This is a genomic window from Micromonospora sp. NPDC093277, from assembly GCF_044765245.1.
Classification (GTDB): Bacteria; Actinomycetota; Actinomycetes; order Mycobacteriales; family Micromonosporaceae; genus Micromonospora.
Genome location: NZ_JBIWJO010000004.1, coordinates 1 through 55,648, shown reverse-complemented (window position 1 = coordinate 55,648; position 55,648 = coordinate 1). Strand labels below are relative to the sequence as shown.

General features: G+C 71.9%; 53 protein-coding genes, 2 tRNA genes and 1 riboswitch (1 of these 56 cut by a window edge). Of the genes, 27 read left to right on the top strand and 28 right to left on the bottom strand.

The window, feature by feature from the left end:
• The 5 genes from ACIRG9_RS10490 to ACIRG9_RS10470 form a co-directional block, all read left to right on the top strand.
• Positions 1-522 carry the 3' portion of an alpha-ketoacid dehydrogenase subunit beta gene (locus ACIRG9_RS10490; RefSeq protein ID WP_402853243.1) on the top strand. 468 nt of this gene lie to the left of the window's left edge, so only the last 522 of its 990 coding nucleotides appear in the window; its start codon lies off the left edge, out of view; it ends in the stop codon at positions 520-522.
• A gap of 5 nt (positions 523-527) precedes the next feature.
• Positions 528-2,006 carry a dihydrolipoamide acetyltransferase family protein gene (locus tag ACIRG9_RS10485; RefSeq protein ID WP_402854222.1) on the top strand — a complete coding sequence of 493 codons (1,479 nt, stop codon included), beginning with the start codon at positions 528-530 and terminating at the stop codon, positions 2,004-2,006.
• 222 nt (positions 2,007-2,228) lie between these two features.
• The gene (locus ACIRG9_RS10480) at positions 2,229-2,366 is read left to right on the top strand and encodes a hypothetical protein (protein WP_402853240.1); all 138 of its coding nucleotides are present in this window, start codon (positions 2,229-2,231) and stop codon (positions 2,364-2,366) included.
• Between the two features lie 342 nt (positions 2,367-2,708).
• Positions 2,709-5,522, top strand: a complete 2,814-nt coding sequence (locus tag ACIRG9_RS10475; protein ID WP_402853237.1) for a hypothetical protein — start codon at positions 2,709-2,711, stop codon at positions 5,520-5,522.
• Positions 5,523-5,812: 290 nt separating this feature from the next.
• Positions 5,813-7,657, top strand: a complete 1,845-nt coding sequence (locus ACIRG9_RS10470) for an NHL domain-containing thioredoxin family protein (protein WP_402853234.1) — start codon at positions 5,813-5,815, stop codon at positions 7,655-7,657.
• Positions 7,658-7,768: 111 nt separating this feature from the next.
• On the opposite strand, the gene ACIRG9_RS10465 is transcribed toward ACIRG9_RS10470, so the two are convergent.
• Genes ACIRG9_RS10465 through ACIRG9_RS10455 form a run of 3 tightly spaced genes read right to left on the bottom strand, consistent with a single transcriptional unit; the run spans position 7,769 to position 9,958 of the window.
• Entirely contained in the window at positions 7,769-8,518 is a 750-nt protein-coding gene (locus ACIRG9_RS10465) for a LamB/YcsF family protein (protein WP_402853231.1), read from the bottom strand.
• On the bottom strand, positions 8,502-9,350 hold the full coding sequence (locus ACIRG9_RS10460; RefSeq protein ID WP_402853229.1) for a biotin-dependent carboxyltransferase family protein: 849 nt from the start codon (positions 9,348-9,350) through the stop codon (positions 8,502-8,504). The genes ACIRG9_RS10465 and ACIRG9_RS10460 overlap by 17 nt, the downstream gene beginning before the upstream one ends.
• On the bottom strand, positions 9,347-9,958 hold the full coding sequence (locus ACIRG9_RS10455) for an allophanate hydrolase subunit 1 (protein ID WP_402853227.1): 612 nt from the start codon (positions 9,956-9,958) through the stop codon (positions 9,347-9,349). Before ACIRG9_RS10455 ends, ACIRG9_RS10460 begins: the two co-directional genes overlap by 4 nt.
• A gap of 107 nt (positions 9,959-10,065) precedes the next feature.
• Between ACIRG9_RS10455 and ACIRG9_RS10450 the strand changes: the two genes are divergently transcribed.
• Positions 10,066-10,743 carry a hemolysin III family protein gene (locus ACIRG9_RS10450; protein WP_402853224.1) on the top strand — a complete coding sequence of 226 codons (678 nt, stop codon included), beginning with the start codon at positions 10,066-10,068 and terminating at the stop codon, positions 10,741-10,743.
• A 128-nt stretch (positions 10,744-10,871) separates the two neighbouring features.
• On the opposite strand, the gene ACIRG9_RS10445 is transcribed toward ACIRG9_RS10450, so the two are convergent.
• Positions 10,872-11,159 carry a DUF6458 family protein gene (locus tag ACIRG9_RS10445; RefSeq protein WP_402853222.1) on the bottom strand — a complete coding sequence of 96 codons (288 nt, stop codon included), beginning with the start codon at positions 11,157-11,159 and terminating at the stop codon, positions 10,872-10,874.
• Between the two features lie 116 nt (positions 11,160-11,275).
• On the opposite strand from ACIRG9_RS10445, the gene ACIRG9_RS10440 reads away from it, so the two are divergent.
• Positions 11,276-11,812, top strand: a complete 537-nt coding sequence (locus ACIRG9_RS10440; RefSeq protein ID WP_402853219.1) for a SixA phosphatase family protein — start codon at positions 11,276-11,278, stop codon at positions 11,810-11,812.
• Between the two features lie 171 nt (positions 11,813-11,983).
• Here the strand turns inward: ACIRG9_RS10440 and ACIRG9_RS10435 are convergent, their stop codons facing one another.
• From ACIRG9_RS10435 to ACIRG9_RS10425, 3 genes are all read right to left on the bottom strand, one after another.
• On the bottom strand, positions 11,984-12,253 hold the full coding sequence (locus ACIRG9_RS10435) for a DUF6458 family protein (protein ID WP_067300694.1): 270 nt from the start codon (positions 12,251-12,253) through the stop codon (positions 11,984-11,986).
• A gap of 446 nt (positions 12,254-12,699) precedes the next feature.
• A complete protein-coding gene (locus ACIRG9_RS10430) occupies positions 12,700-14,556 on the bottom strand; it encodes an acyl-CoA dehydrogenase (RefSeq protein WP_402853216.1) in 1,857 nt (618 codons plus the stop codon).
• 146 nt (positions 14,557-14,702) lie between these two features.
• Entirely contained in the window at positions 14,703-15,371 is a 669-nt protein-coding gene (locus ACIRG9_RS10425; protein ID WP_402853214.1) for an NAD(P)-dependent oxidoreductase, read from the bottom strand.
• 152 nt (positions 15,372-15,523) lie between these two features.
• Between ACIRG9_RS10425 and ACIRG9_RS10420 the strand changes: the two genes are divergently transcribed.
• Complete coding sequence (locus ACIRG9_RS10420; protein ID WP_402853211.1) at positions 15,524-15,946, top strand: MarR family transcriptional regulator; 423 nt, start codon at positions 15,524-15,526, stop codon at positions 15,944-15,946.
• Between the two features lie 12 nt (positions 15,947-15,958).
• Here the strand turns inward: ACIRG9_RS10420 and ACIRG9_RS10415 are convergent, their stop codons facing one another.
• Positions 15,959-17,086 (bottom strand): PP2C family protein-serine/threonine phosphatase, encoded by a 1,128-nt coding sequence (locus ACIRG9_RS10415; protein WP_402853208.1) that lies wholly within the window; start codon positions 17,084-17,086, stop codon positions 15,959-15,961.
• A gap of 100 nt (positions 17,087-17,186) precedes the next feature.
• Positions 17,187-17,843, bottom strand: coding sequence for a septal ring lytic transglycosylase RlpA family protein (locus ACIRG9_RS10410; RefSeq protein WP_402853202.1), 657 nt, complete (start codon positions 17,841-17,843; stop codon positions 17,187-17,189).
• Positions 17,844-18,049: 206 nt separating this feature from the next.
• Between ACIRG9_RS10410 and ACIRG9_RS10405 the strand changes: the two genes are divergently transcribed.
• Both ACIRG9_RS10405 and ACIRG9_RS10400 read left to right on the top strand, forming a co-directional pair.
• A complete protein-coding gene (locus tag ACIRG9_RS10405; protein WP_402853199.1) occupies positions 18,050-18,604 on the top strand; it encodes a phosphoribosyltransferase in 555 nt (184 codons plus the stop codon).
• Positions 18,605-18,795: 191 nt separating this feature from the next.
• Positions 18,796-19,197 carry an ASCH domain-containing protein gene (locus tag ACIRG9_RS10400; RefSeq protein ID WP_402853196.1) on the top strand — a complete coding sequence of 134 codons (402 nt, stop codon included), beginning with the start codon at positions 18,796-18,798 and terminating at the stop codon, positions 19,195-19,197.
• 67 nt (positions 19,198-19,264) lie between these two features.
• On the opposite strand, the gene ACIRG9_RS10395 is transcribed toward ACIRG9_RS10400, so the two are convergent.
• Together ACIRG9_RS10395 and ACIRG9_RS10390 are read right to left on the bottom strand one after the other, a co-directional pair.
• Positions 19,265-20,143, bottom strand: coding sequence for an LLM class flavin-dependent oxidoreductase (locus ACIRG9_RS10395; RefSeq protein ID WP_402853193.1), 879 nt, complete (start codon positions 20,141-20,143; stop codon positions 19,265-19,267).
• A gap of 133 nt (positions 20,144-20,276) precedes the next feature.
• Complete coding sequence (locus ACIRG9_RS10390; protein WP_402853190.1) at positions 20,277-21,332, bottom strand: MerR family transcriptional regulator; 1,056 nt, start codon at positions 21,330-21,332, stop codon at positions 20,277-20,279.
• A gap of 123 nt (positions 21,333-21,455) precedes the next feature.
• Here ACIRG9_RS10390 and ACIRG9_RS10385 point away from each other — a divergent pair, with 123 nt between their 5' ends.
• Both ACIRG9_RS10385 and ACIRG9_RS10380 read left to right on the top strand, forming a co-directional pair.
• The gene (locus ACIRG9_RS10385; RefSeq protein ID WP_402854219.1) at positions 21,456-21,776 is read left to right on the top strand and encodes a PadR family transcriptional regulator; all 321 of its coding nucleotides are present in this window, start codon (positions 21,456-21,458) and stop codon (positions 21,774-21,776) included.
• 42 nt (positions 21,777-21,818) lie between these two features.
• Positions 21,819-22,886 (top strand): hypothetical protein, encoded by a 1,068-nt coding sequence (locus ACIRG9_RS10380; RefSeq protein WP_402853188.1) that lies wholly within the window; start codon positions 21,819-21,821, stop codon positions 22,884-22,886.
• A gap of 17 nt (positions 22,887-22,903) precedes the next feature.
• Here ACIRG9_RS10380 and ACIRG9_RS10375 read toward each other — a convergent pair whose 3' ends face one another.
• Positions 22,904-23,797 (bottom strand): LysR family transcriptional regulator, encoded by an 894-nt coding sequence (locus ACIRG9_RS10375; protein ID WP_402854216.1) that lies wholly within the window; start codon positions 23,795-23,797, stop codon positions 22,904-22,906.
• Between the two features lie 138 nt (positions 23,798-23,935).
• Between ACIRG9_RS10375 and ACIRG9_RS10370 the strand changes: the two genes are divergently transcribed.
• From ACIRG9_RS10370 to ACIRG9_RS10355, 4 genes are all read left to right on the top strand, one after another.
• Positions 23,936-24,319 carry a VOC family protein gene (locus tag ACIRG9_RS10370; protein WP_402853185.1) on the top strand — a complete coding sequence of 128 codons (384 nt, stop codon included), beginning with the start codon at positions 23,936-23,938 and terminating at the stop codon, positions 24,317-24,319.
• A 40-nt stretch (positions 24,320-24,359) separates the two neighbouring features.
• Positions 24,360-24,887 carry a GNAT family N-acetyltransferase gene (locus ACIRG9_RS10365; protein WP_402853182.1) on the top strand — a complete coding sequence of 176 codons (528 nt, stop codon included), beginning with the start codon at positions 24,360-24,362 and terminating at the stop codon, positions 24,885-24,887.
• 14 nt (positions 24,888-24,901) lie between these two features.
• Complete coding sequence (locus ACIRG9_RS10360; protein WP_402853180.1) at positions 24,902-25,234, top strand: hypothetical protein; 333 nt, start codon at positions 24,902-24,904, stop codon at positions 25,232-25,234.
• Between the two features lie 186 nt (positions 25,235-25,420).
• On the top strand, positions 25,421-25,831 hold the full coding sequence (locus tag ACIRG9_RS10355) for a VOC family protein (RefSeq protein ID WP_402853177.1): 411 nt from the start codon (positions 25,421-25,423) through the stop codon (positions 25,829-25,831).
• Positions 25,832-25,923: 92 nt separating this feature from the next.
• Here the strand turns inward: ACIRG9_RS10355 and ACIRG9_RS10350 are convergent.
• Positions 25,924-25,997: transfer RNA gene (locus tag ACIRG9_RS10350), tRNA-Gly, on the bottom strand.
• A gap of 246 nt (positions 25,998-26,243) precedes the next feature.
• Between ACIRG9_RS10350 and ACIRG9_RS10345 the strand changes: the two genes are divergently transcribed.
• Positions 26,244-27,227, top strand: a complete 984-nt coding sequence (locus tag ACIRG9_RS10345; RefSeq protein WP_402853174.1) for a zinc metalloprotease — start codon at positions 26,244-26,246, stop codon at positions 27,225-27,227.
• A 68-nt stretch (positions 27,228-27,295) separates the two neighbouring features.
• On the opposite strand, the gene ACIRG9_RS10340 is transcribed toward ACIRG9_RS10345, so the two are convergent.
• On the bottom strand, positions 27,296-27,844 hold the full coding sequence (locus ACIRG9_RS10340; protein ID WP_402853171.1) for a pyridoxamine 5'-phosphate oxidase family protein: 549 nt from the start codon (positions 27,842-27,844) through the stop codon (positions 27,296-27,298).
• Positions 27,845-27,922: 78 nt separating this feature from the next.
• Here ACIRG9_RS10340 and dcd point away from each other — a divergent pair, with 78 nt between their 5' ends.
• Positions 27,923-28,501: a dCTP deaminase gene (gene dcd / locus ACIRG9_RS10335; protein WP_402853168.1), complete on the top strand. Its 579-nt coding sequence runs from the start codon at positions 27,923-27,925 to the stop codon at positions 28,499-28,501.
• Between the two features lie 62 nt (positions 28,502-28,563).
• Here the strand turns inward: dcd and ACIRG9_RS10330 are convergent, their stop codons facing one another.
• Entirely contained in the window at positions 28,564-29,598 is a 1,035-nt protein-coding gene (locus ACIRG9_RS10330; protein WP_402853166.1) for an NlpC/P60 family protein, read from the bottom strand.
• A gap of 12 nt (positions 29,599-29,610) precedes the next feature.
• A riboswitch (cyclic di-AMP (ydaO/yuaA leader) is annotated at positions 29,611-29,748 on the bottom strand.
• Positions 29,749-29,984: 236 nt separating this feature from the next.
• Here ACIRG9_RS10330 and ACIRG9_RS10325 point away from each other — a divergent pair.
• Positions 29,985-32,021: an N-acetylmuramoyl-L-alanine amidase gene (locus tag ACIRG9_RS10325; protein WP_402853163.1), complete on the top strand. Its 2,037-nt coding sequence runs from the start codon at positions 29,985-29,987 to the stop codon at positions 32,019-32,021.
• Between the two features lie 63 nt (positions 32,022-32,084).
• Here ACIRG9_RS10325 and ACIRG9_RS10320 read toward each other — a convergent pair whose 3' ends face one another.
• The 3 genes from ACIRG9_RS10320 to ACIRG9_RS10310 form a co-directional block, all read right to left on the bottom strand.
• Positions 32,085-33,086 carry an NlpC/P60 family protein gene (locus ACIRG9_RS10320; RefSeq protein ID WP_402853160.1) on the bottom strand — a complete coding sequence of 334 codons (1,002 nt, stop codon included), beginning with the start codon at positions 33,084-33,086 and terminating at the stop codon, positions 32,085-32,087.
• Positions 33,087-33,263: 177 nt separating this feature from the next.
• Positions 33,264-34,268 carry a hemolysin family protein gene (locus ACIRG9_RS10315; protein ID WP_402853157.1) on the bottom strand — a complete coding sequence of 335 codons (1,005 nt, stop codon included), beginning with the start codon at positions 34,266-34,268 and terminating at the stop codon, positions 33,264-33,266.
• Complete coding sequence (locus tag ACIRG9_RS10310; protein WP_402853154.1) at positions 34,261-35,565, bottom strand: hemolysin family protein; 1,305 nt, start codon at positions 35,563-35,565, stop codon at positions 34,261-34,263. The genes ACIRG9_RS10315 and ACIRG9_RS10310 overlap by 8 nt, the downstream gene beginning before the upstream one ends.
• A gap of 122 nt (positions 35,566-35,687) precedes the next feature.
• On the opposite strand from ACIRG9_RS10310, the gene ACIRG9_RS10305 reads away from it, so the two are divergent.
• The gene (locus ACIRG9_RS10305) at positions 35,688-36,359 is read left to right on the top strand and encodes a GPP34 family phosphoprotein (RefSeq protein WP_402853151.1); all 672 of its coding nucleotides are present in this window, start codon (positions 35,688-35,690) and stop codon (positions 36,357-36,359) included.
• 52 nt (positions 36,360-36,411) lie between these two features.
• Here ACIRG9_RS10305 and ACIRG9_RS10300 read toward each other — a convergent pair whose 3' ends face one another.
• Both ACIRG9_RS10300 and ACIRG9_RS10295 read right to left on the bottom strand, forming a co-directional pair.
• A complete protein-coding gene (locus tag ACIRG9_RS10300) occupies positions 36,412-38,613 on the bottom strand; it encodes a (Fe-S)-binding protein (protein ID WP_402853149.1) in 2,202 nt (733 codons plus the stop codon).
• A 409-nt stretch (positions 38,614-39,022) separates the two neighbouring features.
• Positions 39,023-39,286 carry a cell division protein CrgA gene (locus ACIRG9_RS10295; RefSeq protein ID WP_109802044.1) on the bottom strand — a complete coding sequence of 88 codons (264 nt, stop codon included), beginning with the start codon at positions 39,284-39,286 and terminating at the stop codon, positions 39,023-39,025.
• A gap of 230 nt (positions 39,287-39,516) precedes the next feature.
• Between ACIRG9_RS10295 and ACIRG9_RS10290 the strand changes: the two genes are divergently transcribed.
• Genes ACIRG9_RS10290 through ACIRG9_RS10275 form a run of 4 tightly spaced genes read left to right on the top strand, consistent with a single transcriptional unit; the run spans position 39,517 to position 43,327 of the window.
• Entirely contained in the window at positions 39,517-40,323 is an 807-nt protein-coding gene (locus ACIRG9_RS10290; RefSeq protein ID WP_402853145.1) for a DUF881 domain-containing protein, read from the top strand.
• On the top strand, positions 40,320-42,389 hold the full coding sequence (locus tag ACIRG9_RS10285; protein ID WP_402853142.1) for a class E sortase: 2,070 nt from the start codon (positions 40,320-40,322) through the stop codon (positions 42,387-42,389). The genes ACIRG9_RS10290 and ACIRG9_RS10285 overlap by 4 nt, the downstream gene beginning before the upstream one ends.
• 2 nt (positions 42,390-42,391) lie before the next feature.
• On the top strand, positions 42,392-42,673 hold the full coding sequence (locus ACIRG9_RS10280) for a hypothetical protein (RefSeq protein WP_402853140.1): 282 nt from the start codon (positions 42,392-42,394) through the stop codon (positions 42,671-42,673).
• 3 nt (positions 42,674-42,676) lie between these two features.
• Entirely contained in the window at positions 42,677-43,327 is a 651-nt protein-coding gene (locus ACIRG9_RS10275) for an aminodeoxychorismate/anthranilate synthase component II (RefSeq protein WP_402853138.1), read from the top strand.
• A 36-nt stretch (positions 43,328-43,363) separates the two neighbouring features.
• On the opposite strand, the gene ACIRG9_RS10270 is transcribed toward ACIRG9_RS10275, so the two are convergent.
• The 8 genes from ACIRG9_RS10270 to ACIRG9_RS10235 form a co-directional block, all read right to left on the bottom strand.
• The gene (locus ACIRG9_RS10270) at positions 43,364-44,032 is read right to left on the bottom strand and encodes a DUF2690 domain-containing protein (protein WP_402853135.1); all 669 of its coding nucleotides are present in this window, start codon (positions 44,030-44,032) and stop codon (positions 43,364-43,366) included.
• Positions 44,033-44,282: 250 nt separating this feature from the next.
• On the bottom strand, positions 44,283-46,085 hold the full coding sequence (pknB, locus tag ACIRG9_RS10265) for a Stk1 family PASTA domain-containing Ser/Thr kinase (protein WP_402853132.1): 1,803 nt from the start codon (positions 46,083-46,085) through the stop codon (positions 44,283-44,285).
• Positions 46,082-47,437, bottom strand: coding sequence for a protein kinase (locus tag ACIRG9_RS10260; protein ID WP_402853129.1), 1,356 nt, complete (start codon positions 47,435-47,437; stop codon positions 46,082-46,084). The genes pknB and ACIRG9_RS10260 overlap by 4 nt, the downstream gene beginning before the upstream one ends.
• Position 47,438: 1 nt before the next feature.
• Entirely contained in the window at positions 47,439-48,944 is a 1,506-nt protein-coding gene (locus ACIRG9_RS10255; protein WP_402853126.1) for a peptidoglycan D,D-transpeptidase FtsI family protein, read from the bottom strand.
• Positions 48,941-50,428, bottom strand: a complete 1,488-nt coding sequence (locus ACIRG9_RS10250; RefSeq protein ID WP_402853123.1) for an FtsW/RodA/SpoVE family cell cycle protein — start codon at positions 50,426-50,428, stop codon at positions 48,941-48,943. The genes ACIRG9_RS10255 and ACIRG9_RS10250 overlap by 4 nt, the downstream gene beginning before the upstream one ends.
• A 28-nt stretch (positions 50,429-50,456) precedes the next feature.
• Positions 50,457-51,911 (bottom strand): PP2C family protein-serine/threonine phosphatase, encoded by a 1,455-nt coding sequence (locus tag ACIRG9_RS10245; protein ID WP_402853121.1) that lies wholly within the window; start codon positions 51,909-51,911, stop codon positions 50,457-50,459.
• Positions 51,908-52,393: an FHA domain-containing protein gene (locus ACIRG9_RS10240; protein ID WP_074315675.1), complete on the bottom strand. Its 486-nt coding sequence runs from the start codon at positions 52,391-52,393 to the stop codon at positions 51,908-51,910. The genes ACIRG9_RS10245 and ACIRG9_RS10240 overlap by 4 nt, the downstream gene beginning before the upstream one ends.
• A gap of 3 nt (positions 52,394-52,396) precedes the next feature.
• Positions 52,397-53,185, bottom strand: coding sequence for an FhaA domain-containing protein (locus ACIRG9_RS10235; RefSeq protein WP_402854213.1), 789 nt, complete (start codon positions 53,183-53,185; stop codon positions 52,397-52,399).
• Between the two features lie 209 nt (positions 53,186-53,394).
• On the opposite strand from ACIRG9_RS10235, the gene ACIRG9_RS10230 reads away from it, so the two are divergent.
• The 3 genes from ACIRG9_RS10230 (at position 53,395) to ACIRG9_RS10220 (ending at position 55,464) form a co-directional block, all read left to right on the top strand.
• Positions 53,395-53,480, top strand: a tRNA-Leu gene (locus ACIRG9_RS10230).
• A 107-nt stretch (positions 53,481-53,587) separates the two neighbouring features.
• Positions 53,588-54,661, top strand: a complete 1,074-nt coding sequence (locus ACIRG9_RS10225) for an NAD-dependent epimerase/dehydratase family protein (RefSeq protein WP_402853118.1) — start codon at positions 53,588-53,590, stop codon at positions 54,659-54,661.
• Positions 54,658-55,464 (top strand): WecB/TagA/CpsF family glycosyltransferase, encoded by an 807-nt coding sequence (locus ACIRG9_RS10220; protein WP_402853115.1) that lies wholly within the window; start codon positions 54,658-54,660, stop codon positions 55,462-55,464. The genes ACIRG9_RS10225 and ACIRG9_RS10220 overlap by 4 nt, the downstream gene beginning before the upstream one ends.
• The last annotated feature ends 184 nt before the right edge of the window (positions 55,465-55,648 follow it).

Here is a 55,648-nt window from a genome sequence, read left to right as displayed (position 1 = left end):
TACACGATGATCCAGCAGGCCATCGCCTCGGACGACCCGATCGTCTTCCTGGAGCCCAAGCGGCGCTACTGGGAGAAGGGCCCGGTCGAGCTGGACGCCCCGCTGTCCGGGGCGTACCCGCTGCACTCGGCCCGGGTCGCCCGGCCGGGCACCGACGTCACCGTGCTGGCGTACGGGCCGATGGTGCGTACCGCCCTGGACGCGGCCACCGCCGCCGCCGAGGACGGCCGGGAGCTGGAGGTCATCGACCTGCGCTCGCTCTCCCCGCTGGACCTGTCCGCCGCGTACGAGTCGGTGCGGCGCACCGGCCGGTGCGTGGTCGTCCACGAGGCCCCGGGCAACCTGGGCCTCGGCTCCGAGATCGCGGCCCGGATCACCGAGGAGTGCTTCTACTCCCTGGAGTCCCCGGTGCTGCGGGTCACCGGCTACGACACCCCGTACCCGGCCGCCCGGGTCGAGGAGGAGTACCTGCCCGACCTCGACCGGGTGCTCGACGCCGTCGACCGCACCTTCGGTTGGTGAGTGGAATGTCACGGATCAAGGAATTCAACCTCCCCGACCTGGGCGAGGGCCTGACCGAGGGCGAGATCCTCGCCTGGCTGGTCAAGGTGGGCGACGTCATCGAGCTGAACCAGCCGATCGTCGAGGTGGAGACCGCCAAGGCGGCGGTCGAGATCCCGGCGAAGTGGGCCGGCCAGGTGCACGCGATCTTCCACCCGCAGGGGGCCACCATCGAGGTCGGCACCCCGATCATCGCGATCGACACCGACCCGGGCGCCGGGCCGATCGAGGAGTCCGGGCCCACCCCGTCGGCGGCCTCGCTGGCCGCCGTCGAGGTCGCGCCCGAGGAGGGCATGGTCGAGCCGGGCCTGATCGGTGGCGTCGCCCCGGGTGGGCGTACCGCTGTGCTGGTCGGTTACGGCCCGCGGACCACCGCGGCCAAGCGTCGCCCGCGCAAGGGTGGCGTCCCGCCGCAGGCACCGGTGCCGACCCCGGCCGCTCCGGTGGCGGCCGCTCCGGTGGCGGCCGCTCCGGTGGCGGCCGCTCCGGTGGCGGCCCAGGCCGCGCCGGTCGCGTCGCTGGCGCCGGCGGTGAACGGCACCAGCCGCTCCGGTGGGCTCGTGCTGGCCAAGCCGCCGGTCCGCAAGCTCGCCAAGGACCTCGGCGTCGATCTGACCACGCTGACCGGCTCGGGTCCGCTGGGCTCGATCAGCCGGGAGGACGTACAGCGGGCGGCGTCGGCCCCGGCGGCGGCCGAGCCGCTGGCGGTCGGCACCCCGGCCACGTCGGCGGCGAGCTTCGGCGCGGACCGCGAGCAGCGCATCCCGGTCAAGGGGGTACGCAAGCTCACCGCCGAGAACATGTCCCGCTCGGCGTTCACCGCCCCGCACGTGACGGAGTTCCTGACCGTCGACGTGACCCGGGCGATGAAGGCCCTGGACCGGCTCCGCGGGCGGCGCGAGTGGCGGGACGTACGCGTCTCCCCGCTGCTGCTGGTCGCGAAGGCGGTGCTGCTGGCGGTCAAGCGCCACCCGATGGTCAACTCGACCTGGGCCGGCGACGAGATCGTGGTCAAGGAGTACGTCAACCTGGGCATCGCGGCGGCCACCGAGCGCGGCCTGATCGTGCCGAACATCAAGGACGCCGGTCGGCTCTCGCTGCGCGAGCTGGCGGACGCGATGACCGAGCTGGTGCAGACCGCCAAGGCGGGCCGGACCTCTCCGGCCGACATGTCGGGCGGGACGCTGACCATCACCAACGTCGGCGTCTTCGGCGTCGACACCGGTACGCCGATCCTGCCCCCGGGCGAGTCCGCGATCCTGGCCTTCGGCGCGGTGCGGGAGCTGCCGTGGGTGCACAAGGGCAAGGTCAAGCCGCGCCTGGTCACCACGCTTGGCCTCTCCTTCGACCACCGGATCATCGACGGTGAACTCGGCTCGAAGTTCCTCCGCGACATCGGGGACTTCTTGGCCGATCCGGAGGCGGCGCTGCTCGCCTGGACCTGACGGTCCACGACATCCGGCGACGGCCGGTGTGCCAGGGGTTAACGCCCGGCACACCGGCCGTTGCCGTTGGGGGACAGATCGTCGGTTCGACAAGGCCGTCAACCTACGATCCTTAGGTCAGTGGTTCAGCTCACCTAACAATCGATGGAAGTTGGCCGCGTAATGCGGTTCAATAGAGACATCAAGGGGCTGACAACCGAATAGCCAGGAGGAGAGACCCAGATGAGCATGATCGAGCGAATCCGTAACCGCCGTGACGCCAACCGCCGTGCCCGCGCCATCGAGCACGCGCTGCGTTCCGCCAACTCCCCCGCGGTCCGCCAGGAGCTGATCGCCATCGCCCAGCGTCACCTCGGCTGACGCTCTCGTACCTTTCTCACCTCCTCCAGTTCGAAGGCCCGCCCGGTCCAACCGGGCGGGCCTTCGGCGTCTCACGTCGATAGACACCGGGATTCCACCTCGCAGCGACGCCCGGTACGGTGGGGCTCGGTCGCCACCCGCCCGCCGCCCGGACCGATCGCGCCGACAGAAACCGATCGACAGCATCCGGTGACGGCGAGTGACGACCGGTGCTCCCCCGGGCGCCTCCCGGCGGCCACCCGATACGGTGCGGGGAGCCCGCACGGCCGGTACCCGCCGGCGACCCCGGCCGACGGTCCCGAGCGGCATCGGCGGCCGACATGTGATGGAGGAGGCGCACCCATGACGTCCGAGGCCCCGCACCGACCCGGCCAGGAGCCGGGCGAGGTGTCGCCGGGCGCCGGCGGACCGGCGCCGTACGGCGACCGCCCGGCGCAGCAGGACAACGGGCACCCCGGAGCTGCCGACCTCGGCTGGGCCCCACCCCCACCGGCCGGGTCACCCGCCCAGCCGACCCCCGCCTGGGCCACCCCCGACGACCAACGTCCCGCCTGGGCGGAGCAGGGCGGCCAGCCCGCCACCGGGCGAGCCTCCGCGCAGGTGCCACCGACCGGTGAGCCGGGCGGATGGACCGCTTCCCCCCAGCCCGCCTGGGCCGCGTCCGAGCAGGCCGGACCGGCCTGGGGCGCGCCGGAGCAGGGTACGCCCGGATGGGCCGCCGCCCCACCGGCGCCGTCCGGGGAGCAGGCGCCCGCCTGGGCTGCCGCCCCGCCGAACGCTTCCCCCGAACCGGCCCCGCCCGCCTGGTCGGCACCGGCCGAGCAGGCCGGGTCCGCGTGGGGCGCCGCCCCCGGGCCGGCTCCCGGGCAGAGCGAGCAGCCGGCCTGGGCGCAGCATGACGAGCCGAGTGCCCGCGGAGCCGCCCAGGTCCCCGCGCCGCACGAGCCGTGGGCAACTCCCGCCGGCCAGCAGGACGAGGCCCCTGCCGGGGGCTGGAGCCCCTCGAACGGTCCGCAGCACGATGACCCGGCGCGGTCGGGCGGCTGGGCCGCCGCGACCGGCCCGCAGGAGGACCACTCCGGCGGCTGGTCCGCCGGAGCCGGCGCCCCGCAGCAGGACGACCCGAACCGGTCCGGCGGCTGGGGCGCGCCACCGCAGGACGACCAGCCGGCCTGGGGCCAGCAGGCGGAGGCAGCCGCCCCGGCCTGGGCCTCGGCCGAGCCGACCGCCCGCGCCGCCGCCAAGGTGCCGGTGCCGGGCGCAGCAGCCGACAACGGCTGGCCGGCGACCCAGGACAACCCGGATCGGTCCGGCGGCTGGTCCGCCGGGCAGGCCGAAGCTTCACAGCCGTGGGCCGCCCCGGAGGAGCAGCGCCCCGCGTGGGACGCCGCCCCGGCCGCCGCACAGCAGCACGACCAGGACCGGCCGGCGGACGAGGCGACACAGGCCGGCGACCGGCCCGAGTCCGGCGCCTGGGCCCCGGCCCGCGCCAGCGTCTCGGTCCCCGCCGCCGACTCCACGTCGACGTGGGGCGGTAATCAGGACAACCCGGCGCAGTGGACGCCCGAGCAGCACGCCATCCCGGACGCCGAGCCGTGGGCACCGGGTGAGGCGTGGGGACGGCCCGCCGAGGCCGGTCCGGACGAGTCGCCGTCAAACGGCTGGGAGCCGGCCCGCGCCGAGGAGGCCCCGGTCTACCAGCCCGCCCCGGGCCCGGGCATCTCCCCGGCCAACGCGGTGCCGCTGCCGGCGCAGGAGCAGCGGGTGCCGGGTGCCGCCCTGGCCGCCTCGCCGCCCGCCGACTACGCGCCGCCGGCGCCGTTCGAGCCGGCCAACCAGGGGTACGAGCCGGAGCAGTCCGGTTGGGGTACGCCGGAACCGGCGCACGAGGAGCCGCAGTCGCCGGCCGGCCCGGTGTTGCCCGGCCCGCGTACCTCGCCGGAGTCCGGCGCGGCCGGTGCCGTCTCGGCCAGCGCCTCGGTGCCGATGGGCAGCCGGGTGACGCCACCGACCGACCAGCCGCTGCACCAGGCCGGCGTACCGGCCCCGCAGCCCCGGGTGTACGGCCGGCCGGCCCGCCCCGAACCGGACGACGTTCCCGGCCAGGACGCCCCGAGCAGCTTCGACGAGCCCGGCCCACGCTTCGAGGAGCCGGTGCCGTCCTCCCCTGCCGGCCCGCCGCCGTTCCCGCCCGGCATGCCGAACTTCGTGGACCCGGCCGGCAACAACCGGCCGGTCAACGGCGTGCACCCACAGGACGACCCGCGCCCCAGCGACCCGTTCGGCGGACCTGCCGGCCAGCCCAACCCGTTCGGCGGACCCGGCGGCCAACCCGACACCTTCGGTGCACCCGGCGGCCAACCCGATTCCTTCGGTGCACCTGGCGGCCAACCCGATTCCTTCGGTGCACCCGGTGGCCAGCCCAACCCGTTCGGCGGACCCGGCGGCCAACCTGACCCCTTCGGCGGACCTGGCGGACAACCTGACCCCTTCGGCGCGCCCGGCCAGGCCAACCCGTTCGGCGCGCCTGGCGGCCAACCTGACCCCTTCGGCGCGCCCGGCCAGGCCAACCCGTTCGGCGGACCCGGCGGCCAACCCGACCCGTTCGGCGCGCCCGGCGGCCAGGCCAACCCGTTCGGCGCGCCCGGCAGCGGTCGCGCGTCCGTCGGCGTACCCGGACCGGGTGCGATGGGCCAGGCAGGCCCGGGTGGCTTCCCGCCGCCGGCCCAGCCGGCGCCGCCGGCATGGTCGCAGGGCCAGGCCAACGGGCCGGAGCAGGGCCGCTTCGACCAGTTCAAGCCGGAGACCGAGCCGCAGGCCGAGGCGCCCGCCCCCAAGATCCGTAACGGCCGGGTGCTGGCCGCCGTACTGGTCGCGGCGGTGCTGATCCTGGCCATCCCGCTCGGTCTGCTCAGCCTGCTCGGCAAGATCGGTGGCAGCGACAACGAGCCGGCTCCGTTCAACCCGGCCGTGGGCGCCTGCATCAAGCAGTCCGGCGCGGGCGCGGCCCAGGCCGACTGCGCCGAGCCCGGCGCGTTCAAGGTCGTCGCCAAGGTCGCGAGCAAGGACAAGTGCGCCGACCCGACGCAGCCGCAGGTGGTGCTCCCCGGTGACGGCACGGACCGGGTGCTCTGCCTCACGCCGGCCGACAAGTAGCAGCTCGTACGCGGCGGGGTCACGGGTCACCGTGACCCCGCCGTCGTACGTTCCGGGTGTGATCCTCCCGACCCGGTGGCGGTACCGGCCAGCGCCACCCGGGCAGTGAAGCGGCCACCTCCTGGCTGAGTTCGGCGGCGACCAGCCCCCAACAGCCCTGGCAGACCGATTCCTGGGCTGGACTCGCCCGCGCGGCTTGCCTGGCGGGAAGCGCGGGGAGCGGTGTCGCGTACGCCTCCCCGCCTCCCCGTCCGACCGGCTGGCGGCCGCCGGTACGGCACGATGGGGTCATGAGCGCACGCGTACGCGCCCCCGAGCTGCGGGGCCGAGCATGGCTGAACACCGGCGGGAAGGCCGTCACCCTGGCCGACCTGCGGGGCAAGATCGCCTTGTTGGACTTCTGGACCTTCTGCTGCATCAACTGCCTGCACGTGCTCGACGAGTTGCGCCCGCTCGAGGAGAAGTACGCCGACGTGCTCGTGGTCATCGGCGTGCACTCGCCAAAGTTCGAGCACGAGAAGGACCCGGACGCGCTGGCGGCGGCCGTCGAGCGGTACGGCGTGCACCACCCGGTGCTCGACGACCCCGAGCTGGACATGTGGCAGCAGTACGCGGCGAAGGCCTGGCCGACCCTGTCGGTGGTCGACCCCGAGGGCTACGTGGTCGCCACCATGGCCGGCGAGGGGCACGCCGAGGGGCTGGCCAAGTTGATCGACGAGCTGATCACCACCCACGAGGCGAAGGGCACCCTGCACCGGGGCGACGGCCCGTACGTCCCGCCGGCGGAACCGGAGACCGCGCTGCGCTTCCCCGGCAAGGCCGTGGTGCTCGACGGCGGCAACCTGCTGGTCTCCGACTCGGCCCGGCACAGCCTGGTGGAGCTGGCCCCCGATGGCGAGAAGGTGTTGCGCCGGATCGGCGCGGGCACCCGCGGCCACGCCGACGGCTCGGCGGAAGCCGCCACCTTCTCCGAGCCGCAGGGGCTCTGCCTGCTACCCACGCACGTGGCCGAGGTGGCCGGGTACGACCTGGTCGTCGCGGACACCGTCAACCACCTGCTGCGCGGCGTGAAGCTGGCGACCGGCGAGGTGGTCACGGTGGCCGGCACCGGGCGGCAGTGGCGGTCGACGGTCGACGACCACGCGCACGACGCGCGCTCGGTCGACCTCTCCTCCCCGTGGGACGTCGCCTGGTACGACGGCAGGGTCGTCGTCGCGATGGCCGGCATCCACCAGCTCTGGTGGTTCGACCCGATCAGGCGGACCGCCGGCATGTACGCCGGCACCACGGTCGAGGCGCTGAAGGACGGCCCGCTGCCGGAGGTGTGGATGGCCCAGCCGTCCGGCCTCTCCGTCTCGGCCGACGGCACCCGGCTCTGGCTCGCCGACAGCGAGACCAGCGCGGTCCGGTACGTCGAGGGCGGGTTGATGCACACCGCGGTCGGCCAGGGGCTCTTCGACTTCGGGCACGTCGACGGACCGGCCGACCGGGCGCTGCTCCAGCACCCGCTGGGGGTGTGCGCGCTGCCCGACGGCTCGGTGCTGATCGCCGACACGTACAACGGGGCGGTGCGCCGCTTCGACCCGGCGACCGAACAGGTGGCCACGGTGGCGGACGGGCTCGCCGAGCCGAGCGACGTGGTGCTCACCGGTGAGGGCGACGTGCTCGTGGTCGAGTCGGCCGCGCACCGGCTGACCCGGCTGGCCCCGGGTGCGCTCAGCGCGGCGGGCGCGAGCACGGTGGACGGCCCCCGGCACAAGCTGGAACGCAAGCCGACCGCCGTGGCGGCGGGCGAGCTGACCCTCGACGTGATCTTCACGCCGGCGCCGGGGCAGAAGCTGGACGAGACGTACGGGCCGTCGACCCGGCTGGTGGTCTCGGCGTCCCCGCCCGAGCTGCTGGTCGAGGGGGCCGGGACGGGCACGGAGCTGTCCCGCCGCGTGGTGGTCGACGGCGCGGTGGCACAGGGCGTGCTCCAGGTGACCGCCCAGGCGGCCACCTGCGACGCCGACGTCGAGCACGCCGCCTGCCACCTGACCCGGCAGGACTGGGGCGTCCCGATCCGAGTGGTCGACGGCGGCGCCACCCGCGTCCCCCTGATCCTCCGCGGCCTCGACGAGTCCTCCCGGGGTTGATCCACTCCTTGTGCCGCAAGTGGTGGTCTCCGAATCCACAGAGGCCACCACATCCCGCACATGGAGTCGATCAAGACCCGCGCGGCGCGGACGAGGGCGCGCGGGCTCTGGTCAGGCGAAGGGGGCGGGGGTGACGCCGGTGTCGATGAGGGCGGCGCGCACCAGCTCGGCGCAGCGCACCGCGCCCGGGGTGTCGCCGTGCAGGCAGATCGACTCGACCACGCACGGGACGACGCTGCCGTCGACCGCGACCACGGTCCGCTCGGTGGCCATCCGGACGGCCCGGACTGCCATTTCGTCCGGGTCGGTGACCAGCGCGTTCGGGGCGCTCCGAGGCACCAGCGTGCCGTTGGGCAGGTAGTTCCGGTCGGCGAAGCCCTCGGCGACCACCCGCAGCCCGGCACCGGCGGCGAGTTGGGCGAGCACCGAACCGGGCGGGCAGAGCAGGGGCAGCTCGTGGTCGTACGCGCTGACGGCGGCGACCAGCGCGGCGGCCTGGGCCTCGTCGGCGGCCGCCGCGTGGTAGAGCGCGCCGTGCGGCTTGAGGTAGCGGATCCGGGTGCGGAACAGCCGGCAGAACGCGTCGAGCGCCCCGAGCTGGTAGATCGTCTCGTCGCGCAGCTCGGCGAAGTCGTACGCGATGTGCCGCCGGCCGAAGCCGGCGAGGTCCCGGTAGCCGACCTGGGCGCCGACCGCGACTCCCCGCTCGGCGGCGCCGGCGCAGACCCGGTGCATCGTGGACGGGTCGCCGCCGTGGAAGCCGCAGGCGACGTTGGCGGAGGTGACCAGCTCCAGCAGAGCTTCGTCGTCGCCGAGCCGCCAGATGCCGAATCCCTCGCCGAGGTCAGCGTTGAGGTCCATGGAACAAGACCGTAGTCCCCGGGCGGGCCTGCGCGAGCGGGGTCACGTCGTCCACCACCCCGATCACCGGGTAGCCGCCGGTGGTCGGGTGGTCGGCCAGGAAGATCAGCGGTTGCCCGTCGGGCGGCACCTGCACCGCGCCGAGGACGAGGCCCTCGCTGGGCAGTTCGCCGGCCACCGCGCGGGGCAGGGCCGCGCCGACCAGTCGCGCGCCGACCCGGTTGCTCGCCGGACTGATCGTGTACGGGGTGCCGAGCAGCAGGTCCAGCGCGGCGGGGGCGAACCAGTCCCGCCGGGGGCCGGGGTGTACGGCCAACCGCAGCCGGTCGGGGAGGGGTGGGCCGGGGGTGACGTCCACCGGGGCGGGCGGGCCGTCGGGCTCACCGAGGGGCAGCCGGTCGCCGTCGCGTACCGGGGGTGGGCCGAGGCCGGAGAGGGTGTCGGTGGCGCGGCTGCCGAGCACCGGCTCGACCGCGATCCCGCCGCCGACCGCGAGCCAGGTACGTAGCCCGGCGCGGGCGGGGCCGATCCGCAGCAGCGCCCCGGCGAGCAGCGACAGCGGCCGGCCCAGGTCGCCCGGCCGCCGGTCGACGCGGACGTCCACCTCCGCTCCGATGAGCGCCACGGTGGCGGCCCGGCCGAACCGCAGCGTGCAGCCGGTCAGGGTGATCTCCAGGCCGGCGGCGGTCTCCGGGTTGCCGACGAGGCGGTTGGCCAGGCGCAGCGCGGCCGGGTCGAGCGCGCCGGAGCGGGGCACGCCGAGGTGGGCGTGTCCGGGGCGGCCCTGGTCCTGCACGGTGGTGAGGGCACCGGCCCGGAGCACCTCGATCATGCCGGCACCAGCCGTACCCGGGTGCCGGGGGTGAGCCGGGCCGGCGGGTCGGCGTGCACGTCGAAGAGGACCAGGTCGGTCCGCCCGACCAGCAGCCAGCCGCCGGGCGAGGCGGTCGGATAGATCCCCGCGTACGGGCCGGCCAGCGCGACCGAGCCGGCCGGCACCCGGGTACGCGGGGTGGCCAGCCGGGGCACGGCCAACTTCGCCGGCAGCCCGGTGAGGTACGCGAACCCGGGCGCGAACCCGCAGAACGCCACCCGGAACTCGGTACGCCTCAGCCGCCGCACCACGGCTGGCACGTCAACGCCCCAGTGGGCGGCGACGCCGGGCAGGTCCTCCCCGTCGTACACGGTAGGGACGTGGACCTCGGCGGCGTTGGACTCGGCGGTGCCGCCCAGCGGGGTCCAGCCGGAGATCCGCCTGGCGGCCGCCGCCGGGTCCGGTACGCCGTCGAGCAGCACCGTGGCCGCCGCGGGGACGATCTCGACGGCGCTCAGTTCGCCGGCCTCGCGGCGGCGCCACAGCTCGGCCCGCCACGCCTGGACCTGCTCGGGGTCGTCGCAGTCGAGCAGCAGGGCGTGCGCGCCGACGGGTCGGATCCGCATCCCGCCATACTCGCGGATCGAGCCGTTGGCCAGGGTCCTCCGGCCGTTCGGAAGTCGTGACAGTGAACACTACCTACAGGTAACCTACGGTGCCGTAGCCTATTGCCGTGACCACCTCCGCACCGCTTCGGCTCAAGCCGGTCGACATCGGTAAACCCCGGATGCGCGGCTGGCTGCATACCTACGCGTTCTTCGTCGCGCTCGTCTGCGGCATCGTGCTCTGTTCGATCGCCGCCGCCCGGCCCGGCCTGGCGCCCCTGGTCAGCTGCCTGATCTACAGCCTGACCGTGTGCGGTCTCTTCGGCACCAGCGCGCTCTACCATCGCCGGGTCTGGTCGAAACGCGGCTACCAGATCATGCGCCGGATGGACCATTCGATGATCTTCTTGTTCATCGCCGGCACGTACACCCCGTTCTGCGCGCTGCTGCTGAACACCCGGCAGGCGACCGTCATGCTCGGCCTGGTCTGGGGTGGGGCGCTGTTCGGGGTGGCGTTGAAGCTGATCTGGCCGCATGCGCCGCGCTGGGTCTCCGCGCCGCTCTACCTGGCCCTCGGCTGGGTCGCGGTGGCGATGCTGCCGGAGATCCTGCGCTCCGGCGGGGTCACCGCCCTGGTGCTGCTGGTCGTCGGAGGCGCGGTCTACAGCGTCGGCGCGGTCTTCTACGCGCTGCGCCGGCCGAACCCCTGGCCGACCGTCTTCGGCCACCACGAGTTCTTCCACGCCTGCACCCTGGTCGCGGCGATCTGCCACCACATCGCGATCTACTTCGCGATCTTCGCCTGACCCCCGGGCCGGGCACCGCTGGCCGACCCGTGCCGTCGGCCGTTCAGGGCCCGACGAGTCGACGGCCCGGCGGCACGGTTCGAGGGCCCACGCCGTCGCGGGCCCTCGATGTCGCTCCGGCGGCCGGTTCAGGCCGGGTAGCCCGGGCGGCGCACCTCGCGGTACTCCTCGCGCACGACCCGGTCGTCCTGCGCCGGCACCACGGGCTCGGCGACGACCTGCTCGCGCACCGGCGCGGCGACGACGGTACGCCGCCGGCTGTTCCAGAAGTAGAGCGTGATGACGAGGCCGATGACGCCGGCGAGCATGAGCACCCAACCGACGACGTTCAGGTTCAGCCATCCCAGGTTGGCGTCGACGGCGAACGCGAAGATCGCGCCCAGCGCGATGAGAAAGATACTGGCACCGATGCCCATGACGTCGCCTCCTTGGCGTTCTGCTGGCGTTTCCTACCCGCCGCGGCCATGGATGAGGTAGCGGCAGCCATCGACTTACCCAGGCGTTCTGATCGCCAATCAGGCAAGCTGTGCCCATGACGGACGGCAGGAACCAGCAACGGACACTGGTGCTGCTCCGGCACGCCAAGGCCGAGCAGTCCCGGGACGCACCGGACACGGAACGCCCGTTGACGGCGCGGGGACATGCCGATGCGGCGGCGGCCGGCGCTTGGCTGGCCCGGCACGCTCTCCTCCCCGACCTGGTGCTCTGCTCGACCGCCCGGCGCACCCGGCAGACCTGGCACGGGGTGGCGTTGGGCATGACCGGATCCCCGCCGGAAGGGGGACCGGCGGGGTCGGCCCCGGTGGTGCGCTACGAGGCGGTCGTCTACGAGGCGCAGCCGGACGAGCTGCTGGAGCTGGTCCGGGGGGTCGCGCCGGACACCGGCACCATCCTGGTGATCGCCCACAACCCGGGCATCTCGCTGCTCTCGGCTGTACTCGATCCACAGCGGGCGGATCCGGAGGGCCTGCGCACCACCGACCTGGTGGTCCACCGTCCCACCAGCCCATGGGCCGCCCTGGCGCCCGGCACCGCCCCCATCACCGTCCGCCACACCGCCCGCGGCTGAGGGGCGACCGCCCGGCGCCGATCAGCATGCTGTGGCACCTGGCACGAGCCGCGGGCAGGACAAACGGCTACCACTCCATGATCGACGCGCCGGGCGGCGGTGGCGTTCGGAAGGGCAGGGCGTGCGGGGCGGCGACGTCGACCGCCCAGACGACCGGCCGGCGACGAAGGGTCAGGAGGGCGGGGCGGTGGGCGGTGGCGGGTCGGGCGGGGGCGGCATCATCGCCGTCGGATGGGAGAGCCGGTTCTCCTCCACGATCAGCGTGCGTGCCCGCTTGCGCCGGTCCTGCCAGAACCAGAGCGTGGTGAGCAGGACGGCCAGCCCGGCCAGGATGAACACCCAGCCGACCGCGCGCAGGTCGATCCACCAGACGTTGGCCCGGATCGCAAAGGTCATGATCGCGCCGAGCGCGATCAGGAAGATTCCACTACCAATGCCCATGTGCGCTGCACTCCCTCGTGCGGTGGCCGTTGGGTGTGCCCTGTCGTGGTCCGCGACGGTTACCCGTCAGGCGAGCGGCCTACCCGGCCCGCCCCGCCAATTCCCCGGACTCCACCCCCGGTCGCGGCACATTGCGCTATCGGCCTGGGCGCTGCCCGACCTGGTCCACGGCGTGTCCGCACACGGTGGAATCCGTTGATCCACTCCATGTGCGGCACGTGATGGCCTCCAACTGCCGGGAAACCACCGCATGCCGCATCTTGCGGCCGACAGCCGCACCCACCCACGCAATCCGGACATTCAGCTCAGGCGACGCGGCGGGGGCGCGGACAGGGGCGGCCGGACCGAGCGACCCCTCCAGAGGCGCGAACTCGATCAGCGACGGTGGCGGCCGGCGAGCTGTCCGCTCGCCGGCCGCCGGTCGGGGTCGAACACCCCGCACGGCGTCAGAACGCCTCCTCCGGGAGGTCCATGATCTCCAGGTCTGCACCCTCGATGATCCGCCGGTCGGCGCCGATCCGGGGCAGCACCTCGCGGGCGAAGAACCGGGCGGCGGCCACCTTGCCGGTGTAGAACCCCCGGTCGGCGGCCGAGACCTCGCCGGCCAGGGCCTTCAGCGCCACGTCCGCCTGCTTCTGCAGCAGCCAGCCGACCACCAGGTCGCCGACCGCCAGCAGGAACCGGCGGCTGCTCAGGCCGACCTTGTAGAGGGCCCGCGAGTCGCCGCTCTGGGCCTCGCCCAGCCAGCCGGTCAGTACGCCGAGCATGTTCTGGATCTCGGCGAGCGCCTTGCCGAGCGCCTGCCGCTCCTCCTTGAGCTGGCCGTTGCCGGCCTCGGAGGTGATGAATTCCTGGATCTCACCGGCGACGGCCAGCAACGCCTTGCCGTTGTCCCGGACGATCTTCCGGAAGATCAGGTCGAGGCTCTGGATCGCCGTGGTGCCCTCGTACAGGGTGTCGATCTTGGAATCGCGGATGTACTGCTCCAGCGGATAGTCCTGGAGGAAGCCGGAGCCGCCGAAGGTCTGCAGCGCCTCGTGGCCGAGCAGCTCGTACGCGCGCTCCGAGCCGACGCCCTTGACCAGCGGAAGGAGCAGGTCGTTGACCCGCTTGGCCAGCTTGGTGGCCTGCTCGTCGCCGGCCGCCTCGGCGATGGCGACCCTGTCCTGCCAGCTCGCCGTGTAGCAGACCAGCGCGCGCAGGCCCTCGGCGTACGACTTCTGCATGAGCAGCGAGCGGCGCACGTCCGGGTGGTGGGTGATGGTCACCCGGGGTGCGGTCTTGTCGGTCGACCGGGTCAGGTCGGCGCCCTGCACCCGGTTCTTCGCGTACTCCAGGGCGTTGAGGTAGCCGGTGGAGAGGGTGGCGATCGCCTTGGTGCCGACCATCATCCGGGCGTACTCGATGATCATGAACATCTGCCGGATGCCGTCGTGCTTGTCGCCGAGCAGCCAGCCCTTGGCCGGTACGCCGTGCTCACCGAAGGTCATCTCGCAGGTGTTGGAGACCTTCAGGCCCATCTTGTGCTCGACGCTGGTGGCGAAGACGCCGTTGCGCTCGCCCAGCTCGCCGGTCTCCTCGTCGAAGTGGTACTTCGGCACCACGAAGAGGGAGAGGCCCTTGGTGCCCGGGCCGCCGGCGCCCTCCACGCCGACCGGGCGGGCCAGCACGTAGTGGACGATGTTGTCGGAGAGGTCGTGCTCACCCGAGGTGATGAAGCGCTTCACGCCCTCGATGTGCCAGGAGCCGTCCGGCTGCGGGATGGCCCGGGTACGGCCGGCGCCCACGTCCGAGCCGGCGTCCGGCTCGGTGAGCACCATGGTCGAGCCCCACTGCTTCTCGATGAAGAGCTTGGCCCACTCGCGCTGCCGCTCGGTGCCCTCGACGTGCAGCACGTGCGCGAAGGAGGGGCCGGAGGCGTACATCCAGATCGGGGCGTTGGCGCCGAGCACCAGCTCGGCCATCGACCACCAGAGGGCGCGCGGGGCGTTGGTGCCGCCGAGGGCCTCCGGGAGGTCCAGCCGCCAGAACTCCGAGTCCATGAACGCCTGGTAGGACTTCTTGAAGGACGCCGGCAGCGGTGCGGTGTACGTCGCCGGATCGAAGATCGGCGGATTGCGGTCACTGTCCGCGTAGCTCGCCGCCAGGTCCTCGCGGGCCAGGCGGTCGACCTCGGAAAGGAAGCTGCGGGCGGTGTCGACGTCCACCTCCGTGTACGGCGCCTGGCCGAACGTCCGGTCCGCCCCGAAGACCTCGAACAGGTTGAACTCGAGGTCCCGAAGGTTGCTCTTGTAGTGGGTCATGCTCGCTGGCCCCGCTTCCGAACAGCTGTTACCGATCAGTAACCCAGACTGTATTACTCATCGGTAGGTAACGACAAGCCGATCGTGAAAGTGACAGCGATTACACACCTGTGCTTCAGCTTCCGGGCACCCGGCGACGCCCCGCCTCAGTTGGCGACGCCGACGGTCCGGCGTACGGACTCCGGCCGGTCGAGCAGGGCGAGCATGAGCTGGGCGACGTCGGCCCGCGACACGCTCAGACCGCCCCGGATGTTCCGCCCGTACGCCGTGCGGTAGCCGCCGGTCAGCGGGCCGTCGGTGAGCCGCGGCGGCCGGACCACGGTCCAGTCGAGGCCACCGTCCCGCAACTCCTCCTCCATCAGCGCGAGGTCGGCGTAGTGCCGTCGCAGCACCCGCCGGATCGCCGGACCGAGCACGAAGCGCATCAGGGGGCCGTCCCCCTCGTCGCGTCGCGGCGGGCGCGGCCGGCCGGGGGACGGCACCACGCCGACCGGGGCGGCGCTGACCACCACGATCCGTCGTACGTCCGACCGGGCCATCGCCTCGGCGATCGCCCGGGTACCCCGGGACGCGACACCGGCGTCGGCCGCGACACGGGGGCCGACGCCGGACAGCACCGCGTCGGCGCCGGCGACCGCGGACCGCAGCGCCGCCGGGCCGGCCGCCGCCAGATCGGCGGTCACCACCTGTGCGTACGTGTCGGGCAGCCGGGCCGGATCGCGCACCACCGCCGTGACGTCGTGACCGTCGGCCAGTGCCTGGTCGACGAGGTGGCGACCGATTCCGCCACTGGCCCCGAAGATCACGAGTTTCATCCGTCACCCCTTCGTCGTGGGCCGCCGGAGCGGCCGCATCCCGTAAGATACGGAAACCGTAACAGTTGATACGAGGCTCAAACAATATGGAATCCGTAGCATCTGGAGATGCGCGCCGACGCCGACAGGCGGCCAACCGGACCAAGGAGGCGATGCGGGAGCTGAGCAACCAGCTCGCGCTGCTGAACCACCACGTCGGCGTACGGCTCTCACTGCGCGACGTGGACCTGGACTGTCTCGACCTGATCGACCGGCACGGACCGCTGAGCCCCGGCACGCTGGCCCGCCGGGCCGGCCTGCACCCCGCCACCATGACCGGCGTCCTGGACCGGCTCCAGCGGGGCGGCTGGATCGTGCGCGAGCGGGACCCCGACGCCACCGACCGCCGCTCGGTGACCGTCCGGGCCCTACGCGAGCGCAACGGCGAACTGTTCCGCCTCTACGCGGGCATGAACGCCGCGATGGACGAGATCTGCGCCGGGTACGACGAAGGCCAGCTCGCGGTGATCGCCGACTTCCTGCGCCGGGCCGGGGAAGCCGGCCGGCGGGCCACCGACGAACTGGCCGACGGCTGAACCGACAGGGCGTCAGCTCTCCGCCGCACCAACCTCCCAGCTCGGCACTGCGGCCGTCACCTCACTACGCGAGCCGGTGTACTGCATCAGGACCAGCGCGATGTCGTCGTCGAGCCGCCCGTGCACCCATTCGACCAGGGCCGTCTCCAACGAGGCGAGGCCGTCGGCGACCGTGCCGTGGCCGAGCAGCTGCCAGGCCCGGTCGGCCGTCGGGAAGAACTCGCCGTCCCGGCGCGCCTCCCCGAGCCCGTCGGTGAACAACAGCAGCCGGTCGCCCGGTTCGAGCCGCTCCACCCGCGGACGGACCACCGGCATGAAGCCCAGCGGCGGCGCGGGCGCGGGCGGCTCCAGCGGAATCACCGCGCCCCCGCGCAGCAGCAGCGGCGGCGGGTGCCCACAGTTGACGATGGTCAGGGTGCCGCCGCGCTCCTCGACCAGTGCGGCGGTGACGAAGTCCTCGTCGCCCACGTTGCGGGCCACCGCCCGGTCCAGATCGGTCACCACCGCGCGCAGGTCCGCCCGCTCGTACGCGACGTGCCGGTACGAGCCGAGCACGATGCTGGCGAGCCGGACCGCGTCCAACCCCTTGCCCCGCACGTCACCGATGATCATGCGGACGCCGTACGGGGTGTCCATCGCCTCGTACAGGTCGCCGCCGATCTCGGCCCGGGCCGTGGAGGAGATGTAGCGGGCGGCCACCGTGAGAGTGCCCACCTGCGGCCCGATCGGCCGGAGCACCGCCTGCTGGGCGACCGAGGCGAGCCGGGACAGCTCGGCGATCTTCTCGGACTGGCGCTGGCGTACCGCTGCCACAGCGCCGGCGATCCCGGTGGCCAGCGCGACGCCGGTGACATTGACGGCGGAGACCAGGGAGAGCGTCCGTTCGGCGAGGGCGAAGGCGGCCCCGATCGCCGTGGCGAGGACCCCCACCCCGAGCACCACCCGCCACGACCCCAGCGCGGCGGCGAGCAACGGGGCGATCACCATCAGCGCGATGTAGTGTGCGGCCGGGCCTTCGGCCCACTCCATGGCGGAGACCAGGATGAGCAGCGCGAGGGCCGCGCCGAGGCCGGCGCGGGATCCGGGGCTCAGCGGGCCACGGCCCGACTGGAAGGGTTGCGTGCGTATACCGGACAGCATGCCTGATGGACATGAACCGGTGAATGAACCTGGCCCGTCGTCTGAGGACGTTCTGCCCGGCCGGATCGCCTCCGTGGCCCGATCGCCGCCGGTCACGGGGTCAGCCGAGCACCTCGTACCGGACGGTCAACTCGCCGAGACTGGTTGCGGCGATGGCCGCGAAGGCGGCGCGGGACAGGTCAAGGCACCGGCCGGTGACGAACGGGCCGCGGTCGTTGATCCGGACGACCACCGACTTGCCGTTGGCCGGATTGGTCACCCGGACCTTCGTGTTGAACGGCAGGGTCTTGTGCGCGGCGGTCAGCGCGTTCGGGTTGAAGGTCTCCCCGTTCGCGGTCATCTGGCCCTCGTCATAGAAGGACGCGCCGCAGGAGCCGCTGTCGACGACCTTCGCCGCGGCGGTGGTCTTCGTCGCCGTGGGCTTCGGCTTCGGGCTCGCGGTGCGCGTCATGCTCCGCGAGGCGGCCTGGGTCCGGGTCGCCTTCGGACTCGGGGTGGCCGTCGGCGACGGGCTGAGGCTCGGCGAGGTGGACGCGCTGGGCGAGGCGGAGAGGTCGGTCGGGCTGGGGGCGAGGGTGCTGGGCGGAGCCTCGACGACGCGGGGCTCGGCGAGGGCGGAATCGGTCGCGGGCTCGCCCGAGGTGAGCTGGATCGCGCCGAAGGTGCCACCGACGGCGAGCAGCACGCCGACGGCCGCGGTCGCGGCGATGCCGGCCGGCGAGGAGAGCTTGCGGGTACGGAGATGCCTACCAGCCACCGCCCGGTCCTTTCGTCAGCTGAACAAACCGGCTCGGACCGTAACGAGAGAAGCACTTCCGAAGTCAATGTGATCATGCTGCTATGCCCGCATTTACCCCGATACGTCTATCCGCTCGTGCGAACCTTGCTCATCCGAACGGAGGAAGGATCGCTGGCCAGCAACCATGCGGGAATCGTCTGGCGGCGGTGCCCGAAGATGGTGTCGTGCTGAGCCGACGCCTGGTCGAGTTGTTCCGCTGGGTCGACCCCGGCCCGGACAGCAGTCATCTGGTCAGCGACACCTCCGGCTGGTGGCGGGATCCGGAGGTGCTGGCCGGCATCGGACCGGCCCTCGCCGGCCTGTTCCCCGCCGCCCGGCCCACCGTGGTGGTCGCTCCCGAGGTGACCGGGCTGCTGCTCGGCCCACTGGTCGCGGTGGCCGCCGGCGCCGGATTCCTGCCGGCGCACAAGGAGGGCGGGCCGCGGCGGCGGGTCGGCCCGATGCGCTGGGCCGAGACACCACCGGACTACCGGGGCCGCCGGCTACGGCTGGGCGTCGACGGCCACCGGCTCGGCCCCGGCGACCGGGTGCTGCTCGTCGACGACTGGGTGGCCACCGGAGCCCAACTGGACGCGCTCGACCGGGTGATCCGGGACAGTGGGGCGGAGCTGGTCGGCACGGCGGCGCTCGTCGCAACCTGCCCGCCGTACGTCGCCGAGCGGCTCCGGCTGCGCGCCCTGCTCACCGGAGACGACCTGGACCGGACGACGTCGGGTTGATCCAAGTTGGCCGACGCGGCGCTTGAGGCGCACGGGGCGACCGGCGACGCGCGGGCGCTGGCGGCAGCCGACTACGCCGGCCAGCTCAGCTGACAAAGTCCTCAACGACCGTGCAGCTGCCGTCCGGCCCGCCCGGGGGGGCGGACGAAATCCCGCGACGGGCGGCCGGGGCGGCGGTTAGCCTCGGCAGGATGTGGCCCCGCATCGGAGGACTTCGCACCCTCGCCCTCGGCGCGCCCGGCGAGCTGCGAGCCAACCTCAACACCCTCGTGCTGGCCGGCGTGAAGACCGCCACCGCCGGCCTGCTGACCTCCGAGTACGCCGACGAGAACGAGGAGCTGGAACATGTCGGCGAACGGCTCGTCCTGGTCGACGACCATGACGCGCTGGTGGGCGTCGTCGAGGTCACCGACGTCGAGGTGGTCCGCTTCGCCGACGTGTCCTGGGACTTCGCCCGCTCGGAAGGGGAGGGCGACCGGTCCATCGAGGAGTGGCGGGAGGGGCACCGCCGCTACTGGGCCTCGGTGGGCTTTCCGGTCGACGACGACTCGCCGGTGGTCTGCATCCGGTTCCGCCTGGCCTCCGAGGTGTAAGGAGGGGCCCCCTCTTAACGTTTCCGGTAGAGCAGGGGCCCCTTCGTAACCACCGCCGAGGGTGGCGTCAGAGCCGGCGCAGGTCGGGGAGCAGGTCGGCCGCCGTCGCCAGCACCGCCTCGTCGCCGGCGTACCAGCTGCTCGCGCGGGGCCAGTGCGTCACCACGTCGGTGAAGCCCAGCCGGGCGGCCCGGGCGACCTGCTCGGCGAAGAAGTCCACGCTCGTGAGCGAGAAGACCGGCGCCGAGTCGAGCGACAGGTAGCGGTCCAGGGTGGCCGGATCGCGGCCCGCCCGGTCGAGGGCCACGTCCATCTGGGCGGCGAGCTCCTCGACGGACGACCACCAGGTGTCCAGGTCGTCGCCGCCGAGACCGGTGGTCACCCAGCCCTGCCCGAACCGGGCCGCCAGCCGCATCGAGCGAGACCCGTTCGCGGCCATCACGAACGGCACCCGGGGCTGCTGCACGCAGCCGGGGTTGTTCCGGGCGTCCACGGCGGCGAACCATTCGCCGCGCCAGGTGGTGCCGTCCTCGCGCAGAATCAGGTCCAGCAGCTCGGTGAACTCGGCGAACCGGTCGACCCGCCGCCCCGGCGGCAGGGTCTCCCCGCCCAGCACCGTGGCGTCGAAGCCGATGCCGCCCGCGCCGAGGCCGAGCAGCAGCCGGCCGCCGGAGACGTCGTCCAGGGCGGTCACCTGCCGGGCGAACGCCGCCGGGTGCCGGAAGTTGGGCGAGGCGACCAGCGTGCCGAGGCGGATCCGCGAGGTGACCGTCGCGGCGGCGGTCAACGTGGTCGTCGAGTCGAACCAGGGGCCGTCGACCAGATCCCGCCAGCCGAGGTGGTCGTACGTCCAGGCGTGGTCGAAGCCCCACTCCTCCGCCTGCCGCCAGCGCCGCCGCGACTCCGACCAGCGCTGGTCGGGCAGGATCACGATGCCAATCCGCATGATCGTCAGGGTACGGCCCGGCGGGCCGGTTCGGGCCACCGGAGATCTGCTCGAACAGGAAAGTAGCGGCCTCCCACGCGAACGAGGCCGCTGCTTCCTGAATCGAGTGCGATCTTGCGGGTGCCGGGGAGGGCTACGCGGGCACCACGTCGGCGACCACGCAGGCGATGTTGTCCGGGGCGCCCTCCGCGTACGCGAGGTCGATCAGGCGGCCGACGGCGGTCTCCGGATCGTCGGCGGCGGCGAGCGCATCGTGCAGCGCCGCCGGCCCGAGCACCGCGGAGAGCCCGTCGGAGCAGAGCAGGTAGCGGTCGCCGGCCAGGGCGGTACGCAGCGCCAGGTCGGCCTCGACCTGGGCACCGGCCCCGAGCGCCCGCACCAGCAGGGCACGCTGCGGGTGCCCGGCCACCTCGGCCGAGCTGAGCCGGCCCTGGTCGACCAGCGACTGCACGTACGTGTGGTCCTGGGTCAGCCGGAACAGCTCGCCCCCGCGCAGCAGGTACGCCCGGGTGTCCCCGACGTGCACCAGGGCCAGCTGCGATCCGCGGCGCAGGATCGCGGTGAGGGTGGTAACCGGTTGGTGCCCCTCGGTGGCGGCGGCGCGTACCGCGCGGTCGGCCGACGTCACCGCCTCGGCCAGCGTGGCGAGCAGCTCGGCGGCCGGCGCGTCGGCCAGTTCCAGCGGCCGGAGCGCGTCGACGGCGGCGGCGCTGGCGGCGGCGCCACCCGGGCCGCGCATGCCGTCGGCCACGGCGAGCAGGTTCGCACCGGCGTACGCGGTGTCCTCGTTGGAATCCCGGACCGCACCGGTCTCGCAGCGTACGGCGTACCGGAAGGTGGTTTCGGACATGGTGGACTCCGTTTCGGCGAGTTGACCGACGAGGAGTGCGACGGCCCGACCGCGCGCCGCCGTGTCCGCGCTGACCCGATGCCACCAGGCGGCTACGGCCTCGCCGGCGGCCACCGGCTTCAGGGCGCAGACGGCCCGGATGTCGGTGAGCGGCATCCCCGCCCGTCGCAGCGCGGCGATCAGCCGGGCCCGGTCGAGTTGCGCCGGCTCGTAGTAGCGGTAGCCCGAGTGCGGGTCGACGGCGGCGGGCGGCAGCAGCCCCAACTCGTCGTAGAGCCGTAGCGCCTTGGGCGTGAGTCGCGCCGCGCGGGCGAACGCCCCGATGGTCAGCAGCTCCACGGCCGCATCCTCCTCGTGCCGGTCACGGCGACCGGCACGGACCACGCTCGGCCTTGCCGCAGGGGCAGGGTCAAGGTGTTGCCTATGTATCAATCACTTATATATATTGTCCGCGTGAGCCAGATGCGCGAGCCGACGTTCCTGATCCTCACCGCGCTCGCTGCCGGCCCCCGGCACGGCTACGGGATCATCCAGGACGTCGCCGTGCTCTCCGGGCGGCGCGGCACCCTGCTGCCCGGCACCCTCTACACCGCGCTCGACCGGCTGACCGCGCAGGGGCTCGTGGAGCCGGACCGCGAAGAGGTGGTGGACGGGCGGCTACGCCGGTACTACCGGCTCACCCCCGGTGGACTCGACGCACTCCAGGCCGAAACCGCCCGGATGCGCCAGCTCGCCACCGCGGCCGAGACCCGGCTGCGCGCCATGCGCCCGCACACCGCCTGACCCGCCTTCCGCCCGCCCACGCTCCCGAACGAAGGGGAGGCCATGTCTCTCGCCCGTCACTACCGGTGGTTACTGCTCGCCTATCCCAGGGCGTACCGGCGGGAACGCGGCGAGGAGATCCTCAGCCTGCTGCTCGACACCGCACCCGCCGGGCGGACCCGGCCGACCGCACGGGAGGCGTTCGACCTGATCCGGGGCGGCCTACGCTGCCGCCTCGGCCGGCCCGCCAGCACCAGCATCGGCGCCTGGGCGGCCCTCACCGCGCTGATCTGCGGACTGTTCACCGCATCGCTGGCCGCCCGGATCGCCTGGGAGACCTCCCGGCCGCAGCCGGACCGGGCCGAGATCGCGGCGGTCTTCGCCGAAGCGTTCCCCGGCCATCAGCTCGACGACGACATCATGACCGCCCCGGCACTCTTCGTCTTCTACAACAATCCGCTGACCTGGCGGTCGCTGGAGCCGGTGCTGTTCGGCGACGGCGGCGAATACCAGGAGGGCATGGCCGTCGCGTCGGCCGCCGGCCCCGCACCGATGCCGGAGGCGGAGACCCTGGCGACCGCCCAGCAACGCCTCCGGGCCGCCGGCTGGCAGGTGTACGAGCCGACCATCGAGGTCCTCGACATCTGCGCCACGAGCTGCGACCCGGCGAGCCAGCCGGTCGAGACCACCCTGGTGGCTCGCCGGGGCGACACCGCCTTCCGGGCCACCTTCCACGACTCGTCCTACAACTCGTACCTCGGTTTGGAGATGCAACGGACGACGCCGCCAGCGGTGCTGCCCGCCGCCGTGCTGGCCGGCCTGGCCGGGGGTGTGCTCACCTGGCTGGTGTTCGCCTGGGCGAGCCGGCGCACCGAGGGCCGCCGGGGCGTGGCCGCGCTGCTCGCGATCGCCCTCTTCCTGTGGTGGGCACCCGCGCTGCTCTCCACGGCGTCGCTGTTCTCTCATCACCTCGGCGAACCGCACCCCGCCTGGCATCCGCTCTGGGAGTGGCTCGGGCAGCCGACCTGCTCGCTGCTCTTCCTGGTCGGCGCCGCCTGCACGCTGGCCCTGCTGGTCGTCGCGCTGGTCCCCCGCAGGGACCTCCAGCCGCTGATCCTCAACGCGGGCTGAGGGCTCGCGGCTGCCGTTCAGTCCGCGGGCGCGGGGTTGGCGTCGACCGCGGCGCGGACGAACTCGCGTACCCGGGCGGTGGTGTTGCTGGCCAGCCACACCGGTCCGCGACGGATCGGCGGCGCGTCGCGGATCGGCACGTACGCCAGGTCGGGCCGGGGGTGGTAACGCCGGGTCTGCTCGCCCACCGGCAGCACCCCCCGGCCCATCGCCACCAGCGACAGCATCTCGGGGAAGGTGTTGCCGGCCGGGCCCTTCGGCACCGGCCGGCCCGACGGCGTCCGGTCCGGGGTGCGATCACGTTTGAACTCCACCGAGGTCACCGCCGGAAACTGCACCACCGGATGCTCGGCCAGCGCCTCCAGCGACACCGACTCCGCGCCCGCCAGTGGATGGTCCGCGGCCACCGCGAGCACCCGCTGCTCGTGGACCAGCGCCGGGCCGTTCGCCATGCCGTCGAACGGGTACGACGCGATGAGCACGTCGATCGTGCCGTCCCGCAGGCTCGACCGGGTGGTGGCCAGCGGTGCCTCGTGGACGTGCACCACGCAGTCCGGGTGGCGCTCGGAGAAGAGGGCGACGGCGCGGAGCAGGACCGGTGCGGTCCACTCACCGACGAACGCCACCCGCAGCTCCCCGGTGAGCCCTCGCCCCGCTTCGACGGCGCGCTGAACGGCCTCCGCCATCCCGGCCACCAACGGACGCAGATCCTCGGCCAGGCGGGCGCCGATCGGGGTGAGCCGGACGACCCGGCTGGTGCGCTCGAACAGCGGCGCGCCGACCCGGCGTTCCAGTTTGCGCACCACATGACTGACCCGACCGGTGGTCACCCGCAGCCGCTCGGCGGTACGCCCGAAGTGCAACTCCTCGGCCAGGGTCAGGAACGTCTCGACCTCGTACCGCTCCAGCACGCCGACCCCCACCGTTGAACCCGGGTCAACGATCGTAGTCCGATCGCGGCTTGGTCCGCGGCCCGACCAGGACGAGGCTGGACGGTGACTTCCTACGAGGACAGGAGCACAAATGGACCACTACGCCCTGGGGGCACGATGAGCACGGTGCGGGTGACGGCCTTCGACCATCTGGTCCTCACCGTCGCAGACGTGGAACGGTCCCTGGACTTCTACTGCGGCACCCTCGGCCTGGAGCCGGTCCGGGTCGACCGCTGGCGGGCCGGTGAGGCGCCCTTCCCGTCGGTACGCGTGAACCCGGAGACCATCATCGACCTGGTACGCGGCGAGCCGAGCGGGTCGAACGTCGACCACTTCTGCCTGGTGGTGGAGCCGCTCGACTGGCAGCAGGTGATCGACTCCGGAGTGTTCACCGTGCTGACCGGGCCGGTGCCACGCTTCGGCGCACGCGGCACCGCCACCTCGATCTACGTACGCGACCCGGACGGCAACGTCGTGGAGCTGCGCTGGTACCCGCAATAGTCGTCACCGACGGGTGCCGGTCCGTTGCTAACGTGGCGCGATGCCCGAACTGCAGCGGCTCGACGTGCACCACGCCCCCGCCCTGCTCCGCTTCGAGCAGGAGAACCGGGCGTACTTCGCCCGGTCGGTGCCGGACCGGGGCGACGACTACTTCGCCGAGTTCGCCGCCCGGCTCGCGAAACTGCTCGCCGAGCAGGCCACCGGCGAATGCCACTTCCACCTCCTGGTCGACGACGACGGCACCGTGCTGGGGCGGTTCAACCTGGTCGACGTCGCCGAGGGCAGCGCCGAGCTGGGCTACCGGGTGGCCGAGCGGGCGACCAGGCGCGGCGTGGCACAGGACGGCGTCGGCCGCGTCTGCGACCTCGCCCGCGAGGAGTACGGGTTGCGTCGGCTGGTCGCGTCGGCCGCGCTGGCGAACCCGGCCTCGCTCGCGGTGCTGCGGCGCACCGGGTTCGTCCCGGTCGGCGAGGTACGGCTCAGTGGGCAGCCCGGTCTGCGGCACGTCCGCGACCTGACGCTCCTGCCCTCGCCGGCGGATATCCGTTGGCGCTCATCGCAGGCCTGAGTCACCATCCCGACGTGACCGACCACGAGGAGTTGCCCCTCGCCGACAAGCTGGCGCTCGGAAAGCTGTCCTACCTGCGGCAACGCTCGCTCGGCGGCACCCGCTACCGGGCCACCGGACAGCTCTGGCTCCAGGTGACACCTCGTTACCTGCACTGGAGCCGGCCCTCGGTGTTCGATCTGCACCTGGAGTCGATCCGGCAGCGCCTCGTCGCCTTCGAGCAACTCGCCAAACGCCGCGACCCCGGTGCCGGCGACGCCTGGCAGGCCGTGGTCGCGGCCGTGGATCTGCTGCTCGCCGACGCCCGCCAGCGCGTCGGGCACCGCATCCGCCCAAGGCGGACCTGACCGCCCTGGCGGTGGCAAACGATTGAGGCCCGGCCAGGAAACATGCGATCGACAAGGCGGTGAAGGCGGCCCGGCGCAAGCCGGGCAAGCGCAATCCGAGGCGGGCCGCCGAGGGTGGCGGGCCGGCTGCCGAGGCCAGCTAGGGCCTGTCTCAAGGCTTATTTGATCTCGTGGCAAGATCGCCGGATGCTGCGACTCACCGATTTCATCATCGACTGCCCGGACACGATGGAGCTGGCAGCCTTCTATTCAGAGGTGACGGGTCGCCCGGTCAAGGAGGGCAGTCACGGCAACTGGGCCGGTATCCGGTTTGGCGAGATCGAGCTGGCCTTCATCCGGGTGGAGGACTACCGCGCCCCGCAGTGGCCCGACAGCGAGCATCCCAAGCAGTTCCATCTCGACTTCGAAGTTGACGACATCGAGGCCGAACAGAGCCGCGTCCTGGCCCTCGGCGCGACGCTACAGCAGGATTCCGTCGGCCCCAACGGCTACGGCTGGCGCGTCTACACCGACCCCGTCGGCCACCCGTTCTGCCTCTGCCGCAACAAGGGTGTCACCTGGACCGACCAGGGCCTCATCTGGCCCAAGAGCGAGTAATGGCCCGCTGATGGCCCACGGCCTGTTTCAGCTCCGCTGACAACGCGAAAGCCCTGGTTGGGACTCTCGTCCGGACCAGGGCTTTCGCGAGTTGGAGCGGGTGACGGGAATCGAACCCGCACTGTCAGCTTGGGAAGCTGATGTTCTGCCATTGAACTACACCCGCAGGCGGCACCACTGTACCTGAGGTCACCGCCGTCGTGCACCCAGGTACCCCCGGCGCGCCTCCCACCCCCCGCGAGATCACCTCGACGCGATCTTGGAACCATAGCGATCCGTCGATCGGGCAAGAAGTTTCACTGTCGCAACATATGAGCGTTTTCAAATTTATCGATGGACTGTAACGTCGGCTCCACGTTCTCAACCACGGCGTGACACACCCCCTGTCGCGCCGCCAGAAAGAGGTGGGCCCATGGGACTCCGTCCCAACCTGCTGACCCGGCGTACCGCCGGTGTCGCGTCGACGACCCTCGCGCTGCTGCTCAGCACCGCCGCGGTGGGTGTCGTCCCGGCCGCTTCGGCCTTCTCCGCCGCCCCGGCGGGCGGCTGCGTCGAGCCGGCCGACGTCCACCCGGACGCCCGGGTGAAGGCCGGAGCGCACGCCAAGCACGACCCGAACGAGTTGACCGCCTCGCAGGTGCGGGAGCGGGAGGCGGATCTCGACGCCGCCCTGGCCGAGCGGTCCAGGCTCCGCGTCGACGCCGCAGCCGCGCCCCTGGCGACCGTGACCATCCCGGTCGTCGTCCACGTCATCCAGCGGGACAGCACGCGGGCTGGCGGCAACATTCCCGACTCGATGATCAATCAGCAGATCAGCGTGCTGAACCAGGCCTACAGCGGGGGCACCGGCGGCGCCGCGACCGCCTTCGCGTTCCAGCTCCAGAAGATCAACCGGGTCACCAACCCGTCCTGGTACCCGATCGTCTCGGGCTCCTCGGCCGAGCGGTCCATGAAGACCACGCTGCGGGAGGGCGGCAAGAACACCCTGAACATGTACCTGGGCGAGCTGAGCGACAACCTGCTCGGCTGGGCGACCTTCCCGAAGAAGACACTGGACAAGATGGACGGCGTGGTCGCGCTGAGCGAGTCGCTGCCGGGTGGCACCGCCACCAACTACAACCAGGGCGACACGGGCACCCACGAGATCGGCCACTGGCTGAACCTCTACCACACCTTCCAGGGCGGCTGCACCGGCCAGGGCGACCAGGTCAGCGACACCCCGGCTGAGGCCTCCCCTGCCTACCAGTGCCCGACCGGGCGGGACACCTGCACCGCTCCCGGCGCGGACCCGATCCACAACTTCATGGACTACACCTACGACTCGTGCATGTCCGAGTTCACCCCCGGGCAGGCCAGCCGAATGCTGACCGCGTGGGAGGCCTACCGCGCGGCGTAGCAACCGCAGCACGGCGAACGGTGCCGGTCCCGTTCGACGACGGGGCCGGCACCGCGCTGTCGCGGGGCTCAGGCGGCCGGGCGGCGGGTGTCGAAGCCGTGGCGGCCGCGCCGGGCCTCGGGCGGCGCGACGTCGGAGCGCCGCGTCGGGCCGGTCGCTCGCGGGTCGAGCCAGACCCGCACCTGCGGCCGGCCCGCGCCGAGCTGGGCCGCCTGGTCACGCCGGGTCAGCATCGCCACGTCGACGGTGAACTCGAACAGCCGCCAGTCGACCTGCGGGGCGGCCCGGCCGAGGGCGGCCACCCGGGCCACGGTGGCCGGCTCGGTCACGGGCTCGGCCCGGCCGGCGACGTAGGCCTCGTCGTCGCGCTCCTCGGGCGGGAACGAGTGCAGCGCGTAGCGGCCGTCGCGTTCGAGGTCGCGGCGCTTGGGCGACTCGATGACGAAGCAGTAGAGCCCCTCGTCGGTGATGACCGGGGAGACCGGGTGGACCCGGGGGCCGCCGTCGGCGCGGACCGTGGCGAGGTAGCCGAAGCCCGGCCCGTACTGCTGCAGGAGAAGGCGGATCTCGTCGGCGAGTCGGGGCTCGTCGGCGGCGAATTCGGACCAGGAAGCCATGCGGACATTCTATCGAACAAGTGTACGAGTGCGCAGTCCGACACGCAGGTCACCCGTACCGGTCGCTATGGTGTTCCGATGCTGCTCTCCGACCGCGACCTGGCCTCCGAGATCGAAGCGGGCACGCTCGCGCTGGAGCCCTTCGAGCCCGCGCTGGTGCAGCCTTCCAGCATCGATGTACGCCTCGACCGGCTCTTCCGGGTCTTCAACAACCATCTCTACACCCACATCGACCCGGCCGTGCAGCAGGACGACCTGACCTCGTTGGTGGAGGTGCCCGAGGGCGAGCCGTTCGTGCTGCACCCGGGTGAGTTCGTGCTCGCCTCCACGCTTGAGGTGATCTCGCTCGGCGACCAGCTCGCCGGGCGGCTGGAGGGCAAGTCGAGCCTGGGCCGGCTGGGGCTGCTCACCCACTCGACCGCCGGCTTCATCGACCCGGGCTTCTCCGGGCACGTCACGTTGGAGCTCTCGAACGTGGCGAACCTGCCGATCACTCTCTGGCCGGGGATGAAGATCGGCCAGCTCTGCATCTTCCGGCTCTCGTCGCCGGCCGAGCACCCGTACGGTTCGGCGGTCTACGGTTCGCGCTACCAGGGGCAGCGCGGCCCGACGCCGAGCCGTTCCTGGCAGAACTGGCGCATCTGGTCGACCCGCTGACGGGTGTTGACAGGGGCCCCTTCCGCTACCTGAGGCGTTAAGAAGGGGCCCCTCCTTTCACATCAGCCGGGGCGGCCGTAGCTGTTGATCTGGCCGTCGTCGACGCGTTTCATCGTGATGGGTTTGCCCGACTGGGAGGCGTGCACCACCCAGCCGTCGCCGACGTACATCGCGACGTGGTGCAGGTCGCTGTAGTAGAAGACCAGGTCCCCTGCGCGCAGCTCGCTGCGGCTCACCCGCTTGGTGACGTCGTGCTGTTGCCGGGCGTTGTGCGGCATCGAGACGCCCGCCTTGGCCCAGGCTGCCATGGTGAGACCGGAGCAGTCGTAGTGGTCCGGGCCGGCGGCGCCCCAGACATAGATCTTGCCGATCTGGGCGCAGGCGAACTTGACCGCGACCCCGGCGGGGCCGCCCGGATAGCCGGCGGGGCAGGGCGCCGGGCGCAGCGGGCCGCCGCCGCCGTTGCCGTACACCTTGAGCCGCAGCTTCTCCAGCCGGACGATCTCGGCGTCGATCTGCTTCTTCCTGGCCGAGAGCTGGGCATCGGTACGAGCCAGTTGGGCGACCATGTCGTCCAGCGGCTTCTTCTTCGCGGCCAACTGATCGCGCAGGTCGGCCACGGCCTGCACCTGCTGCTGCTGGCGGTGCGCGAAGCGGTCGAGCAGTTCGAGGCTGTTGACGATCTCGCCCGGCGACCGGCTGCCCAGCAGCGCGTTGACCGTGGAGATGCCGTTGCCCTTGTACGCGTCGGCGGCGAGCCCACCGACCTGCCCGAGGGCCTCGTCGACCTGGGCCTGCAACGGGGCGATCTGTTTGGCCAGCGCGTTGGCCTGCTTGCGTTTGGCGGCGAGGTCCTCGCGGGTGGCGTTGACCTGCTCGATGATCGGTTCGAGCTTGTTCCAGTCGGCGTCGATCTGCCGCTCGATCTCGGTGACCGACGGGTCGGCGTGGGCCGCCGTGGCGCCGCCGGTCAGTACGACGGCGGTGCCGGCCAGGGCGGCAAGGGCGGTGGTTAAGCGGGACCAGCGGGTACGCGGCGCAGCCGTCGACCGGCCGACCGGCCGGACCGACGGTCGCCGCGGGGCATGGTGTGCCACCGGGCTCCGTACTCCTTCTTTCCTGACCGCCTACCGGGTTAGCTGACGGGTTCGGGCGGGAAGGGAGCCGCCCTACCGCACCACGGTGCGGATTCACCCCAGGTACCTGGGTCCCCGGCTCGCCCGGAGGCGACTCGGCGGTGTCCGACCGCCACCACCCGGGCTGGGCGGTGAACCTACCGGTCGACGACTGACCAGAGTAGAGATCGTCGTTACCATTCCGCAACCCGCGACGCCGTGACACTCCGTACTCAAATTCGCGGTCGCGGTCCGCGGGCATGAAGGTTTCTTTCGGGGTACATCGTTACCTGGAAAGGTATTGACCAGGAGGCATGCGCGGAGCGAGGGTGAGGACGCAGTGACCCCCATCCCGAACTGGAGGTTTGATGCACCTCTCAGCCCTAACGTCGCGCAGACGGGTATTGCTGGCCGCCACCGTCGCGGCAGCCACCGCTCTCGCGATCAGCGGCCCCAGCGCGGCGGCGCCCCTCACCGCCGGAACCACCGACAACCCGGACCGTCAACAGCAGTACGCCGCCGCGGCAGCGGAGTACGGCGTGCCGCAGAGCGTCCTGCTCGGCGTCTCCTACCTGGAGTCCCGCTGGGACACCCACGCGGGCCAGCCCAGCACCAGTGGCGGCTACGGCCCGATGCACCTGACCGACGCGGCCCAGGTCGCCTCGACGCCGTCCAGCGCCCACGTCGACGAGAACGAGGACCCGCGCGGCGACGAGTCCCGGCCGCTCGTTCTCGACCCGGCGATCGCGGCGCGGCCGAGCGGCGACGTACTGCCGCAGGCGTCGCTGCAGACCCTCGACGCCGCCGCCGACCTCACCGGCGAGTCGAAGGAGACGCTGCGTACCGACGCCGTCGCCAACATCCGGGGCGGTGCGGCGCTGCTCGCCTCGTACCAGCAGGAGCTGGGTGGGCCGGCCGGCGCCGGCAGCGACCCGGCGGCCTGGTACGGCGCGGTGGCCCGGTATTCCGGCGCGGACACCGAGGACGCCGCGGCGGCCTTCGCCGACGAGGTGTACGACCAGATCAGCCAGGGCGCCAGCCGGATCACCGACGACGGCCAGCAGGTGACCCTCGCCGCCGCGGCGGTGACGCCGGACCAGTCCGGGCTGCACAAGCTCGGGCTGCGTCGCGCCGAGCGGCCGGACGGCCTGGAGTGCCCGGTCCGCCTCGCCTGCGAGTGGATCCCCGCGCCCTACGGGAAGTACGGCCCGGGTTCCGGCGACTACGGCAACTACGACATCGGCAACCGGCCGGCACAGCAGAAGATCGAGTACATCATCATCCACGACACCGAGGGCTACTTCGGCCCGAGCGTGCAGCTCGTTCAGGACGTGACCTACCTGGGCTGGCACTACACGCTGCGTTCGGTGGACGGCTACGTCGCCCAGCACATCAAGGCCAAGGACGTGGGCTGGCACGCCGGCAACTGGTACGTCAACGCCAAGTCCATCGGCATCGAGCACGAGGGCTTCGCCGGCCACGGCACCTGGTACACCGAGGCGATGTACCGGACCTCCGCCAAGCTGGTCCGGCACCTGGCGCTGCGCTTCCAGATCCCGCTGGACCGGCAGCACATCCTGGGCCACGACAACGTTCCCGGCATCACCGCCGCGAACGTGGGCGGGATGCACTGGGATCCGGGACCGTACTGGGACTGGTCGCACTACTTCGACCTGATGAAGGCGCCGTTCAAGGGAACCGGGACCCCGAACACGGGCCTGGTCACCATCGACCCGGACTACGCCAGCAACCAGCCGGCCTTCACCGGTTGCAACCGGCAGCCCCCGGGCGTTCCGAACCCCCTGCCGCCGATCCAGCCCTGCCCGCTGCGCGGCTCCTCCTCGGTCATCCTGCGCACCGCTCCGAGCCCGACCGCGCCACTGGTCAACGACCTGGGGCTGCAGCCGAACGGCCAGCCGAACACCATGTACATCTCCGACCACGGCGCCCGCGCCTCGGCCGGTCAGACGTACGCTCTCGCCGATGTCCAGGGCGACTGGACGGCCATCTGGTACCTCGGCCAGAAGGCGTGGTTCCACAACCCGGCCGCGGCGCGGACGGCGAAGTGGGCGAACGGCTTCGTGGTGACCCCCAAGCCGGGCAAGGCCACCATCCCGGTGTACGGGCGCGCCTACCCCGAGCAGGCGGCGTACCCGTCAACCATCCCCTACCAGGCAATCTCGCCGCTGCAGTACACCTTCAAGGCGGGCCAGAAGTACGCGGTCGGCGGCGTGCTGCCGGGCGAGTACTACCGGGCCGTCTCGTTCGACGGCTCGGCGGCGGATGACCGGACGGTCGTCCGCGGCGCGAACCAGTACGTGCAGATCCAGTTCGGCCACCGCGTGATGTACGTCAACCTCGACGACGTACTGATCCAGCCAGGGGCGGTAGACGCACCCCGGTAACCCGAACGAGACGAAGGCCCCCGGTCCGCGGACCGGGGGCCTTCGTACTGGGCGAAGCAGCCGTCAGTAGGGCCGGCGGAAGCCTGCGACCGGCTGGTAGCTGATCTGGCTCACCTGGACCGGCTTTCCGGTCCGTGGGGCGTGCACCATCAGCCCGTCGCCGAGATAGAGCCCGACATGGTGCAGATCGCTGTAGAAGAAGACCAGGTCACCGGGGCGGGCATCGGCCCGGGACACGGCCTTGCCCTCCTTCCACTGCGCGCCGGTGAAGTGGGTGAGGGAGATACCCGCCGCCTTGTAGGCGTACTGGGTGAGGCCGGAGCAGTCGAACGAGTTCGGGCCCGTCGCGCCCCACACGTACGGGTCGCCGACCTGGGCGCAGGCGGTCGTGATCGCGGTCCGGGCCGCCTTGCTCAACACTCCGTCGATCGCCGGGCAGTTCGCCGGCCGCACGGAGGACACCGGCAGCATCGCGGTCAGCCGCTTGATCTCGGCGTTGATCTGCTTCTTCTTCGCCTCCAGCTCTTCCTTCTGCTTGGTCTGGGTCTCGATCAGGTCATCCAGCTTCTGCTTCTGCCGGTTGTACTTGTCGCGGACGGCGAGCACGCCGGCGACCTGCTGGCGCTGCTGCTGGGCCAGCCGGTCGAGGATGACGAGCTGCTCGCCGAGGGTGCCCGGCTTGGTGCTCACCAGCAGGGCGCCGAGGTCCTGCGACGGGCCCGTCATGTAGTAGCGGGCGGCGATGTCACCGACCCGGTTCATCGCCAGGGCCGACTCCAGCTCCAGCGGCACCATCTTCTTTGCGAGCTCGTCCGACTTCTTCGTGTTGACCTTGAGCTGCGCGCGGACCTTGTTGTAGTTCTCGATGGTGGGTTCGAGCTGTTCCCACTGCTTGTCGATCTGCGCGTCGATCTCGTCCACCGAGGGCGCCGCGTGCGCCGGAGCCGCCAGCAGCCCGGCACCGACCGCGGCGGCCGCGACCAGGGTGAGGAGACGACGTACTACCCGGCGCGCTCCGACGGGTCGAAGCGGGGGTTGGCGCCGGGCGTGACGATCAGGGGGCATGGTTGCCACCGCACGGACTCCTTTGCAACCGACCGCCGGGCGCCTCGCGAGAGGGAAGGTCGAGGCAGACGACCACAACGGTCGGTGCCCCACATTAGGGAAGACAGCCGGGTGGAATCAAGGCGAGGTATCACTCAATCTCATGCGCGCAATCAATCGAATACCAAGGGTATTCATTCAGCTGCCAACAATCGCCGTCAATACATCGTCGAGGGTCACCACGCCCAGTGGTCGACGGCCGTCACTGACCAGGACCATGTGCCGTCGCTCACGGCGCATCGAGAGCAGCAGGTCGGCCAGCGTACGGTCGGGCGGCACGACCGCCAGCGGCCGGTAGACCTCGGCGGGCACCGGCGTCCGGCGGCTCGCGCCCGCGTACCCGAGCACGTCCTTCACGTGGACGAAGCCGAGAACCCGCCGGGTGGACCGCTGCACCACCGGGAAGCGCGAGCGGCCGGTACGGGTCGCCAGCACCTCCAGCGAGGCCGGAGAGACGTCCTCGGCCACGGTGGTGACCGTCGACCAGGGTTGCAGCGCGTCCGCCGCGGTACGGCTGTGCAGGGCCAGCGCGCCGGTGATCCGGGCATGCTCCTCGGCGTCCAGCAACCCCTCGGTACGCGCCTGGGAGACCAGACCGGCCAGTTCCTCCGCGGTGAACACCGTCTTCACCGCGTCCGTCGCCTCGACCCGCCACAGCCGCAGCACCTGCCGGGCCGACCACTTCATGGCCAGCAGCAGAGGCTTGGTGGCCAGGCAGAACGCCAGCATCGCCGGGCCGAGCCAGAGCGCCGACGGCTCCGGGCCGGCCAGCGTGATGTTCTTCGGCACCATCTCGCCGACCACGGTGTGCAGGAAGACCACCACGCCCAGGGCGATCACGAACGCCACCGGGTGCACCCCGGAGGCCGGTAGGCCGAGCGCCTCGAACGGCGCCTCCAGCAGGTGCGCCAGCGCCGGCTCGGCGATCGCGCCGAGGCCGAGCGAGCAGACCGTGATGCCGAGCTGCGCCCCGGCGATCATCAGCGGGATCTGGTTCATCGCGGCGAGCGCCCATCGGGCCCGCTTGGAGTCCGCGGCGAGCGGCTCGATCACCGTACGCCGGGAGGCGATCAGGGCGAACTCGCTGCCCACGAAGAAGGCGTTGCCGAGCAGCAGCAGGGCCGCGACCAGCAGTTCACGCATCGTCGGCGGGCTCCTCGGGACGGACCACCCGGACCTGCTCGATCCGGTGCCGGTCGACCTCGACGACGGTGAACTCGTACCCGCCCTCCTCGACGCTCTCGCCGGGGGCGGGGATGTGCCCGAGCCGGGCCATCAGGAACCCGGCCAGCGTCTCGTACGGGCCCTCGGGCAGCCGGAAGCCGGCCTGCTCGACCAGTTCGTCCGCGCGCAGCACGCCGTCCACCAGGACGGTCCGCTCACCGCCCGGCACGGTCAGCTCTCCCGGCCCGAGATCGTCCACGGCGTCCGGGTCGAACTCGTCGGCGATCTCACCGACCAGCTCCTCGACCAGGTCCTCCACGGTCACCACCCCGTCGGTGCCGCCGTACTCGTCGACCACCACCGCGAGATCCGCGCCCGCGCCCTTCAGCGCCGCCAGCACGCCGTCGAGGTCGAGGCTCTCCGGGACGAAGACCGGCTCGCGGGCGACCGCGGCGACGGTCGTCGCCGCCCGCAACGCCAGCGGCACGCCCAGCGCGTCCGGCACCCCCGCGACACCGGTGACCAGGTCCAGCGTCTCCTCGTAGACCGGGAACCGGGTACGGCCGGTCTCCCGGGACAGCTCCAGCAGCTCGGCGACCGTGGCGGTGGCGCGCAGCGCCACCACGTCCACCCGTGGCGTCATCGCCTCGGCGGCCCGCTTGTCGCCGAAGCGGATGGTGCGGCGCAGCAGCATCGCGGTGTCGGGCGGCAGCGCGCCGGCCCGGGCCGAGATCGCGGCGAGCAACCCCAGTTCCTCGGGCGATCGGGCGCTGGCCAGTTCCTCCTGCGGTTCCACCCCGAGCCGGCGGACCAACCGGTTGGCCGCGCCGTTCAGCAACCGGATCAGCCAGCCGAGCGCCCGGGAGAAGGTCCGCATCGGGCCGGCGGTGCCGAGCGCGGCCGGCATCGGCCGGGCCAGGGCCAGGTTCTTCGGCACCAGCTCGCCGAAGAGCATGGAGATCAGCGTGGCCAGGGCGAGCGCGAGCAGCCCGCCGAACCGGTCCGCGTCCATCGGGCGCAGCAGCGGGGCGAAGAGCCGGGCCAGGGCCGGCTCGGCGAGGTAGCCGGTGAGCAGTGCGGTGATGGTGATGCCGAGCTGGGCGCCGGAGAGCTGGAAGGAGAGCTCGCGCAGGGCCCGGCGTACCGTGACAGCCCGGCCGTCCCCCTCGCCGGCCCGCCGGTCGATCTCCGCGCGGTCCACGGTGACCAGGGCGAACTCGGCCGCGACGAAGAACGCGTTGCCGGCGGTCAGCAGGACGAAGCCGACCAGGGGCAACAGCGTGGTGACCAGCAGGCCGTCGATGGTCGTCTCACCTCGGACGGGATTCTCCCACGGGTCCGCCCCGGAGACGAGTGCACGCGAGCCGGCGCTGGTCCAGCCGGACTACGGTGGCGGCCATGAGTGCGTTCACCCTCGCCGACGAGCTGGTCCTCCTCGCCTACGACGACGCCGGCGCCAACCAACTTGGTGGTCTGCGCCTGGGCTACGGGCTCGCCGGGGCGGTGCTGCTTGACTTGGCCCTCGCCGCCCGGGCCGAGGTGGTGAACGACCGGCTGACCGTCATCGACCCCAGACCGGTCGGGCACCCGGTGCTGGACGCGGCCCTGGCCTCGATCGGTGCCGAGCAGAAGCTCCACAAGCCCAAGGACTGGATCAGCCGGCTGGCCAAGCAACTGCCCGACCGGGTGCTGGCCGGGCTGGTCGAGGCCGGGGTGCTCCGGCGGGAGTCGGACCGGGTGCTCGGACTCTTCCCGCGTACCCGGTATCCCTCACCCACGGGTGCGGAGCCGGTGCCGGAGACGGAGGCCCGGCGGCGGATGCACGCGGCGGTCGCCGGCGACGGGCCGGTCGACGCGCGGACCGCCGCGCTGATCGCCCTGACCCGGGCGGTCGGGCTGGACCGGCAGCTCTTCCGGGACCTGCCGAAGGGCCGGGTCAAGGTCCGGCTGGCCGAGATCGCAGCCGGCGACTGGGCATCCGCGGCGACGAAGAAGGCGATCGAGGAGACCCAGGCGGCGGTCATGGTGGCCATCACGGCCGCCGCGATCGCCAGCACCGCCGCTTCCTGACCACGACGGCGGTGCCACCGCCGTCGTGGTCGCGCCGTTCCCGGCGTACGCCTCAGCCGGCGACCGGCTCGGCCGCCTTGCCGCCCTGGGTGGTCTCCGGCTTCACCGAGCGCAGCAGCACGCTGGCCACGTCGATCACCTCGACCTGCTCCCCGGCGCCCTTGCCGTTGACCCCGTCGCTGAGCATCGTCGAGCAGAACGGGCAGCCGACCGCGATGGTCTTCGCCCCGGTGGACATGGCCTCCTCGACCCGGTCCACGTTGATCCGCTTGCCGATCTTCTCCTCCATCCACATCCGGGCACCGCCGGCACCGCAGCAGAAGGAGCGCTCGCTGTTCCGGGGCATCTCGGTGATCTCGCCGCCGCCCAGGGCGCTGCCGAGGACTTCGCGCGGCGGGGTGAAGACCCGGTTGTGCCGGCCCAGGTAGCAGGGGTCGTGGTAGGTCAGGCCGCCGTCAACCGGCTGCACCGGGGTGAGCTTGCCGGTGGCGACCAGGTGGGCCAGGAGCTGCGTGTGGTGCACCACCTCGAACTCGCCGCCGAGCTGGCCGTACTCGTTGCCCAGGGTGTTGAAGCAGTGCGGGCAGGTCGCGACGATCTTGCGCTTGCTCTTCTCCCGACCCTCGAACGCCTCGTTCAGCGTCTCGACGTTCTGCTGGGCGAGCATCTGGAAGACGAACTCGTTGCCGATCCGGCGGGCCGGGTCACCGCTGCAGGTCTCGCCCTCGCCGAGGATGGCGAAGGAGACGCCCGCCTCGTTGAGCAGCGTGGCGACCGCGCGGGTGGTCTTCTTGGCCCGGTCCTCGAAGGCGCCGGCGCAGCCGACCCAGAACAGGTACTCGAAGTCCTCGACCTCGCCGACCCGGGGCACCTCGAAGCCGAGGCCCTTGGTCCAGTCCTCCCGGGTGTTCTGCGGGGCGCCCCACGGGTTGCCCTTGTTCTCCAGGTTGCGCAGCATGACGCCGGCCTCGGACGGGAAGCTCGACTCGATCAGCACCTGGTAGCGGCGCATGTCGACGATGTGGTCGACGTGCTCGATGTCCACCGGACACTGCTCGACGCAGGCGCCGCAGGTGGTGCAGGACCAGAGCACGTCCGGGTCGATGACCCCGCCCTCGTCGGCGGTGCCGATCAGCGGCCGGTCCGCCTCGGCGAGGGCCAGCACGTCGACGCCGGCGAGCTGCTCCTGGGAGGCCTTCTCCTCGCCGGTCAGGTCCTTGCCGCCGCCGGCCAGCAGGTACGGGGCCTTCGCGTACGCGTGGTCGCGCAGGCTCAGCACGAGCAGCTTCGGCGACAGGGGCTTGCCGGTGTTCCAGGCCGGGCACTGCGACTGGCATCGGCCGCACTCGGTGCAGGTGCTGAAGTCCAGCAGGCCCTTCCAGGTGAACTGCTCGACCTGGGCGACGCCGAACTGGTCCTTCTCCGGGTCGGCCTCCTCGAAGTCGAGCGGCTTGCCGTCGCTCATCATCGGCCGCAGCGGGCCGAGGCCGGACCCGGCCGCCTTCTCCGGGTCGCGCTTGAAGAAGATGTTGGGGAAGGCCAGGAAGCGGTGCCAGGCGACGCCCATGGTGACGTTCAGCGAGATCACGATGAGCCAGGTCATCGAGATAATGATCTTGATGAGGGCGGCGACGCTTACACCGACCTCCCAGGCCGGCAGGGCGTTGCCGAGGGCGTGGCTGACCGGGGCGGCCCAGACCGGGTACTCGAAGTGGCCGGTGGCGACCTTGAAGCCGCGGATCAGGAACCCGAAGATCAGGACCAGCAGCACGACCCACTCGACGAAGTAGCCCTGCCACATGGTGGAGCCGGTGAACCGGGACCGGTTGCCGGGTCGGGCGGGCCGGTTGCGCAACCGGATCGTCATCAGCACCAGGATGCCCAGCAGGCCGAACACGCCGATGATCTCGGTGGCCAGGCCGAAGACCGTCCAGGGCCCGATGATCGGCAGCTCGCCCCCGGGCGTGACCACCTCGAAGTACGCCTCGAGCACCAGCAGCGACAGCACGATGAACGCGACCATCACGAACCAGTGCGCGGCGCCCACCACGCTCCACTTCAGCATGCGGGTGTGACCGGCGGTCTCCACCAGCATCTTCGTGGTGCGGGTGCCCTTGTCGGCGACCCGCTCCGGCGCGGGTTGCCCGAGGCGGATGACCGCCACCATCTTCATGACCGCGCGTACCGCAAGCCATACCGCCACCGCGGTGATGGCGGCCGCGAGGATCGTGGTGACGATCTGGACGCTGCCCATCGAGTTGGCCTCCCGGTCTGCTGCCTGGTCGAGCGGCTCGGCGGCCGGGACCGGCTCAGGGCACGGCCGGCGTCCCGCCGCTACCGCCACCCCGACCCGACCGGTCGATGACCTCGCTCCGCTCGGTCATGCAGTGCAGCCTACGCGCGAGGTTACCCACGAGTAACGTGAGACATCTCGCACCTGGGCCACGCCGCCCTGCCGACACCTTAGGTGCACGGGACGCCGCACGCTGGTCAGGGGCGTCCGAGCGTGACCTACGTCCATGTCCGAGCGGTGGTGAACCACCCACCGGCGGTCGATCGGGGTGAGACAGGTCAACGGCCCGGCCCCGCGACGGCTTCGGATCCCTGCGCGCCGTCGGACGCGCCGAGCTGAAGCCCGGGAACCGGGCCGGCCGTCGACCGGGTCAGCGCCAGCGGGAGAGCAGGATCAGCGAGGCGACCATCGCGCCGAAGCCCACCGCGAGGTTCCAGTAGCCCCACGACATGACTGGGTACGCCTGCTCGGAGAGGTAGTACACGACCAGCCAGCCGATACCGGCGACGATCAGCGCGACGGCGGTGATCGGCAGCCAGATCGGGCTGGGCTTGCGCGTTGCTGCCGTAGCCGTCGGACGCACGTCCGTCGGGGGGGTGTACACCTTCTTCTTGCGGACCTGAGACTTGGGCACGACGCTCTCCAGAGGGGGGTACGACCTCGTCCGGCCTGACAACCGGGCGCGAGGGCGACGGTCCATGGCCAATAATGTTCGACAGCTAGCGTAGTCCGGACTGACCGTCCAGGCCATGAATGGGGTCAGGCCGGTGCACGGAGTGACCGATATGGGTGGGACTTTTCGGGTCGAGCCCACGATTCGCGTCGTCGTGGGCCGGAACGAGACGACCGGAAAGGGAACGCCCGGTGGAGTACACGTCCGGTGCCGCCTCCTGGCGGAAGGTCCTCCGGCGGGCAGTCGTCGTCCTGCTGCCCCGGCGGGCACGGCAGCGCCGACCCGGCTGGTCGCTCGGCGTACCCCTGATCGCCGCGGCGGCGGGGCTGCTCTTCACGACGACCGCGACCACCGCCGGCGGCACCTCGCTGCGGGAGGACCGCAGACCCCAGCTGACCCAGTTGATCGAGGACCGGCGCGAGCAGGTCGCGGCGAGTGAGGCCAGGGCCGCCCAACTGCGCGCCGAGGCCGAGGAGCAGACCGCGGCCCTGGCCGACACCGACGGCCCGATCAAGGCACAGCGGGACCGGGCCGCCGCGAGCCGGGAGGCGGCCGGCTTCACCGCGCTCACCGGCACCGGGATCACCGTCGAGCTGAACGACGCGGCCCGGCGACCCGACCAGCCCCTGCCCAAAGGTGCCAGCAACGACGACCTGGTCGTCCATCAGGGCGACGTACAGGCGGTCGTGAACGCGCTCTGGGCGGGCGGGGCCGAGGCCATGTCAATCATGGACGTCCGTGTGCTCAGCACCAGCGCGGTACGCTGCGTCGGAAACACCCTGCTGCTGCACGGCCGGGTGTACTCCCCTCCTTTCAAGATCGTGGCAATTGGCGACCCCGGCGCCCTCCAGAAGGCGCTCGCCGCCTCCGAGGGAGTTCGGGTGTTCAAGGAAGCGGCCGACCATTACCAGCTCGGCTACAAGGAGACTGTGACCACAGTCACCGTGCCCGCGTTCGAGGACTCGACGGCGCTCCAGTCCGCGAAGGCGCTTCGGTGACGCCCGACGGCTTCCGGGAGCGGGACGGCCGCCACCACGACCCCGACGGTGAGGCCACCGGCGCCGTCCCGCCCGTCGACCGCACGCCGCCGGTCCCGCCCCGCCCGGCGCTCGACCTGCCCTGGCCGGAGCCGGACGCGCCGGGCTCCCGGCCACCCGCCAGCGGCCCGGCGACCGCCTACCCGGCCCCACCGCCGCCATGGCCCGGCAATCAGGCACGCCCGCCGGCACCAGCCGGGCCGGAGCGCGCCGCCGCCCGCCCCGAGTGGTACCCGTCCGGCCCAGCTCCGGCGGAGCGCCACCAGTCGACTCCCGCCCCGACGGAACGCCACCAGCCGGCTCCCGCCCCGACGGAACGGTTCGCCGCCGGTCACGACGGGCGGTCCACGCCGAGCGGCTGGGCGGGCGCGGAGCAGCCGCCGCGCCCCGCTGGCACCGCTGGCTCGGCCGGGCGGCCCCGCCGTTGGCCGGAGGAGGCGCCCGGCCCACGGGCCGGGGCGCCCGGAGAACCGGTCGGCCGCCACCCGGAGGCAGCCGCGCCGAGGTTCGACCACCGTCCAGATCAGCACAACCCGGGGATCAGCACGGAGCCGGCCTCACCGGGGCCGCAGCGCCGTCCGGATCCGGCCACACCGGGAACCGGCGCGGAGCCGGCCGGCCGGAGGCTGCACCGCCGTGCGGAGCCGGCCGGGCCGGGACCGCACCAGCGGCCGGAGCCGGCCGCGCCGGGGGCCGCCGGGGAGGCGCCGGGCCGCCGGGCCGCCGGCGATCCCACCGCCCGGCCGTCCGGCGCACCGGCCGCAGCGGTACGACCGGCCGCTCCGGGTGACGCGCCGACCGCGTTCATCCCGCCCGTCGGCGACCGACCGGGGCACCGGGCCGCCGGACAGCCTGCCGACGACCGCACCACCCACCGGACCGACCCTCGCGCGGCCGATCCTCGGGGACCGGGTGCGCCCACTGCCGGCATACCCCGGGGGGCCGGCCCGGCCGATGGCACACCCCGGGCGGCTGGCCCGGCTCCCGGCGTACCCCGTGGGGCGGGCCCCGCCGACGGCGCATCCCGGGCTGCTGGCCCGACCGACGGCGTACCCCGAGAGGCTGGCCCGGCCGGCGGCGGTCCGTCCCGGTCGGGGCCGGCCGGCGGCGCGCCGGCGGACCCGGCGGCGACCGCCCTGCTCCCGGCCGTCACCGGCCGGCCGGCGAGCCACCCGCTCCTGGAGTCCACCGCGCTGATGGGTGCGGTGCCCCCGCGCCGGGAGACCGGCGACGATCCCGGCCTACCGGCCGAAGCGCCACCGCCCCGGCGCGGCGAGCGCGTGGTGCAACTCCGCCCCGAGCAGACCGGCGAGGGATACCGGAGCGTCTACTCCGAGCTGACCCGGCCCACCGTCGGCTCCCGGCTGCGTTCCGGCGTGCGGGCCGCCGGCGAGGTGCTGATCACCCTCGGCCTGGTGGTGCTGCTCTTCGCCGGGTACGAGATCTGGGGCAAGACGGTGATCGTCGATGCCCACCAGAACGACCTGAACAGCCAGCTCGCCCAGGAGTGGGCAGGCGACCCGACGGTCGGCCCGACCCCCAGCCCCACCGGCAAACCCAAGCCACCGGCGGAGGGGAAGCCCGTCGCCGGGCTCTACATCCCCAAGATCGACAAGCACTGGGTCGTGGTCGAGGGGGTCAGCCCGGCCGACATCCGGTACGCCCCGGGCCACTACCCGAAGAGCGCGATGCCGGGCGAGGTGGGCAACTTCGCCGTCGCCGGGCACCGGATCCGGGCCACCTTCTGGCGGCTGGATGAGCTCGTGCCGAACGAGGACTACATCATCGTCGAGACCCAGACCCAGTGGCTCGTCTACCAGGTCTACCAGCAGCGGGTCGTCAAGCCCTCCCAGGTCGAGGTGGTGGCGCCGGTGCCCGGCAAGCCGGGCAAGAAGCCGACCGAGAAGGTGCTCACCCTGACCACCTGCAACCCCAAGTTCGACAACTACCAGCGGCTGATCATCCACGCCCGGCTGGTCAAGGAGATGGCGAAGTCCGCGGGTCGCCCGGCCGAGTTGGGGGGCTGAGGGTGTACGCGTGGATCTGGCGCAAGCTGCCGTTCGGGCTGGTCGGGAAGCTGATCGGCTCATTTCTGCTCACCGCGGCCACGGTCGCCCTGCTCTGGTTCGTGGTCTTCCCCTGGGCGGAACCCCTCCTCCCCTTCTACGACAGCCAGATCACCGACGACTCGGGCGTGCCGGGCGGCGACAACGGCGGGCAGCTCACCGTGCCCAGCGGGTCTCCCAGCGAGGAGGAGCTCCCGTACAGCACGGAGACCAACAACGCCCCGCCCTCCACCCGGAACAGGTGACCGATGCGCATCCTGGTGATCGACAACTACGACTCGTTCGTCTTCAACCTCGTCCAGTACCTCGGCCAGCTCGGCGTGGACTGCGAGGTCCGCCGCAACGACGAGATCGACGTCGCGGAGGTGGGCCGGCTCGGCGCGGACGGCGTACTGCTCTCGCCCGGTCCCGGCAGCCCCGACCGTGCTGGCATCTGCCTCGACGTGATCCGGGAGTACGCCGGCAAGCTGCCCCTCTTCGGGGTCTGCCTCGGCCACCAGGCGATCGGTGAGGCGTTCGGCGCGACGGTGACCCGGGCGCCGGAGCTGCTGCACGGCAAGACCTCCGAGGTGAGTCACCACGGGGTCGGCGTGCTCGCCGGGCTGCCCGATCCGTTCACCGCCACCCGCTACCACTCGCTCGCCGTGCTGCCCGAGACGCTGCCCGAGGAGCTGGAGGTGACCGGCTGGACGGGCTCCGGCGTGGTCATGGCCATGCGGCACCGGACCCTGCCGATCGAGGGCGTCCAGTTCCACCCGGAGTCGGTGCTGACCGAGGGTGGGCACCTCATGCTGGCGAACTGGCTGGCCGCCTGCGGCCACCCCGCGGCGCTGGAGCGGGCGCCCGACCTCGCCGCCGAGGTGGACGCCCGCCGCCGAGCCGCCTTCGTGACCGCGTAACCCGACCGATTCAGTGCTTTCGTCGTCGCGTGCTTGCTACCACAGGGATGTGCACGTCCAGATGGACGCACCACCGGTCTGCGCGTCGTAGCAGGCCTTGTAGGTGTAGCCCGCATCGTCGAGCATCGCGGTCCACAGCTTTTCTCCGCTGAAGCGCCCGTCGTAGTTGTAGACCACGAGGCGGAGATTGCCGTTCGCGTAGTACCCGAAACCCGCGTAGGCGGTGTAGCAGCAGCCTCTCGTCCACGCGGTGCGGCAGGTCGGGCTGTAGCGCAGCTCGGCCGTGATCCGACCGTCCGAGCTGGTCCTGCTGTACTTGGTGTAGGCATCGGTGCTGCAGTATGCGTATTCCGAGGGACCGCCGGGAAGCGGCGCGAGGAAGGATGCCGGGTCCTTCCCGTCGCAAGCCGATCCGCACGCACTGCCGGCCAACGGGATCATTTTCTTCTCCGCCGCCGGGTCGACAAATTTCTCGACCGACCCGTCCGCGAGTTTACGAGTGATGTACGGCAACGCCGGCTCTCCACGGCCGAGCCGCTCCTTGGCGATCGCCGCCTCCTGAGACTGCGAGAAGGAGCCGAGGCTGCCGGCCGGCTGGTCTCCGGTTGAGCCGGCGACGGCAGGTGCGGGCGTCGCCCCCACGCTGAGCAGAATTGTTGAGATGGCGGCGGCGGTCGCTGTCAGCCAGCGCCTGGACCTGAGCATGCTCGACTCCCCGTTAGCCTCGTAATCGACAGACGTCGATTAGATCGATGAGCAGCATCGTGTCACATCGAAGCCTGCCGATCAAGACGATCGCAACCGTCACCGGTCGGATGATCGGCACGACCGACGCGCCGCGCAGGGATTTGTGAGGCGAGAGAAGCCTTTTCAGGCGATCTTCAAAGCACGCGACGTCGCGGTGCCCCGGCCGCTCGGGACACCGCGACGTCGCGTCTGGCGTACTCGGCAGGCCCTACCGGATGGGCTCCCGGGCCGGCGGCAAGGTCGGAATGGGCAGGCCGCCACCGGTGCCCCCGGTCGGCGTGCCACTGGGATCCGGGCTCGGGCTGTCGGACACGTCCGGCAGCGGAATATCGACCTCGATGGTCACCGTCTTGCCCTTGGCCAGCTTGGTGCCCTGCTTAGGGTCCTGGGAACTTACCTTGCCGGCCTGGTCCGGCGGAACCTCGACGCCATCCCGGACGCGCACCTTGTATCCGGCATCCGTCAGCACCTGGGTGGCCTCTTCCTTGGAGAAGCCGATGACCCGCGGGACTTCGCTGACATTGCCCTTGGACACCTTCACCTTGACGATGGTGTTCTCTGGGACCTCGGTGCCCTGCTTGGGATTGGTCTCGATTACCGAGTCCTTCGGAGCACCGCTATCGATGTACTCCGGGTCGGCGACCCGGAAGCCTGCCGCCTCCAGTTGATCCTTGACGTTGTCGAACCGGTTGCCCTCAACGTTGGGGATCTTGACCATCTTTGGGCCAGCGCAGAGCTGGTATGTGACATTCTGGCGCTTTTCCAGCTGAGTGTTCGGCTCCGGGGACTGGCTGAACACCGTGTTCTTCTGGCAGGTGGTGTTAAACACCTGATCGCCGGCCACCGGGACGAGCCCCAACTCCCTGATCGCGGCCTCGGCCTCCGCCGCGCTCCGGCCCTGCAGCTGCGGGACGTTGACCTTCTCGGCGCCCTTCTGGTTCAGCAGCAGCGCGGCGACCAGGGCGATCACCGCGAGAACACCGAGGCCGGAGAAGGTGGCGATCACCCAGGAGGAACTCTTGCGCTTGCGCGGGTCACCGACCCGGGCCGGGACCTGCTGCCGGTTCTGCGGCCCCATGACCTGCGTCTGGTAGCCGCCAGCCCCGGCGGCCGGCGCCATCGGCATGGTCTCGTCGGCCGGCATGACCGGGGTGGCCAGCACCGGGCGGCCGGCGGCGGCGCGGAGCAGGTCCGCCCGCATCTCGCCGGCGCTCTGGTAGCGGTTCAGCGGGTTCTTCGACAGCGCCTTGAGGACGATGGCGTCCACCGCCGGGTTGACGTCCGGGTTGATGCTGCTCGGCGTCGGCGGCGTCTCCCGCACATGCTGGTACGCGACGCTGACCGGGCTGTCCCCGACGAACGGCGGGTGCCCGCAGAGCAGCTCGAACAGCACGCAGCCGCCCGCGTACACGTCGGAGCGGGCGTCGACCGCCTCGCCGCGCGCCTGCTCGGGGGAAAGGTATTGTGCCGTGCCGATGACCGCGCTGGTCTGGGTCATCGTGGTGGCCCCGCTGGCCAGCGCCCGGGCGATGCCGAAGTCCATCACCTTGACCTGGCCGGTCTGGGTGAGCATCACGTTGCCGGGCTTGATGTCCCGGTGGATGATCCCGTGCCGGTGGCTGAACTCCAGCGCCGCGCACATGTCGGCGCAGATCTCCAGCGCCCGGCGCGGCTGGAGCCGGCCCTCGGCGCCCAGCACCTCCTTGAGGGTCCGCCCGTTGACGAACTCCATGACGATGAACGGCAGTGTCTCGCCGGTTGCCGCGGTCTCCTCGCCGGTGTCGTACACCGCGACGATGGCCGGGTGGTTCAGCGATGCGGCGTTCTGCGCCTCCCGCCGGAACCGCATCTGAAAGGTGGCGTCTCGGGCCAGATCCGCCCGAAGCATCTTGATCGCGACATCCCGACCGAGCCGGAGATCGCGACCACGGTGCACCTCCGCCATGCCGCCGTAGCCAAGCAGCTCGCCGACCTGGTACCTGCCACCGAGCAGGCGGGCCTGCGCTGTCATCGCGTCTCTCGTCCTTCGCTCGTCGTCGTCTCGCCGCCAGCCAACCGGAGCCGTACCCCACGACGGTACGACGTCCGGCCCAGATCGTCTCCCCCGCGCGCCCACACGGCGCCGGAGGTCACGCTCACCGGAGCGAGCGCGCCGACGCTGGCCGCCGCATTCTTCCGGTAGTAGTACGAAATCACCCCAGAGCAGAGAACGACCAGTACGGCCAGCACGATGGCGGTCAGCCACAGGCCGGTCCCGGACCGGCGGGGGGCCGGCAGGGGGCGGGCCGGGGCGGCCGGCGGTCGGGGGTACCCGAGCGGGTTGTGCTGCCCGAGCGGTGGGACGGCCACGGCGGCGCGCGGGGCGACCGGCGGGCGGGACGGTGCGATCGGGGCCGCGTGCGGCGCGACCGGTGGGCGGGCGGCCACCGCGGGCGGGCGGGGCTGCGGTCTCGCCGCCGTCGGGACCTGCGCCCGAGCGGCGGGCGCGGCGGGCGAGGCCGGTACGCCGGAGATCGGGTGCGACTTGCCGCCCCGCGCCTGCTGCGACAGGGCGAGCTTGGTCTGCCGGGCGACGCTGGCCAGGGCGGCGGCGCTGGGCCAGCGGGCCGCGGGATCCTTGGCCATCGCCCGCTCCACGATCGCCTTGACCGAGGGCGGGATGTCGGCGGGAAGCGGCCGGGGCGCCTCGCGTACGTGCTTCATGGCGATTTCGAGGGGATTGTCCCCCTCGAAGGGCCGCCGGCCGGCGAGGCACTGGTACGCGACCACGCCGAGCGCGTACACGTCGGACGTGGGGGTGGCCACCGCGCCGGTGGCCTGCTCGGGCGAGATGTAGGAGGCCGTGCCGAGCACCGAGCCGGCGGCGGTGAGCTGACCCACCAGGTCGGAGCGGGCGATGCCGAAGTCGGTGAGCACCAGCGTGCCGTTCGGCCGGACCAGCAGGTTGCCCGGCTTCACGTCCCGGTGCACGATGCCCTTCTCGTGGGCCGCGTGCAGGGCGTCGGCGGCTTGGGCCAGCAGGGCCATCGTCCGGGCGGGGGTGAGCCGGCCGACCCGGCTGAGGGTCGAGGAGAGCGCGTCACCCTCGACGTACTCCATGACCAGGAAGGCGATCTGCTGGTCGCTGCCGAAGTCGTAGACGTCCACCACGCCCGGGTGGTTGATGGTCGCCATGGTCCGCGCCTCGCCGCGGAACCGCTCGGCGAAGCCGGGCTCGTCGAGCAGGGCGGGCAGCAGGCTCTTCACGGCGACGGTACGGCCCAGCACCTGGTCGGTGCCGCGCCAGACGTCACCCATGCCACCGCTGGCGATCCGCTCGTCGAGGCGGTAGCGGTTGCCGAGCTGCACCCCCGGGCTGAGCATGTCAGCGGCCCCCGGAGTCGCCGATGACCGCCGCCATGATCCGACCGGCGATCCGGGCCGCCTCGGCGCTGCCGCCGCTGCCCGCCTGCTCCAGCTCGACGCAGACCGCGGAGATCGGGGTGCCGTTCTTGTCCAGTGCGAAGCCGATGAACCAGCCGTGGTCGGGGGTGTTCGGGCCGGACTCCGCGGTGCCGGTCTTGCCGCCCACGGTGTAGCCGCTGATCGCGGCCTTCCGGCCGGTGCCGTTGCGGACCACGCTGACCATCATGTCCCGCAGATCGCTGGCGACCTGACCGCTCACCGGCTGGCGCAGTTCCCGCGGCTTGGCGGTGTAGTAGCTGGTGGTGCGGTCCGGGGCGAGCAGCTGTTTGACCACGTACGGCCGCATCTGGCTGCCCCCGTTGGCCACCGAGGCGGCGATCAGCGCGCCCTGCAGCGGGGTCATCCGCACGTTGTTCTGCCCGATGGAGGACTGGGCCAGCGCGGCCTTGTCCTCGCTCCCGTCCGGGTTCTGCATGTCGCCGGTCCGGCTGGCTGCCACCCGCAGGCCACCCTCGCCGAGCTGGCCGACGGTGAGGTCGTCCTGCTCGAAGCCGAACTGGCGGGCCTTCTCCTTGACCTTGTCCGCGCCGAGCCGCACACCGAGTTGGGCGAAGCCGGTGTTGCACGACTCGGTGACCGCCTCCATCAAGGTCACCTGGCGCTCGGGGCAGATCGAAGGGGCGGCGTTGCCGATCGGCTTGCCCGCGGTCGGCGGGGTCCAGCTCGACCCGGCCGGGATGTTGGTCTCCTTGGTGATCCCGTTCTCCAGCGCCGCCGCGGCCACCACGATCTTGAAGGTGGAACCGGGGGGCAGGGTCTCGGAGAGCGCCCGGTTGGCCAGCGGGTGGTTCGGGTCCTGGTCCAGCTTGTCGTGCGCGGCCTGGGCCGCGGCGGTGTCGTGGTCGGTCAGCGGGTTCGGGTCGAAGCTGGGCATGGAGACCAGCGCCTGCACGGCCCCGGTACGCGGGTCGATCGCGATGGCCGCGCCCCGCTTCGCCCCGACCTGGTTGTTCTGGAGCTGCTTGTACGCCGTCTCCTGGGCCGGCTTGGAGAGGCTCAGCAGCACATTGCCGCCACCGGTCTGCTCGCCGGTGAACATGTCCTTGATCCGGTCGCCGATGAGCTGGTCGCTGGTCCCGGCGAGGAACTCGTTCTCCAGCCGCTCGATGCCCGTGTCGCCGAGGTTGACCGGCTTGTAGCCGAGCACGTGCGCGTAGATCTCGCCGCTCGGGTAGGTGCGCTGGAACCGGAGCTTGCCGCCGGTGTCCTTGCTGATCGCGACCGCGGTGCCGGCGACCTCGATGTTGCCGCGCTTGCGCTGGTACTCGTCCACCTGGACGCGGCCGTTGTAGTCGCTGTTGCGGTATTCGTCCGCCTTGTAGGCCTGGATCCAGTTCAGGTTCGCGAAGAGCAGCCCGAAGAGGATCATCACAACCACGCCGACGCGGCGCAGGGGTGCGTTCACGGCCGGATCACCTCCGTGAGGGCACCGTGCAGCTGCTCAGGCGGGCCGCCGCTCGGCCGGGAAGCCGGCCCGCTGGGGCCCACCGGCCGGTGCGCGCCGTCGGAGACCCGGAGCAGGGTCGCGATGAGCAGCCAGTTCGCCATCAGCGACGAACCACCGGCGGAGAGGAACGGGGTGGTCTGGCCGGTCAGCGGGATGAGCTTGCTGATCCCGCCGACGATGACGAACACCTGGAGACCCAGGGTGAAGGCCAGGCCGCCGGCGAGCAGCTTGCCGAACGAGTCCCGCACCGCCAGCGCGGCCCGCAGCCCCCGCTCGACGATCAGCAGGTAGACCACGAGCAACGCGGAGAGCCCGAAGAGGCCGATCTCCTCGCCGATGCCGGCGAAGATGAAGTCGGTCTGCACCTCGGGCAGCAGCGTCGGCTGGCCGCCACCCGGCCCCGCCCCGAAGAGGCCGCCGGTGCCGAGCGTGAGCAGGCCCTGAACGAGCTGGTAACCCTTGTTGTACGGGTCGCCGAACGGATCCAGCCAGATCTCGGCCCGCAGGTAGAAGTTCGCGAACGGGCCGCCGACGGTGCTGCCCAGCACGTACGCCAGGTAGGCGCCGCCGAAGAAGAGGACCAGGCCGATGAGCAGCCAACTGACCCGTTCGGTGGCGATGTAGAGCGTCACCACGAACATGCCGAAGTAGAGCAGCGAGGTGCCCAGGTCCTTCTCGAAGACCAGGACCAGGATGCTGATCATCCAGACCACGAGGACCGGGCCGAGGTCCCGGCCGCGCGGGAAGTCGATGCCGAGCACCCGCCGGCTGGCCAGCGAGAGCACCTCGCGCTTGCGGACCAGGTAGTACGCGAAGAACGTGAGCAGGGCGAGCTTGGCGAACTCGCCCGGCTGGATCTGGAACCCGCCGAACCGGATCCACAGCTTGGCGCCGTTGATCTCGGAGAAGCGGCCCGGCAGCACCGCCGGGATCATCACCAGCACGATGCCGGCCAGACCCAGGGTGTACGCGTACCGGGAGAGCGACCGGTGGTCCCGCATGATCGCCAGCAGCCCGGCGGCGAGGACCACCCCGGCGAGCGTCCAGGCCAGCTGCCGGCCACCGGTGCCCGCGAAGATGGCCAGGCTCTCCCGGTCCGCCGCGTCGGCCTGGGCCAGGTCGTAACGGCGCAGGAAGCCCACCCCGATACCGTTGAGCAGAGCGACCGCCGGCAGCAGCGCCGGGTCGGCGAAGGGCGCCAGCCAGCGGATCACCACGTGCAGGCCGACGAAGACCAGCCCCAGCACGGCGGCCGGAACCCAGAAGTCGGGGGTGACCGTGTCCAGCACGTTCGCCTCGACCGTCGCCCCGTAGGCCGCCACCAGCACCATGGCGAGCAGCAGCAGCGACAGCTCCGCGTTACGCCGGGACCGGGCCAGGCGTACGCCCGGCTGCTCGCCCGTCGAGGCGGGCGAGCTTGCCGGTGCGGCGGCTGCGGTCACGGTCGGATCCTCGGGGTCGAGCCGACGCTCACTCCGGCGACCGGCAGCCCGCCGGGTCGACCGGCGGAACGGTGTCGGAGACGACGGCGTCGGGCGTGATGGTCGGCGCGGGGGTGATGGTCGGTTCCGGCGTGGTGGCGACCGACGGGCTGACACTCGCGCCGGCCGCCGGGGTGGCGGCACTGGCGGTCGCGTCCGGGGTCGGCGTGACCGCCGTGCCCGTCGGGGTCGGGGTGACCGCCGTGGCCGTCGGGCTCGGCGGGCAGATCGGCTTGAGGTTGGGGTTGGTCGGGTCGTCGCTCGTCAGCTCGGCCAGCCGGCGCTCGGCATCCGGCTCGCTCTTGGCCTGGATGCCCTGCTTGACCTGCTCCTGGGCGGCCAGGGTGAGGTCGTCCAGCTTGGCCGGGCTGACGGAGTGCGGAGTCGACAGGTCGAGGCCGGCGATCTGGCCGGGCACGCCGCGGAAGACGGCGATCTGGCCGTCCTCCGTGGTGCCGACGTAGTACTGGCGCTGGGTGTAGCTCCACCCGCCGAAGACGCCACCGCCGAGGATGACCAGGAGCGCCAGCAGCATCACGGCGGTACGCAGCGGCCGGTGCCGGCGCCGCTCCGGCTCGTCGTCGCCGTCCGGCTCCTCGGGCGCGGGCGGCCGCGGGGCGGACAGGGCCGAGGCGCGGGCCGCCGGCGTGGACACGTCGGCCGAGGTGGCCATGCCACGGTCCCGGGCGGCGGCGCCGCCCACGATCGGGGTCGCCTCGACGATGTCCTGGTCGGTGGCGTCGGCGATGATCACGGTGATGTTGTCCGGGCCGCCGCCGCGCAGCGCGAGCTGCACGAGGCGCTCCACGCACTGCTGCGGATCGGCGTACTCGCGCATGGTGTCGCCGATGGTGTCCGCGCTGACCACCCCGGAGAGGCCGTCGGAGCAGATCAGGTAGCGATCACCGGGCAGCACCTGCCGGACGCTGTATTCCGGGTCGATGTCGCGGCCGTCCAGCGCCCGGGTGAGCAGCGAGCGCTGGGGGTGGCTGCTCGCCTCCTCCGGGCTGATGCGGCCCTCGTCGACGAGCATCTGGACGTACGTGTCGTCCTTCGTGATCTGCGCGAACTCGCCGTTCCGCAGGAGATAGGCCCGCGAGTCACCGATGTGCACCATGCCGAGCTTGCTGCCGGAGAAGAGGGTCGCGGTGAGCGTGGTGCCCATCCCCTCCAGCTGCGGGTTGGCGTCCACGGTGTCGCGGAGTTGTTGGTTGGCGGTGCCCACGGCGGAACGCAGCGCGTCGACGAGTGCGTCACCGGGGACGTCCTCGTCGAGGGGCGCCATGGCACCGATGACGATGTTACTGGCGACGTCACCGGCGGCCATGCCGCCCATGCCGTCGGCAACGGCGAGCAGCCGCGGCCCGGCGTAGACGGAATCCTGATTACCGTCTCGGATCAGACCGCGGTCACTGTGGGCCGCATAGCGCAGGGTCAGAGTCATGGCCGTAATTCGAGAGAAGTGCGGCCGATCCGGATCGGCACGCCGAGGGGGACGGGGGTCGGTCCGGTGACCTTAGCGCGATCCAGGTACGTGCCGTTAGTCGAGCCGAGGTCCTCGACGAACCACTGCCCGTCGCGCGGTACGAGCCGGGCGTGCCGCGCCGACGCGTAGTCGTCGGTGATTACCAGCGTCGAGTCCTCCGCCCGGCCAATGGTGATCTGGGCTTCGCCGAGGGTGATCCGGGTGCCGGCCAACTGGCCCGCAGTGACCACGAGCTGGTGCGCGGCCCTGCCCCGCTTCACCTTCGCCGGCTTCGCCGCCTGCCCGGTCGAGGCACCGACCGCGCGTGGCGCGGCCACCAACCGACCCGACCTGGCTCCCGCGAAGAGGTCCCGGCGGATCACTCCGACCACCGTGAACACGAAGATCCACAGCAGGATGAGGAACCCGAACCGGGCGACGGTGATGACGAGTTCGGGCAACGGTCAGCCGTCCACGCGGAAGGTCAGGGTGGTGGTGCCGAGCTGGACCATGTCGCCCGGGTTGAGGGCGACCGCGGACACGCGCTGGCCGTTGACCATGGTGCCGTTGGTGGAGCCGAGGTCGGTCAGCACGACCTGGCCGCCGTCGAAGTCCAGCCGGGCGTGCCGGCGGGAGATGCCGACGTCGGGCAGGCGCAGGTTGGCCTGGTCACCGCGGCCGATCACGGTCGAGCCCATCTGGAGCGGGTAGGTGCGGCCGTCACCAGAGACCAGCCGGACGTTGCGGCCGCCGCCGTGGCCCGGCGGCGGGCCGTAGCCGCCGCCCTGGTCGTACGACGGGTAGGCCGGGCCGGCGTCGTAGCCGCCGGGCGCGGAGACCGGGGCGACCTCGCCGCCGGTGTAGACCTCCGCGGTGACCCGGAACATGCCGGTGTCCAGCCCCTCGCCGCGCTCGACCTCGACGATGACGTCGCCGTAGACCGTCCAGGCCTGTTCGCCGATGAACTCCGCCTGTGACTGGGCCAGCTCCTGGGCCAACGCCGCAGCGTAGGGTGCCAAACGACTGTGGTCGTACGGCGAGAGATCGATCACGTAGCGGTTGGGCACCAACGTGCGCCCACCGGCCAGGATCGCCTTGTGCGCCTCGGCCTCCCGCTGCATGGCGTTGAGGATCTCCACGGGGTGGACCACCCCTTTGAAGACCTTGGCGAAGGCCCCCTCGACCAGGCCTTCCAGACGCTTCTCGAAGCGTTGCAGCACGCTCACCGGCTCCTCCTCGGGTCCCGAGGCAATGATGGTATCCGGACACCGCCTCCGCAGCTCACACGCCGCTCAGCCGGCCGCTGGCGGCCCGTTCGTGGGTGGCCTTTCGGCCGTGCTACAGTTTCGTCCGCCACGAACGGTGATCGCTCGTGGCGATGACCAGGACCAGCGTAATATGTTCGGGCCCCCGCCGCCGACGGCGGGAGCGGGATGGGATACGGTGTTCCAGGTCAAGCCACGGGGAAGTGGCGGAATGGCAGACGCGCACGGTTCAGGTCCGTGTGCCCGAAAGGGCGTGGGGGTTCAACTCCCCCCTTCCCCACCATCAAAAGGGCTCCGCAGGTCGCGGGGCCCTTTCGCCATTTCGGGGCATGCTGGATGTCACGTTATGCTCCGATCGTTTCCCTGCCTCACAAGGACCAGGAGTGGCGTGTGACTGTCGCGTTGGTGACCGGTTCGGGCGGTCTGATCGGATCCGAGGCGGCCCGGCACTTCGCCGGCCTCGGGCTCGACGTGGTCGGCATCGACAACGACATGCGGCGATACTTCTTCGGCGAGGACGGCTCGACCTCCTGGAGCCTGGAACGACTCGGCGCCGACCTGGGTGGCGCCTACACCCACTTCTCCGTCGACATTCGGGACCGGGACGGCCTGGAGCAGGTCTTCAAGAAGTACGGCTCGGACATCGGCGTCGTGATCCACAGCGCCGCGCAGCCCAGCCACGACTGGGCCGCCAAGGAGCCGTACACGGACTTCGACGTCAACGCGGGCGGCACTCTCAACATGCTGGAGAACACCCGCCGGCACGCGATCGACGCGCCCTTCATCCACTGCTCGACCAACAAGGTGTACGGCGACCGCCCGAACAGCCTGCCCCTGGTCGAGCTGGAGACCCGGTACGAGCTGCCCGACGACCACCCGTACCACCAGGGCATCACCGAGGACATGTCGATCGACGACTCACTGCACTCGGTCTTCGGCGCCTCGAAGGTGGCCGCCGACGTGATGGTCCAGGAGTACGGCCGGTACTTCGACATGAAGACCGCCTGTTTCCGGGGCGGCACGCTGACCGGCCCGGCCCACTCGGCCGCCGAGCTGCACGGCTTCCTGGCGTACCTGATGCGCTGCGTGATGGAGGGCCGGACGTACAACCTCTTCGGTTACAAGGGCAAGATGGTCCGGGACGCGATCCACTCCCGGGACGTGCTGACCGCCTTCGAGGCGTTCTTCCGCGCGCCGCGCTCGGCCCAGGTGTACAACCTGGGTGGTGGCCGCCACTCGAACACCTCGCACATCGAGGCGTTCCAGATTGCCGAGGAGATCACCGGCCAGCCGGCGAAAATCAACTACGTCGAGCAGGCCCGCACCGGCGACCACCAGTGGTACGTCAGCAGCATGGCCCGGTTCGAGGAGCACTACCCGGACTGGAAGATCACCTACGACGTGCCGATGATCCTCCGGGAGATCTACGAGGCGAACGTCGACAAGTGGGTGCCGAAGGCATGACCACCGGGACCAAGCGGAACGTGCTCGGCGTCCTCGTCGACACGACCGACTACGCCCAAGCGACCGAGGCGGTCGTCGCGGCGGCGCAGGAGCGCCGCCCGCTGGCCCTGACCGCGCTGGCCGTGCACGGCGTGATGACCGGGGTGCTCGACCCGGCGCACAACGCCCGGCTCAACTCGTTCGACGTGGTCACCCCGGACGGGCAGCCGGTCCGCTGGGCGCTCAACCTGCTGCACGGCGCCGGCCTCACCGACCGGGTCTACGGCCCGGAGCTGACGCTGCGGGTGCTGCACCGGTTCGCCGACGAGGGCCTGCCGGTCTACCTGTACGGCTCCACCGAGGCGACCCTGTCCCGGCTGATCCCGGCCCTGGAACAGAGGTTCCCGGCGCTGAAGATCGCCGGCGTCGAGTCGTCGAAGTTCCGGTCCATGCAGCCGGGCGAGGATGTCGAGATCGCCGACCGGATCAAGGCCAGCGGCGCCCGGCTCGTCCTGGTCGGGCTGGGCTGCCCACGCCAGGAGATCTTCGCGTACGCCATGCGGCCGCTGCTGGACATGCCACTGATGGCGGTCGGGGCCGCGTTCGACTACCACGCCGGCCTGCTGCGTAACCCGCCACCGTGGATGCAGCGTGCCGGGCTGGAGTGGTTCTGGCGGCTCGGCCTGGAGCCGAAGCGGCTCTGGCGCCGCTACGTCATCCTCAACCCGGCCTACCTGGCCCGGCTGGCCGCCCAGAAGACCGGCCTGTGGAAGGCCGCCCCGCCGCCTCCGGCCACCCAGCGCCCCGCCGCCTTCGACGTCTGACAGCGGCCACCTGGCAACGACGTCCGGCGGCCACCGAGAAGGTGACCGCCGGACGCCGGTGGGAAGGGTTGGCTCAGGAGACGTCGACGGCGGTGTCGTCAACCACGAAGGAGGTCTGCAGCATGACGTCCTCGGTGGCGGTGAACTTCAGGGTGACGGTCTGCCCGGCGTACGAGGCCAGGGA

Bases quoted from the DNA above. Each gene is read 5' to 3' on its own strand.
- ACIRG9_RS10485 (WP_402854222.1), top strand. From the start codon at position 528: ATGTCACGGATCAAGGAATTCAACCTCCCCGACCTGGGCGAGGGCCTG.
- ACIRG9_RS10480 (WP_402853240.1), top strand. From the start codon at position 2,229: ATGAGCATGATCGAGCGAATCCGTAACCGCCGTGACGCCAACCGCCGT.
- ACIRG9_RS10475 (WP_402853237.1), top strand. From the start codon at position 2,709: ATGACGTCCGAGGCCCCGCACCGACCCGGCCAGGAGCCGGGCGAGGTG.
- ACIRG9_RS10470 (WP_402853234.1), top strand. From the start codon at position 5,813: ATGAGCGCACGCGTACGCGCCCCCGAGCTGCGGGGCCGAGCATGGCTG.
- ACIRG9_RS10465 (WP_402853231.1), bottom strand. From the start codon at position 8,518: ATGGACCTCAACGCTGACCTCGGCGAGGGATTCGGCATCTGGCGGCTC.
- ACIRG9_RS10460 (WP_402853229.1), bottom strand. From the start codon at position 9,350: ATGATCGAGGTGCTCCGGGCCGGTGCCCTCACCACCGTGCAGGACCAG.
- ACIRG9_RS10455 (WP_402853227.1), bottom strand. From the start codon at position 9,958: ATGCGGATCCGACCCGTCGGCGCGCACGCCCTGCTGCTCGACTGCGAC.
- ACIRG9_RS10445 (WP_402853222.1), bottom strand. From the start codon at position 11,159: ATGGGCATCGGTGCCAGTATCTTTCTCATCGCGCTGGGCGCGATCTTC.
- ACIRG9_RS10440 (WP_402853219.1), top strand. From the start codon at position 11,276: ATGACGGACGGCAGGAACCAGCAACGGACACTGGTGCTGCTCCGGCAC.
- ACIRG9_RS10435 (WP_067300694.1), bottom strand. From the start codon at position 12,253: ATGGGCATTGGTAGTGGAATCTTCCTGATCGCGCTCGGCGCGATCATG.
- ACIRG9_RS10430 (WP_402853216.1), bottom strand. From the start codon at position 14,556: ATGACCCACTACAAGAGCAACCTTCGGGACCTCGAGTTCAACCTGTTC.
- ACIRG9_RS10425 (WP_402853214.1), bottom strand. From the start codon at position 15,371: ATGAAACTCGTGATCTTCGGGGCCAGTGGCGGAATCGGTCGCCACCTC.
- ACIRG9_RS10420 (WP_402853211.1), top strand. From the start codon at position 15,524: ATGCGGGAGCTGAGCAACCAGCTCGCGCTGCTGAACCACCACGTCGGC.
- ACIRG9_RS10415 (WP_402853208.1), bottom strand. From the start codon at position 17,086: ATGCTGTCCGGTATACGCACGCAACCCTTCCAGTCGGGCCGTGGCCCG.
- ACIRG9_RS10400 (WP_402853196.1), top strand. From the start codon at position 18,796: ATGTGGCCCCGCATCGGAGGACTTCGCACCCTCGCCCTCGGCGCGCCC.
- ACIRG9_RS10395 (WP_402853193.1), bottom strand. From the start codon at position 20,143: ATGCGGATTGGCATCGTGATCCTGCCCGACCAGCGCTGGTCGGAGTCG.
- ACIRG9_RS10385 (WP_402854219.1), top strand. From the start codon at position 21,456: ATGCGCGAGCCGACGTTCCTGATCCTCACCGCGCTCGCTGCCGGCCCC.
- ACIRG9_RS10380 (WP_402853188.1), top strand. From the start codon at position 21,819: ATGTCTCTCGCCCGTCACTACCGGTGGTTACTGCTCGCCTATCCCAGG.
- ACIRG9_RS10370 (WP_402853185.1), top strand. From the start codon at position 23,936: ATGAGCACGGTGCGGGTGACGGCCTTCGACCATCTGGTCCTCACCGTC.
- ACIRG9_RS10365 (WP_402853182.1), top strand. From the start codon at position 24,360: ATGCCCGAACTGCAGCGGCTCGACGTGCACCACGCCCCCGCCCTGCTC.
- ACIRG9_RS10355 (WP_402853177.1), top strand. From the start codon at position 25,421: ATGCTGCGACTCACCGATTTCATCATCGACTGCCCGGACACGATGGAG.
- ACIRG9_RS10345 (WP_402853174.1), top strand. From the start codon at position 26,244: ATGGGACTCCGTCCCAACCTGCTGACCCGGCGTACCGCCGGTGTCGCG.
- ACIRG9_RS10340 (WP_402853171.1), bottom strand. From the start codon at position 27,844: ATGGCTTCCTGGTCCGAATTCGCCGCCGACGAGCCCCGACTCGCCGAC.
- dcd (WP_402853168.1), top strand. From the start codon at position 27,923: ATGCTGCTCTCCGACCGCGACCTGGCCTCCGAGATCGAAGCGGGCACG.
- ACIRG9_RS10325 (WP_402853163.1), top strand. From the start codon at position 29,985: ATGCACCTCTCAGCCCTAACGTCGCGCAGACGGGTATTGCTGGCCGCC.
- ACIRG9_RS10320 (WP_402853160.1), bottom strand. From the start codon at position 33,086: ATGCCCCCTGATCGTCACGCCCGGCGCCAACCCCCGCTTCGACCCGTC.
- ACIRG9_RS10315 (WP_402853157.1), bottom strand. From the start codon at position 34,268: ATGCGTGAACTGCTGGTCGCGGCCCTGCTGCTGCTCGGCAACGCCTTC.
- ACIRG9_RS10305 (WP_402853151.1), top strand. From the start codon at position 35,688: ATGAGTGCGTTCACCCTCGCCGACGAGCTGGTCCTCCTCGCCTACGAC.
- ACIRG9_RS10300 (WP_402853149.1), bottom strand. From the start codon at position 38,613: ATGGGCAGCGTCCAGATCGTCACCACGATCCTCGCGGCCGCCATCACC.
- ACIRG9_RS10275 (WP_402853138.1), top strand. From the start codon at position 42,677: ATGCGCATCCTGGTGATCGACAACTACGACTCGTTCGTCTTCAACCTC.
- ACIRG9_RS10270 (WP_402853135.1), bottom strand. From the start codon at position 44,032: ATGCTCAGGTCCAGGCGCTGGCTGACAGCGACCGCCGCCGCCATCTCA.
- pknB (WP_402853132.1), bottom strand. From the start codon at position 46,085: ATGACAGCGCAGGCCCGCCTGCTCGGTGGCAGGTACCAGGTCGGCGAG.
- ACIRG9_RS10260 (WP_402853129.1), bottom strand. From the start codon at position 47,437: ATGCTCAGCCCGGGGGTGCAGCTCGGCAACCGCTACCGCCTCGACGAG.
- ACIRG9_RS10245 (WP_402853121.1), bottom strand. From the start codon at position 51,911: ATGACTCTGACCCTGCGCTATGCGGCCCACAGTGACCGCGGTCTGATC.
- ACIRG9_RS10220 (WP_402853115.1), top strand. From the start codon at position 54,658: ATGACCACCGGGACCAAGCGGAACGTGCTCGGCGTCCTCGTCGACACG.